A 56,381-nucleotide genomic window follows, 5' to 3' on the forward strand; every position below is an offset into this window, starting at 1 on the left:
TCGCGGACCGCGGTCCCAGCCTGATCGGTGTAGGCGAGGCAGCAGTGTACTTCCAGGTTTCGACCGGTCGTATGCCTGCAGCACGCAACGAGGCACAGGCTCAGCGCAAGGACCCCAAGTTCGACGCTGCACAGACCGATGCCCTGGGTGCTTTCATCCAGGCCAACGGCGGCGGCCCGACGCTCATTCGTGACGAGAACGGCGAAATCGCTCAGTCCTCGCTTCGCGGTGGCGACATCGGCCGAGGCAGCGAACTGTTCCGCCTCAACTGCGCGTCCTGCCATAACTTCACCGGCCGCGGTGGCGCACTGTCCTCGGGCAAGTACGCACCGGTCCTGGACCCGGCCAACGAGCAGCAGATTTATGCCGCTATGGTCACCGGCCCCCAGAACATGCCGAAGTTCTCCGATCGTCAGCTCTCGATCGAGGAAAAGAAAGACATCATCGCCTACGTGAAGTCGTCCGGAGAGGCCAAGAACCCCGGTGGTTACGGTCTCGGCGGCATCGGTCCGGCCTCTGAAGGTCTCTTCATGTGGGCCGCCGGAATCGTCGCTGTCGTTGGTGCAGCATTGTGGATCGGAGCAAGGTCATGAGCGACGCTGGCCAGCAGGGCGGCGATACGCCAAAGAAGTACACGGATGAGGAACTCGAAGCGATGACTCGCGACGAGTTGGTCACCCTGGGCACCAATCTCGACGGTGTCGACGTTGTCTACCGTCGCGACCGCTGGGCCGTCGAAGGCACCAAGGCAGAGAAGCGCGCCGAGCGGAATGTTGCGTTCTGGTTCGGCCTCGCCGGTGTCTCCGCGATCGCATTCATCGCGATCTACCTGTTCTGGCCCTGGCAGTACGCCGGCGCCGGTGACGAGAACTACGGCAAGTACAGCCTGTACACACCGTTGATCGGTCTGACCATGGGTCTCGCGATCCTCGGTGTCGGAATCGGTGCGGTGCAGTTCACCAAGAAGTTCATCCCCGAAGAGGTGTCCATCCAGGACCGCCACGACGGTGGATCCGCTGAGGTCGACCGACGCACGATCGTCGCCGAACTCAGTGACACGTTGGAGACGTCTACCTTCCCCCGCCGCAAGGCCATCAAGCGCAGCTTGATGTTCGGTGGTGGAGCACTCGGCGTCATGATGATCATGCCTCTCGGCGGCCTCATCAAGAACCCGTGGGCCAAGGGCGACGAATCTCCGCTCTGGGTGTCCGGCTGGACCCCGAACTACCCCGGCGAGACCATCTACCTTCGTCGTGACACCGGACGCCCCGAGGACATCGTTCTCGTCCGCCCGGAGGACCTCGACGCCGGTTCCATGGAAACGGTCTTCCCCTTCCGTGAATCCGATCGTGGCGACGAGCACGCGTTGCTCGCTTCGCTGCGCGGTATCCGCAACTCGGTCATGCTCATCCGTCTGCGTACGGAAGACACCGAGCGGGTCACCAAGCGCAAGGGCCAGGAGAGCTTCAACTACGGCGATTACTTCGCCTACTCGAAGATCTGCACGCACCTTGGTTGCCCCACCTCGCTCTACGAACAGCAGAGCAACCGTATTCTCTGCCCCTGCCACCAGTCGCAGTTCGATGCACTGCAGTACGGCAAGCCGATTTTCGGTCCCGCTGCTCGCGCACTTCCGCAGTTGCCTATTACAGTGAACGAAGAGGGCTTCCTAGTCGCCGACGGTGACTTCATCGAAGCACTCGGCCCGGCATTTTGGGAGCGTCGACCGTGACCACAACCACCACAAAACCGACAAAGATCGCCGCAGCTGCAGCAGGTCAAGCGGAGGCAATGGACTCGCGCTACCACCTCGCAGCGGGAATGCGTCGTCAGATCAACAAGGTCTTCCCGACGCACTGGTCCTTCATGCTCGGCGAGATCGCGCTGTACAGCTTCCTGATCCTGCTCATCTCGGGTGTGTTCCTGACGCTGTTCTTCGATCCGTCGATGGCGCACGTCACCTACCAGGGCGCGTACCAGCCGCTTCGTGGTGTGACGATGTCACGCGCATACGAGACCACCCTGAACATCTCGTTCGAGGTTCGCGGCGGTCTCTTCGTTCGCCAGATTCACCACTGGGCCGCATTGATGTTCGCAGCGTCGATCATTGTGCACCTCGCACGCATCTTCTTCACCGGCGCGTTCCGACGCCCGCGTGAGGCCAACTGGGTCATCGGCTGCTTGCTGCTGGTCCTGGCGATGTTCGAAGGCTTCTTCGGCTACACCATCCCTGACGACCTGCTCTCCGGCACGGGCCTCCGCGCCGCGTTCGGTGGTATCACGATGAGTGTCCCGATCGTGGGTACCTGGCTGCACTGGATGATCTTCGACGGTGACTTCCCCGGCGACCTCATCATCCCGCGTCTCTACGTCGCTCACGTGTTGCTCTTCCCGGGCATCATCCTCGCGCTGATCGCCGGCCACCTCGCACTGGTCTGGTACCAGAAGCACACGCAGTTCCCCGGCCCCGGCCGTACCGAAGAGAACGTCGTCGGCGTTCGCATCCTTCCGGTCTTCGCCATGAAGGGTGGCGCATTCTTCGCCATCACGTTCGGCGTGCTTGCACTGCTCGGCGGTCTGTTCCAGATCAACCCCGTGTGGAATATCGGTCCGTACAACCCATCTCAGGTCTCCGCTGGTTCTCAGCCTGACATTTACATGATGTGGACGGACGGACTCGCACGACTGTGGCCCGCCTGGGAGATCTACCTGTTCGACCGGTACACGATCCCCGCAGTGTTTGCCGTCGCCCTGATCATGGGCCTCGTCTTCGCCATGCTGTTCGCGTACCCGTGGATCGAGAAGCGCCTCACCGGAGACGACGCTCACCACAACATCCTGCAGCGTCCCCGCGACGTTCCGGTTCGTACCGCAATCGGTGCAATGGCTATCGCGTTCTACGCGGTCCTGACGATCTCGTGCATCAACGACATCATCGCGTACCACCTGCACATCTCGTTGAACGCAATGACGTGGATCGGCCGCATCGGCATGATCGTGCTTCCGCCGCTCGCGTACTTCGTGACGTACCGCTTCTGCATCGGTCTGCAGCGCAGTGACCGTGCAGTGCTCGAGCACGGCATCGAAACCGGCATCATCAAGCGGATGCCGAACGGCCAGTACATCGAAATCCACCAGCCGCTCGGACCCGTCGACGATCACGGTCACCCGATCCCCCTCGAGTACCAGGGTGCAGCTGTTCCGAAGAAGATGAACAAGCTCGGCCTCGCCGGCAAGCCCGGCACCGGCAGCCTTACCAAGGCTGACCCAGTGGAGGAGAGCGCAGCTCTCGAAGCCGCACAGCATGCCGGTGAGCATGAGCAGCTTCAGATTCTGCTCGACTACCAGAACCGCATCCACGGCAATGGCAGTGGCAACGGCAAGGCAGACGATTCCACTGGAGAACTCCACTAGATCGTCAGCAACACAACGAAAAAGACACGGTCGCCGCAACACTCTCGAAGGAGAGGTTACGGCGACCGTGTCTTTTTGTGCCCTACTGGCCGCGCGAGGCACTCCAGGCAGCGCCAAGGGAGAATTGGCTGGACACACCGTAATGACGCATGGCGTCGGCAACCCGGCGCCTGCCCGTCCTCGGTGTCAATCCCAGGGCAATTGATGCGGATTCCATCGTCAAACCTGAATTCATCAGCTTCAAAATCGGATCCCACGGGTTTTCCCACGAATGACCGTGGTCCGCAACCGGTACTGCTTCATCCCACACGCGGTGATAGATCCACGTCATGATGCCCGCGAGTGTCGGGGACTGAATGGACATCATGCTGCTGGGCCACGCCTCCCCCCAGTTGAAGGGGATTCCGACACTCGTGTGATCGAGAATCCAGAAGAAGCTAGGTGGATTCGGGTGCATCCGCACTTGGGAGCCGGCGTTGATTTCATGCGTGATCTGATTGCGGACCAACTCGGTGTTCGCGTCGACGGTGCTGACGATAAGACGGATGTCGTGATTGGGGCCGCCGTTTTCCTCCCAGTACGAGCCAGGCTTCTTCTCGGCTAGAACCGTGTACAGAGGAACGGTGTCAGGCATACAAGCGTATGACGCGACCGGCTTCGAGCGTGAGGCTTGTATTTTGTACATGTCCGGGGCGGCAAACGGCCCGTGCATCACGTCGATGGGCAGACCGTGAACGTCCGAGTCACCGTGCTCCCAAGCCTGCAGCAACTTGGGTAACGATTGGAGTATCCCCTGTGTCCTGGCGATACCCGATTCGAGGTCGCGCGCCACATCCGCGAGGATGTGCTGCGTGACATCGGCGACGGTGGCGTCAGGGCGTCGGTAGGTGATGACGCCGTCTGCGAGAGAAAGGAATCCGAACTCTTCGAGTCGCGCCACGGTCTTTTCGGTTGCGTCCATCGAACCGCCCGTCACCTCGGCAAGCTCGGCGACGCTCTCGATCCGACCACGCAACGCGATGTCGAGAAATTCTGCCAGTTCGGTAGTTCGGTTCATGCCTGAGCACCTTCCTCGAACACCGTCTCGTAATGCTCGACAACCGGGAACGGGTCGTAGAAGCGATGGAGAAGCTCGCGCCACCGCTGGTAACCATCAGACTGCCGGAAGCCCTCTGTGTGCGCTTCGAGGCTCTCCCACTCCACGAGCAGTAGGTACTGCTGCGGCGATTCCATGCAGTGTGACAGACGCAGACGGATGAAACCGGGCACCGCGGAGATGATGGACTTTGCTGTACCGAACGCCTTCTCGAATTCTTCGGACAGAGTCGGATCAACCTGGAGCAGTGCATGTTCGAGGATCATGTGTTGAGTGTCGCAGAGGTCGACGATGTCTACTGCGCTCCCCCGCTCGAACGCAAGAGGCGCCGAACCCCATGAGGGGGTTCGGCGCCTCTTTGTCGAGAGCGTTTGTGCTAGTGCTTCTCAGGTCCGACGTGGTACTCGAACACCAGACCGGCTGCGGTCGCGATGATGAGGACAACTCCAACCACGATCATCCAGGGCTGGAAGTAAGCCAGTGACACCGCGGCAATGGCAGCCGAAGCGGCCAGCAGCATGGGCCAGAAGCTACCGGGGCTGAAGAAGCCCAACTCGCCTGAACCATCCGAGATTTCAGCGTCGTCGTAATCCTCGGGACGAGTGTCCAGTCGACGGGCCACGAACCGGAAGTAGGTTCCGACGATGAGCGTCAGGCCCGCAGACAGAACGATGGCCGTGAGTCCGGCCCACTCGATTCCCGTACGGGACAGAGCAGTGAACACACCGTAGATGATCGCGACGAGGATGAAAAACAGCGTCAGGATCTCGAAGAGCTTGGCTTCGATCTTCATATCAGCACTTGTCCTTGTTCAGTGAGGAGGCTGGCCGGCTCAGTTGCCTGCGGTGGCGACTGTTGCCTGACGGTACTCGCGGTCGGTGTTGAACGGCGTGGTCGACGTAGCCACCGGCGACTGACCGATTGCCGACAATGCCTCAGCGGTGCTCAGACCGCCGTTGCCCTGCTCGTCACCCTTGCGCAGTTCGATGTACTTGGCGAAGTCCTCGGGCGAAACCGCACGGACCTCGAAGTTCATCATCGCGTGGAACGTGCCGCACATTTCAGCGCAGCGCCCGACAAATGCGCCTTCCTTCTCGATCTCACTGATCTGGAAGATGTTGTCGGAGTGGTTTTCCTTGGGGTTCGGCATGACGTCGCGCTTGAACAGGAACTCGGGAACCCAGAACGCGTGAATCACGTCGGAGGAGGCCAGTTCGAACTGGATGCGCTTGCCGGTGGGAAGAACCAGGATCGGGATCTCGGAACTGGTTCCGACGGTCTCGATCTTGTCGTAATGCAGGTAGCTCAGATCCTGGACGCTGTTGCCGTGGATCGGGCCGGGAACCTCTTCGCCGTGTGCGTCGACAGTCGTGCCCTCGGCCTTGGCTGCCTCTTCTGCTTCGAGATCGATGCCGTTGTACTTGGCGGTTCCGTCACCGAACTCGATGGAGCGGTAACCGAACTTCCAGTTCCACTGGAACGCAGTGACGTCGACGACGACGTCCGGGTTCTCCGTGCGCTCGAGAACATGGTTCTGGACGACAACGGTGAAGTAGAACAGAACCGCGATGATGACGAACGGAACTGCCGTGTAACCGAGCTCGAGCGGCACGTTGTATGCCGTCTGACGCGGGAACTCCGGTGAGTCCTTCTTCTTACGGTGGAAGATAACTGCCCAGAAGACAAGTCCCCACACCAGCACACCCATGAAGAGGGCGGCGACAACCGACCACGTCCACAGTTCTCGCATGCGCGTCGCTTCAGGAGTGATGCCCGAGGGCCACCCGAAACGAAGCACTTCATTGTCGATGGAGCAACCCGACAGCAGCAAGGCAGCAATGCCCAAAGATACTGCCAGCCCAGCTCGCCGAAGGATCCGACCTTGCGCCACGTTCACGCCTTCCTGATCGCCGCAAAATTCAACTAGGGCACCTCGAATGGAAGGCCCAATTACTACGCAGCGTAGACCAAAGGTGGGCGGTATCCATCCCCGGGTCCTTCACCGTGTCGCGTCGGACGTCACACAAATCTCTCAGGCGCAGCTCAGGAACAGGTCAGGCATCGTCAGCGACCTACATCACTGCGATTCGTTCGTCTGTGATCGGCGCGCAGACGGATCTGCGGCATACTTTCCAGGAAGAGTTCGTTGACCTCTCCCCGATGCTTACGTCCGGGAGCCTTCTGCAATAAAAAATTCTGAATCGAGGAACCGGACGCTGTGTGTGGACTGCTCGGGCTACTGACATCTGGCGGAACCAGCGACGACGCCGTCGCGCAGGTCGACCAGGCACTGCATTGCCTGCGTCACCGCGGACCCGACGAACAGGGGACGTGGCACGACGACCATCTTGTGTTCGGTTTCAATCGGTTGTCGATCATCGACATCGCGCACTCGCACCAGCCGCTGCGCTGGGGCCCGCCGGAAAATCCGGAGCGTTATGCCCTGACGTTCAACGGTGAGATCTACAACTACCTCGAGATCCGCGCGGAACTCGCGAAGGATCACGACGCGAAGTTCTTCACCGAAGGCGACTCCGAAGCCATCGTCGCTGCGTTCCACTACTGGGGCGAGGACGCGGTACGACGCCTCCGCGGAATGTTTGCGTTCGCTATCTGGGACACCGATACGCGCGAGCTGTTCATCGCTCGCGACCCCTTCGGCATCAAGCCACTGTTCATCGCGACGGGCACCGGCGGTACGGCATTCGGCAGTGAGAAGAAGAGCCTGCTCGAGCTGACTGATCTGATTGGTATCGGCACCGAATTGGATCCGCGTGCGATCGAGCACTACACGGTCCTGCAGTACGTTCCGGAGCCGGAAACACTGCACAAGGAGATTCGTCGACTCGAATCCGGCAGTTTCGCGCGGGTGCGGCCGGGTGAGCAGCCGCAGATCACGCGATACTTCACGCCCAAGTTCCCAGCCAAGCCGTTTGCGCCCGGTACGGAGAAGGCTCGCTACCAGGAAATCGCCGAAGCGCTCGAGGATTCCGTCGCCAAGCACATGCGGGCCGATGTGACCGTCGGTTCGTTCCTGTCCGGCGGTATCGACTCCACCGCGATCGCCGCGCTGGCCATGCGCCACAACCCGAACCTCATCACCTTCACCACCGGTTTCGAGCGCGAGGGCTACTCGGAGGTCGACGTGGCAGCCGAGTCGGCCGCCGCGATCGGCGCAAAGCACATCGTCAAGGTGGTCTCCCCCGCCGAGTTCGCTGCAGCGATCCCCGAAATCGTCTGGTACCTCGACGACCCGGTCGCTGACCCCGCGTTGATCCCCCTGTGGTTCATCGCGAAGGAAGCGCGCAAGCACGTCAAGGTCGTACTGTCCGGCGAGGGTGCGGACGAACTGTTCGGCGGCTACACGATCTACCGTGAACCGTTGTCGCTGAAGCCTTTCGAGTACCTCCCCAAGGGATTGCGCCGGGCGGCCGGCAAGTTGTCCGAGCGAATCCCGGACGGCACACGCGGCAAGAGCCTGCTCAACCGCGGTTCACTGACCCTCGAAGAGCGGTACTACGGCAACGCGCGCAGCTTCAACGACGCCCAGTTGCGGGCCGTTCTGCGCGATTTCCGCCCGGAGTGGACGCATCAGGACGTCACAGCGCCGATCTACGCGCAGTCTCGCGATTGGGACCCGGTTGCACGGATGCAGCACCTGGACCTGTTCACCTGGCTTCGCGGTGACATCCTCGTCAAGGCCGACAAGGTCACGATGGCGAACTCACTCGAACTGCGAGTGCCTTTCCTCGACAACGAGGTGTTCGACGTCGCGTCTCGGGTGCCGCTGGATCAGAAGATCACCAAGGACACCACGAAGTACGCATTGCGTCAGGCCCTCGAAGGCATTGTGCCGCACCATGTTCTACATCGCGCGAAGCTCGGATTCCCCGTACCGTTGCGCCACTGGCTGCGCGGAACCGAACTCTTCGACTGGGCACATCTGCAGATCGAAGAGTCGGGTACCGACCACATCTTCGACAAGCAGGCCGTCGTGAAGATGCTCAACGACCACCGTGACGGCGTTTCCGATCACAGCCGTCGCCTGTGGACCGTGCTGACCTTCATGGTGTGGCACGGAATCTTCGTGGAGAAGCGGATTGTTCCGCAGATCCAGGAACCGGTGTATCCGGTCAACATCTGAGGCCTTCGGCCCCCGTGCGCCTTTCCGGTAGTTCCCACAACCGGAAAGGCGCACAAGGGCGTAGCCCCTACTGCGGAAGAATCGTCGCAATCTCGTCTGCAGCGGCGCTGCCGTAGGCGTCGGTGAGACGCTTGAGCGCCTCGTCGCGATTGAAGACCCACTCCTGCGTTCCGACGGTCTCGAGGACCAGCACGGCCACGAGTGAGCCCAACTGAGCGGCGCGCTCGAAGCTCAGTCCCGCACCGTGGGCAAGCAGGAAGCCTGCGCGGAAGGCGTCGCCAACACCCGTCGGATCCACCTTGCCGGTTTCGGGCACCACATCGACGCGTACCCAATTGCCCTCGGCGTCAACAATTTCGACGCCCTTCGAGCCGAGCGTCGTGACGCGGATGCCAACCTGTGCGCGAATCTCTTCCTCGCTCAGGCCCGTCTTCTGCTGGAGGAGTCCCCACTCGTATTCGTTGGTGAAGAGATACTTGGCGCCGTGGATGAGCGCCTTGGCTTCCTCCCCTGACAGGCGTGCAAGCTGCTGCGACGGATCGGCGGCAAACGGAATTCCGAGCTCGCGGCATTCGTCGGTGTGGCGGACCATGGCTTCGGGATCATTGGCACCGATCAGAACAAGATCGAGTGCACCGGCCGTCTCGGCTACCGACGCGAGAGCGATTTCACGAGCTTCGCTCATCGCTCCGGGGTAGAACGACGCGATCTGCGCCATGTCCTCGTCCGTGGTGCACACAAAACGCGCAGTGTGCGCTTTGTCGGAGATCCGGACCGCGCTGCAATCGACGCCGTTGTCCTCGAGCCAGGTGCGGTATTCCGCGAAGTCAGCGCCCACCGCGCCGACCAGCAGCGGCGATCCACCGAGAACACCCATCGCGTACGCGATGTTTCCACCAACTCCGCCGCGACGAATCACGAGGTCGTCCACCAGGAAGCTGAGCGAGATGTGCGCAAGCTGGTCGGCGAGCAGCTGATCCGCGAAGCGGCCGGGGAAACGCATCAGATGGTCGGTGGCAATGGAACCGGTTACCGCAATAGTCACGGATCGAGGCCTTTCAGCGAAAGTGAGTGGACGTTGGATGAAGAATTCATACAACTGACGCGGAACCGATTTCCGGTTCCGCGTCAGTTGTTGTGTCTGAAATTGTGATCGACTCGACTCAGTTGAACGAGTCACCGCAGGCGCATGAGCCCGTGGCGTTGGGGTTGTCGATCGAGAAGCCCTGCTGCTCGATGGTGTCGAGGAAGTCGATGGATGCACCTTCGACATACGGTGCACTCATCCGGTCGACAACCAGGTTGACTCCGTTGAAGTTGACGGTGAGGTCGCCGTCGAGGGCCCGGTCGTCGAAGAACAGCTGGTACTTCAGTCCGGCACAGCCGCCCGGCTGCACTGCAATACGCAGTGCGAGGTCGTCGCGACCTTCCTGATCGAAGAGTGCCTTCGCCTTGGCGGACGCGGACTCGGTCATCGTGACGCCGTGGGTGGCGGTCTCGTTCTGCACAGTCATGGGCTCTCCCTAATGTTCATACCAACCCGTGAACGCTTCAACGGTACGCCTCTGCCGACTTATTCCCGCCAGTTCACTACCGTGTGCGATTCGTCTTCATCCTAACCTTTCCACGCCCGTCGGCAACGACGCCTCGGCAGCGTTCACTCGCGTCGCCAGATGCTCCACTCGCGCGCGGTCGCTTCGGCCAGTCCGCGCAGGTGGGTAGATGCGTCGCGCATGGCGTCCTCGATCGATCCGGCGAAGTCGGTGACGGATTCCGCGCCGACTATCCCGAATCTCTCGTAGTCGGATGCTGAGAGTTCGACCTGACCGGCCAGAACAAGCGTCGGAACGCCGTACGACGCGCTCGCGGCGGCAAGGGTTGTGACCAGTTTTCCGCGCAGTGACTGGCTGTCGAATTTCCCTTCACCGGTGATGACCAGGTCGGCGGACTCGAGAAGTTCCGCCTGACGAGTCCGCTCGGCCACCACTTCCGCACCGGAGCGGCGGTCACCGCCAAGGGCAAAGAGCGCGGCTCCGATTCCCCCCGCCGCACCCGCACCGGGCAACTCCGCGACGGATCGGCGGGCTCCACTCCCCAGAGTCGACGCCCACTCCCGGTTCCGTTGTTCCAGGATCTCGACAGCACTGCCGTCTGCTCCTTTTTGCGGGCCGAACACCGCGGCCGCGCCGATCTCGCCCAATAGTGGGTTCTCGACATCGGTAGCGGCAACCAGTTCGACGCCGCGCAGTGCGTCGCGGGCAGACTGCACCCCGCCCAATGCGTCGACAAGCCCGCGTCCACCGTCGGTGCAACAACTTCCACCGAGCCCGATCACGATCTTCGTCGCACCGGCGTCCAGAGCTGAGACGATCAAGTGTCCGACACCGCGACTGTGCGCCGCGAGTGCACTCTCCCTGGTTGGCGGGCCGCCGAGCAGCGCAAGTCCACAAGCCTGAGCGGACTCGATGTAGGCGGTCTCCGAGTCAAGGAGCCAGGTCGCGTCGACCCAGGTCGTCAGCGGGCCCGAGACATGCGCATTCCGGATCTCACCACCAGAAACTGCCAGCGCGTGGACAAATCCGGGGCCGCCGTCGGACTGTGGTGCGCAGATGATCTCGTCGCCGGATCGCGCCCGTCCCCAACCGCCGGAAATCGCCTGTGCGGCGGCGCCCGCAGTCAAGGTGTCACCGAAGGAGTCAGGAGCAACTATTACCCGCATGGGCGAAGTGTAAGGGCGGTCGATGTCGCCGATGTTTCACAATCAGCAGAAATACCGAGGTCGGTTTCCCAGAGGACGCACTTATCCAATAGCCTGGAGGGGTGAAATTGCTACGCCGCGGTGACTCAGACAACTCCGACAAAAATGACGTCGAGGTCACTGAGGCGTCCTCAGCCTCTGACGAGGTGTCCACCGAGCAGGTGGGCAAGGGTCGCCCCACACCCAAGCGTCGCGACGCCGAAGCCAAGAAGCGTGGACCGGTCGCGCCCGCTCCGTTGACGTCCAAGGAAGCTCGCGCACGCCGAAAAGCGACACGCGGCTCCAAGGAAGAGCGCAAGGTCGAAGCTGCCGAGCGCCGTGCATCGTCGGCAGACCGTCGCGCGCGCATGCTCGCCGGCGAAGACAAGTACCTCCTCCCCCGCGACAAGGGACCCGTCCGCGCGTATGTTCGCGACTTCATCGACGCCCGTCGCAACCTCGTCGGCCTGTTCATGCCACTGGCCCTCGTCCTGATCATGACGATGTTCGTGACCCCGCAGCTGCAGGCGATCGTCACCCTTGCCATGCTCGTGATGATGCTGTTCATGGTCGGTGAAGGCATCTGGCTCGGACGCATGATCAACAACCGCGTCGCGGAGCGCTTCCCCGACAGCACCGATGGCGGATTCAAGCTCGGTTGGTACGCGTTTGTCCGCGCGTCGCAGATCCGCAAGCTTCGCGCGCCGAAGCCCCGCGTGGGACCCGGCGACGCAATCTGAGCGTGTCGAACCCTGTCAGAACTCTGGTCCTCGGCGGCGCGCGGTCTGGTAAGTCCGCGCACGCCGAGGCTTTGTTTTCTCCCGGATCGCCGGTTCGCTACGTCGCCACAGCTCGGCGTGACCACACCGACACCGACTGGGAAAACCGCATCGACCAGCACCGCATCCGGCGGCCGGCGCACTGGTCGACTGTCGAGACCGCGGCTGACGGTGATCTGGACCGCACGCTCCGCTACGACAATTCGGCGGACACCCTGGTCGACGACCTTGGTACGTGGTTGACCGGCGAATTCGATCGACGCGATGCCTGGGATGCGCCACGCGGCACCATCACACCCGCGGTGGATGCACTGATCGAGAGTGTGCGCGACTACCGCGGATCACTGGTCCTGGTCAGCCCGGAAGTTGGTTTGGCCGTCATCCCGGAAACCCGATCGGGCCGGTTGTTCCGCGACGAAATCGGCTCGCTCAATGCCCGCGTCGCAGCGGTGTGCGATCGTGTTGTGCTGGTTGTCGCAGGACTACCACTCGTCTTGAAAGAGCCCTCAGCGTGAAAATTACTGTTGCACAACCGGAAGGCACGAAGTGAGCACCGAAGCGAACTCCACCAGTAGCGCGGCTGTCAGTAGCGCGGAGTTCGAGCCGGTTACCCCGCCGGATCGCGACGTTCGGGCGCTCGCCGATGCTCGCCAGCTCGACCTCACCAAGCCTGCCGGATCGCTGGGCCGGTTGGAGGCACTGGCCGGCTGGGCTGCAGCCTGCCAAGGCGTTTGTCCCCCACATGCTTTCGTCCGTCCCCGCGTGGTCGTCTTCGCCGGTGACCACGGCATCGCCCGCAACGGCGTCTCTGCCTACCCGCCTGAAGTGACAGCGCAGATGGTTGCCAACTTCCTCGGCGGCGGCGCAGCGGTAAACGTACTCGCCGAGGTTGCCGGCGCCAGTGTGCGCGTTGTCGACATCGCCGTGGAAGTGGATACCGATCCCGCGGTCTCGAACTACAAGGTTCGACGCTCCTCCGGTTCGATCGATCGCGAAGACGCCCTCACCCATGACGAAACTCTGCAGGCCATCGCAGCCGGCCGAGCTATTGCGGACGAGGAAATCGACGGCGGCGCAGATCTTCTCATTGCCGGCGACATGGGAATCGGCAACACGACACCCGCCACGGTACTGATCGCGGCCCTGACGGACACAGAGCCTGTCGCAGCAGTCGGCCGCGGCACCGGCATCGACGACGCAGGCTGGATCCGCAAGACGGCGGCGATCCGTGACGCACTGCGCCGCGCCCGGCCTCACGTCCGCGATACCGTCGCACTGCTGCGAACGGTGTCCGGCGCAGATCTTGCCGCAATGGCCGGCTTCCTCGCCCAGGCAGCGTCGCGTCGCACTCCCGTCATCCTTGACGGCGTTGTGGTGACCGCTGCGGCCATGGCTGCCGACGAGTTGGCATTCGGCGCCCGGGACTGGTGGGTGGCCGGACACCGCTCCACCGAACCCGCACACACCATTGCCTTGACGCGCATGGGACTGACGCCGATCGTCGAATTTGACATGCGACTCGGCGAAGGCTCCGGCGCAGTGACAGCGCTGCCGATCCTGCAGGGCGCGGTGGCGATCCTCGCGAAGATGGCTACGTTCAGCGAAGCCGGCGTCAGCACCGAGGGCAGCAAACCCGCCGATGAACCCGATTCGATCGATCTCACCAAGACAGACACGGCGGACTGACCATGGCCGGCGCGCTTTCCGGTGTGCCACTGGCATTTTCCTGGCTGACGGTACTGCCGGTACGCGGTCCGTCGAACATCGACCGCTCGGCCGGCCGGCGCGCTATCGCAGCGGCGCCCCTCACCGGGATCGCACTCGGAGCCTTTGCCGTCGCACTCTTGTGGGGCGCGACCAGCATCGGCCTCAACCCCTATCTTGCTGGCCTACTGACCGTAGGGGCGCTCGCACTGGGAACCCGTGGCATGCACGTCGACGGCCTCACCGACACTGTCGACGGTTTGGGGTGCTACGGCCCACCTGAGCGAGCCCGAGAGGTCATGCACAGTGGCGGCGCGGGGCCGTTCGGGGTGGCCGCGCTGTTCATATTCCTTGGGCTGCAAGCAGTATCGTTCGGGGTGCTGGCAGCGGCAGACTCCCCGCCGCACTGGGCCGGCGTGGTCGTCGCCGTCGCTGCCGGCCGAGTTGCCGTCGTCTTTGCTTGCCGCCGAGGGATTCCCGCGTCGGCCGCCACCGGATTCGGTGCACTGGTTGCCGATTCGCAGCCGTGGTGGGCCGCTGCCGTATGGACCGCTCCCCTGATTGCCGCATCGATTCTGGTGACAGATCGATGGTGGCTCGGACCACTTGTCGCCGTCGTTGCGCTACTGATCAGCGTTGCCTGCGTGCGTCATTGCGTCCGCCGGTTCGGCGGCCTCAACGGCGATGTCCTCGGATTTACGCTGGAATTAACCGTCACGATCACTGCCGTCGGGCTAACTCTCGGAATCTGAACCATCGCAGCGCGCGACGAGATTACGGCGTTTCTTCTGCCGCCGTCTCGCCGCGCGAGCCAATGACTAGTAAAGCTTGGTCATCCAGCCGTGGGTGTCGGCAAACGTGCCACGCTGAATGCCGGTGAGGGTGTCACGCAGCGCCATGGTGACCTCGCCAGGCTCGCCGTCGGCGATGGTGAATTCACCCTCGGCGGATTTGACGCGACCGACCGGTGTGATGACTGCCGCTGTGCCGCAAGCGAATACCTCGGTGATCTCGCCGCTCTTGCACTTGGTGCGCCACTCGTCGGTGCTGATCTTGCGCTCTTCGACGGCAAAGCCCGAGTCGGCTGCCAGTGTCAGCAGTGAATTACGGGTGATACCGGGCAACAACGAACCCGAGAGCGACGGAGTGACGAGGCGTGCATCGGGGCCGGAACCGAAGACGAAGAACAGGTTCATACCGCCCATTTCCTCGACGTAGGTGCGCTCGATGGCGTCGAGCCACACCACCTGGTCGCAGCCTTCGTCAGCAGCCTGTGCCTGGGCAAGGAGTGAAGCCGCGTAGTTGCCCGCGAACTTGGCTGCGCCCGTTCCGCCGGGTGCAGCGCGCACGTATTCGGTGGACAGCCACACACTGACCGGCTTGACGCCACGCGGGAAGTACGCGCCAGCGGGTGATGCGATCAGCAGGTAGCGGTATTCCATGGCGGGACGCACACCGAGGCCGGCTTCGGTCGAGAACATGAACGGACGCAGGTACAGGGCGTCTTCGCCGCCGGCTGCCGGAACCCACTCGATGTCGACGTCGACCAACTCGGTGATGGAGTCCACGAACATCTCGGTCGGCAACTCGGGCATCGCGAGGCGACGGGCCGAAGCCCCGAACCGCTCGGCGTTGGCCTCGACGCGGAAGGAGCTGATGTCGCCGCTCGGCTGGCGGTAGGCCTTGAGCCCTTCGAAGATGGCCTGACCGTAGTGCAGGACCATTGCCGCTGGGTCGAGCTCGATGTTTCCATACGGCAACACCTGAGCGTTGTGCCAGCCTTTGCCCTCGACGTAATCGATGGAGACCATGTGATCGGTGAAGTACTTCCCGAAACCGGGCGCCGCCAAGATGTCGCGGCGCTCGGCGTCGGACTTCGGGGTCGAACTCTGGACACGAACGAAATTGGCGGCACCAGTCATGGCCGCAATCCTATCGAACGCGCACAATCCCCTTACTTGGTGCTGGTCTCCACAAACGGCGGCGACACGACAACACACCGAAGCGCACGTCCGCGGACGTCGACCTCGATCTCGTCACCGGCCGCGATTCCCACACCGGAATCGAGGAGCGCCAACGCAATTCCGACCTTGAGCGTCGGCGAGAACGTTCCGGACGTGGTCTCCCCGACGGGTTCGCCGTCTCGCAGAACACTCAGTCCCGCACGGAGCACACCGCGGTCGAGTGCCTTGATACCCCACAACTTGCGCGCCGGACCGGCAGCCTTCTCGTCGACCAGGGTTTCCTTGCCCCAGAACGTGGGCTTCTTCCAGCCGACAGCCCATCCGCAGCGAGCTTCGAGGGGCGAGATTTCGAGCGAAAGCTCATGCCCGTGCAGCGGATAGCCCATCTCGGTTCGCAGTGTGTCGCGCGCGCCGAGCCCGGCGGCCTGCCCACCCTGAGCCTCGACAACCTCGAGAAGCGCGCGGAACAGCGGTTCGCTGTCGGCCCAGCGCGGCAGAAGTTCGTAGCCGACCTCACCTGTGTAGCCACTGCGGCACACGCGAACCGGAACACCATTCCACTGCGCATCCTCGAACGCCATGTACTCGATGTCGGTAGGCAAGCCAAGCGCAGTCAGAACGTCAACGGACTTCGGACCCTGCACGGCGAGCACGCCGTACTCACGATGCTGATCTTCGACGGTGATTCCGTCCGGCGCGAGCGCCACCATCGCTGCGACAACATCTGCAGTGTTTGCCGCATTCGGCACGAGGAAGATCTCCTCGTCACTGACGTAGTAGACGATCAAATCGTCGATGACGCCACCGGACTCGTTGCAGCACAACGTGTATTGCGCCTTGCCCGGACCGATCTTGCCCAAATCGTTGGTCAGCGCCGAGTTCACGAACGCCGCAGCACCGGTGCCGCGCACCACGGCCTTGCCCAGGTGACTGACGTCGAACAGGCCGACATTCTCACGGACAGAAGTGTGTTCGGCTACGACGCCGGAGTACGACACCGGCATCTGCCAGCCACCGAACGGGGCAAACGTCGCACCCAGTTCGACGTGCACAGCGTGGATCGGACCCTGCAAGAGTTGTTCGTCGGTCATGGCCCACAACCTATCGGACTTCCGTCGCCGAAACATGTTCGCCGCAGACACGCACCGACGCACTCTGGGCCTACCATCAACTCAGGCGTCCGCCCGAACCGGACGCATCGCACACTCACCACGCAGGAGACATCTTGAGCACTCGCACAGCCCGATCATTGGGACCCGACCTGGTTCTCGCCGGCAAGCTCGGCAAGCGCGCCGACGTATTGGTGGTCGGTCTCACATCGGGTCCCGACGGCCCCGAACTCGCACTCAGCGAAGGCATCGTCGACGAGGATGTTCTGGCCGAAGTACTCGACAGCCTCATCGCCGTCGGCGCCACGGGCAAGCCGGAGCAGCTCACTCGAATCCCCGCGCCGAGTGATCTCCCCGTGGTCAGTGTTCTCGCGGTCGGCCTCGGTTCGGCCGAGAAGCTGGGTAGCGAGCAGATCCGTAAGTCGGCTGGTGCCGCTGCACGCGCATTGTCGGGAATCGACACCGCAGCGACGACGCTGTCCGTCCTCGATCTCGCCGCCGCAGCCGAAGGATTTGCGCTCGGCGCGTACACCTTCACCGAGTTCAAGTCGTCGAAGTCCGCGCCCGGACCCGACGCGCAACCCCTCGCCCGCGTCGAACTCCTCGTCACGTCGCCGCGCGCCAAGGAAACCAAAGCAACTCTGACGCGTTCGGCCGCTATCGCCGAAGCAGTCGCAACCGCACGCGAATTCGTCAACACTCCCCCCAGCCATCTCTACCCGGCAGAGTTCGCGGACCGCGCCAAGGCACTCGGCGTCGACGCCGGTCTGACGGTTCAGATTCTGGACGAGAAGGCACTCGCCAAGGGCGGCTACGGCGGAATCCTCGGCGTCGGCAAGGGATCGTCACGCCAGCCGCGTCTCGTCCGGATGGAGTACGCGTCGAAGAAGCGCGGCGCGTCCAAGGTTGCGCTCGTCGGCAAGGGCATCACGTTCGACACCGGTGGAATCTCCATCAAGCCGGCCGCAGGCATGGAGAACATGACCTCGGACATGGGCGGCGCAGCGGCCGTCATCGCGACCGTGGTTCTCGCCGCGAAGCTCGGCCTGCCCGTCAATGTCGTCGCTTACATCCCGATGGCGGAGAACATGCCGTCGGCCACCGCGCAGCGTCCCGGTGACGTGCTGACCCAGTACGGCGGAATCACCGTCGAGGTCATCAACACCGACGCAGAGGGTCGCTTGGTTCTCGCCGACGCCATGGTTCGCGCCGGCGAAGACAACCCCGATTACATGATCGACACCGCCACTCTGACCGGTGCGCAGATGGTCGCCCTCGGCAACCGCACTCCCGGTGTCATGGGGACCGACGAATTCCGTGACCGTGTTGCATCCATCTCGCAGAGCATCGGCGAGAACGCCTGGGCGATGCCGCTGCCGGAGGAACTGCGCGGCGACCTCGATTCCAAGGTTGCCGACATGGCGAACGTCACTCCCCACCGGTGGGGCGGCATGCTGGCGGCGGCTCACTACCTGAAGGAATTCGTTCCCGAGGGCGTGCAGTGGGCGCACATCGACGTTGCCGGCCCGGCCTACAACACCGCCGGTCCGTGGGGTTACACGGGCAAGGGCGGCACGGGTGTTCCGGTTCGCACGATGATCTCGGTCCTCGAGGACATTTCGGTCAACGGCTGATCCCTTTGCTGTGCGCCTTTGTCATCCGCCCGCGGTGGACAAAGGCGCACAGCAAGTCAGCTCCCGTCCCGCAATTCCTGCGTGCGAGCGCGTTTACGTTCGATGCGCAGACGCTCGTCGTGATCGCGCATGCGCTGCGGATATCCCGTTTTACGGACGTCGTACACGGGAATTTTCAGGTCCAGACCAAGTTTGCGGGCACCACGCTCACCGCCTACCCGGCGACGCGTCCATTCCCCGGACTTGTCGACCAGGACAACGGTGACCTCGGTGACTGTTGTTTCCGGCTCCACGAAGGCTTCGACGCCTTCGTGCGCATGAGCCCAGTTGGCCAGGTGCTCTGCGTCGCTCTGGGCTGCCAGTTGCCCTGCACTGGGTCGGCGTTTGAATCGATCGAACAACCCCACGCGTGGATCCCTCCTCGGTGCCGAGACCGCGGAAGAACCCCGGCCGTATGTCAAGTTTGCCAGCATTCAACTGCTGTCACCGGCACAAGACATACCGTTTGGTCCCATACGCGCGTTACATGCTGGACCTACTGACGAGTAGCGACACACCGAAACCCGGTGGCATCCCCCTCAGCGGACGCGCCCGGCGTATCAATGGAAAGATGAACGACGGTGACGCCGCGCCCGCGCGTCGACATCGGCACAAAATAGCTACAAGTAGCCGCACGTCGCGCGCAACTCGAGCACAATGCACTAACGACCACAAGTCGACAAATAAAACAACCCGAACACAACTGTCGAGGAGTCAAAAGACATGGCCTTCTCCGTCCAGATGCCAGCCCTAGGTGAGAGCGTCACCGAAGGAACTGTCACACGGTGGCTCAAGCAGGAAGGAGACACGGTCGAAGTCGACGAACCCTTGCTCGAAGTCTCCACGGACAAGGTCGACACCGAGATTCCATCTCCGGTCGCCGGCGTCCTGACCAAGATTGTCGCGCAAGAAGACGACACCGTGGATATCGGTGGCGAGCTCGCTGTCATCGGCGAAGCTGGTGAAGCACCCGCAGCAGAAGCACCGGCACCCGCCGCTGAAGAGCCGGCCGCAGAGGCGCCCGCAGAAGAAGCAGCCCCCGCGCCCGCAGCAGAAGCACCGGCAGCCGCCCCCAGCAACGGAGCCGAAGGCACCCCCGTGACGATGCCCGCCCTCGGCGAGTCTGTCACCGAAGGAACCGTCACCCGTTGGCTCAAGGCCGTGGGCGACGAAGTTGCCGTCGACGAACCGCTTCTCGAAGTTTCCACCGACAAGGTCGACACGGAGATCCCGTCGCCTGTTGCCGGAATTCTTCTCGAGATCAGCGCCAACGAGGACGACACCGTAGACATCGGTGGCCAGCTGGCTGTTATCGGATCCGGCGCTCCCGCAGCCGCAGCACCGGCAGCACCGGCAGCTCCCTCAGCACCAGCACCGGCACCTGCAGCCCCCGCCGCTCCCGCACCCAAGGTCGAAGCACCGGCAGCAGCGCCCGCACCCAAGGCTGAAGCACCAGCTCCGGCAGCCCCGGCAGCTACGGCTCCCGCAGCCGCTCCGGCTGCCCCCGCAGCATCGGGTGACAGCAGCCCGTACGTCACCCCGCTGGTCCGCAAGCTTGCCAACGACAACGGCGTCGACCTCGCCACTGTCACCGGCACCGGCGTCGGTGGACGCATCCGTAAGCAGGATGTCCTTGCCGCCGCAGAAGCCAAGAAGGCTCCGGCCGCCGCTGCCCCGGCAGCACCCGCCGCTGCTGCAGCCGCTCCGGCAGCCAAGGCCACTGCAGGCGTCCGCCCCGAGCTGGCTCATCTGCGCGGAACAACGCAGAAGGCCAACCGGATCCGCCAGATCACGGCCACCAAGACGCGTGAATCGCTGCAGACCACCGCGCAGCTCACGCAGACCTTCGAGGTGGATGTCACCAAGATCGTCGCGTTGCGTGCCCGTGCAAAGGCCGGCTTCATCGAGCGTGAAGGCGTCAACCTGACGTTCCTCCCGTTCTTCGCCAAGGCTGTTGTCGAGGCGTTGAAGTCGCACCCCAACATCAATGCCAGCTACGACGAGACGGCAAAGCAGATCACGTACTACGACTCCGAGCACCTCGGAATCGCAGTCGACACCGATCAGGGCCTGCTGTCCCCCGTCATCCACAATGCCGGTGACCTCGGCTTGGCCGGCTTGGCTCGCGCCATCGCGGACATCGCGAAGCGCGCACGCTCGGGCGGTCTGAAGCCGGACGAGCTGTCGGGTGGAACGTTCACGATCACCAACATCGGCAGCCAGGGCGCGCTGTTCGACACCCCGATCCTGGTCCCGCCGCAGGCAGCCATGCTCGGAACCGGCGCGATTGTGAAGCGTCCGATGGTGGTCACCGACGAAAACGGCAACGAGTCCATCGGCGTTCGTTCGATGATCTACTTGCCGCTGACCTACGATCACCGTCTGGTGGACGGCGCCGACGCCGGCCGATTCCTCACCACTGTCAAGCAGCGGTTGGAAGAAGCCTCGTTCGAAGCTGACCTGGGTCTGTAAGCAACTGTTGTTCCGGCCGGGGCGTCATCTCCATCAGGAGGTGGCGCCCCGGCTTTTTCAGTACGGTCGGAGTGAGAACCCCGCTGGATCGAAGGAGGCATTTTCCGAATGCGAGTAGTCGTCGCCGGTTCGTCCGGTCTGATCGGAACGGCCTTGGTGTCCTCGTTACGCTCCGACAACCACGATGTGGTGCGTCTGGTGCGTCGCCCGACCACCGGTCCCGACGAGTCCCGATGGGACCCCAATCGTGACCGCCTCGACACGTCGGTGCTGCAAGGCGCCGATGCCGTCGTCAACCTCTGTGGCGTCGGAATCGGCGACAAACGGTGGTCCGGTTCCTACAAGCAGGAAATTCGTGACAGTCGCATCAGTGCGACAGACGTGTTGGCCGACGCCGTCGCGACGGCAAAGATTCCAGTTCTCGCCAATGCCAGCGCTGTTGGCTACTACGGCGATACCGGGGACCGCATCGTCGACGAAGATTCCCCCGCCGGCACCGACTTTCTCGCGACGACGTGTCGTGACTGGGAACTCGCCACCGAACCGGCCCGCAAAGGCGGCGCTCGGGTGGTGAACCTGCGGTCGGGTGTCGTCCTGTCGCCGCATGGCGGAATGCTCGGGCGTCTGCGTCGGATCTACTCACTCGGCCTCGGTGGACGGTTGGGCAACGGCCGACAGTACTTTCCGTGGATATCACTCGAAGACGAGTGCAACGCAATCAAATTCGCCCTCACCAATCCCGCACTCTCCGGTCCCGTCAATCTGACCGGACCGGCACCGGTCACCAATGCACAGTTCAACGACGCGATGTCGCGGATCATGCATCGCCCGGCGCCGTGGATCGTGCCGGGGTTCGCCCTCGAAGCTCTGATCGGCGAGTTCGCGAAAAGTGGCGTCCTGGGTGGCCAACGCGCTATACCGTCGGCGCTCGAAAATGCAGGATTCACGTTCCGCCACAACACAATCGGCGAAGCGCTGGTGGCCGCACTGAACTGACTTCGCAATCGGGCGTAATCTCTAGTGCCATGAGTAGCGCTGCCGGATCCGCACGATTGTCGCAACTGCCGATCGCCGTCGACAATCTCGGATTGATCGACTACACAGCGGCATGGGATCGCCAGCGTGAATTGGCTGCGGATCGTGCGGACAACATCGGACAGGACAGGCTGCTCTTGCTCGAGCATCCTGCGGTGTACACGGCGGGGCGACGCACGGAACCCGCAGATCGTCCTGTCGACGGCACTCCTGTCATCGATGTCGATCGCGGCGGAAAGATCACGTGGCACGGACCAGGTCAGCTGGTCGGGTACCCGATCGTGAAGCTCGCCGAACCCGTCGACGTCGTGCGGTATGTCCGACTCATCGAGGAAGCGCTGACCACTGTCTGCACCGACATGGGCGTGACCTGTGGCCGAATCGACGGCCGTTCAGGTGTGTGGCTGCCCGCTGAACTGTCCGGCGGCCAGTGGAAGCCCGAACGCAAGGTTGCCGCCATCGGCGTGCGCGTCCAACGCGGCGTCGCGCTGCACGGTTTTGCGCTGAACTGCAACTCGGTCCTGACCGGATTCGACAACATCATTCCGTGCGGCATCCGAGACGCGGGAGTGACGACGCTGTCGCAGGAACTCGACCGAGACGTCACCGTCGCCGAGGTCACTCCCGCGGTCACCGAAGCGATCATCGCTGCCCTGGACGGCAACCTGCCCGTCACGGTGCGCGACATCGAGCGAGTCACCTTCGAGAAAGCTTCGCCTACCCCGACTTTTACTACCGTTCAGTACAGCTGACAGGCTCGCCCGAACCCCGTTGCAGTAATCACCGAGCGTAGGATCGTCCCGTGACTATCGCCCCAGAAGGACGTAAGCTGCTCCGCCTCGAGATCCGAAACGCGGAGACGCCCATCGAACGCAAACCCAACTGGATCAAGACCCGCGCAAAGATGGGCCCGGAGTACTCGGAGCTCAAGGGCCTGGTCAAGCGCGAAGGTTTGCACACCGTCTGCGAAGAAGCAGGCTGCCCCAACATCTACGAATGCTGGGAAGACCGCGAAGCTACCTTCCTCATCGGCGGTGAGCAGTGCACCCGCCGCTGCGACTTCTGCCAGATCGACACCGGCAAGCCCGAGGCCCTCGACCGCGACGAGCCACGCCGCGTCGCCGAAAGCGTTCAGGCCATGGGACTTCGATACTCCACGATCACCGGCGTCGCCCGCGACGACCTCCCCGACGGCGGCGCCTGGCTCTACGCCGAAACAGTCCGCAAGATCCACGAACTCAACCCGGGCACCGGCGTCGAGAACCTGGTGCCGGACTTCAACGGCAAGCCTGAACTTCTCGACGAGGTCTTCGCATCGCGTCCCGAGGTACTCGCACACAACCTCGAGACCGTCCCCCGCATCTTCAAGCGCATCCGCCCGGCCTTCCGCTACCAGCGCAGCCTCGACGTCATCACCGCCGCCCGCGAGTACGGACTGGTCACCAAGTCCAACCTCATCCTCGGCATGGGCGAAACCCCCGAAGAGGTCACCGAAGCGATGGCCGATCTGCACGCTGCCGGTTGCGACATCCTCACCATCACCCAGTACCTGCGCCCCTCACCGCGGCACCACCCCGTCGAGCGGTGGGTCAAGCCCGAAGAGTTCGTCGAACACTCCAAAGCCGCAGAAGAAATGGGCTTCGCCGGCGTCATGGCCGGGCCGCTGGTTCGCTCGTCGTACCGCGCCGGCCGCCTGTACGCGCAGGCCATGGCCCATCACGGCCGCGAACTTCCCGAGGCGCAGCGCCATCTGACCGAGGGCGGAGACGCTTCCCAGGAAGCCAGCTCGCTCATGGCGCGCCTGAATCGCTGATCCACTTTTTGCTGTGCGCCTTTATTAACCGCGGGCGGTTAGTAAAGGCGCACAGCAATGGACGTATCCTGGGTACATGGCGAACGGCAGCAAATCCGGTAAGGGCAAACCCACCAAAGAGGCAAAGGCTGCAGCGAAGGCTGCCCGCAAGCAGGCTTCCAAGGAACGCAGAACTCAGCTCTGGCAGGCATTCCAGATGCAGCGCAAGGACGACAAGCTCCTTCTGCCGCTGATGATCGGCACCCTGGTGGGCGCTGCTCTGGTCTTCTTCCTGGTCGGTCTCATCTGGGGCATCGAGTGGTTCCTGCTGCCCATCGGCCTCGTTCTCGGCATTCTCGGTGCCTTCATCATCTTCGGTCGCCGCGTGCAGAAATCGGTGTACAAGAAGGCTGAAGGCCAGGCCGGCGCGGCTGCCTGGGCGCTGGACAACATGCAGGGCGCGTGGCGCGTCACCAACGCCGTCGCCGGCACCACCCAGCTCGACGCCGTTCACCGTGTCGTCGGACGGCCGGGCGTCATCCTCGTCGCCGAGGGTTCTCCGCAGCGCGTCAAGGGCCTCCTCGCTCAGGAGAAGAAGAAGACAGCCCGCCTCATCGGCGACACCCCGATCTACGACATCATCATCGGCAACGACGAGGGCCAGGTTCCGCTCTCGCAGCTGCAGCGTTACCTGAACAAGCTGCCGCGCAACATCGACACCAAGCGCATGGACAACATCGAGGGCCGCCTCGCTGCATTGAGCGCACGCGGCGGCGGAGCAGCCTTGCCGAAGGGCCCGATGCCCGGCGGCGCAAAGATGAAGGGCATGCAGCGCACGATTCGTCGCCGCTGATTCCGCCCGTACAAAAATGACCCGAGTCCGTCATGGACTCGGGTCATTTTTTGTTCGATCGAATTGTCAGCGCGAGCGAACCAGGAGCGTGCCCGTCGCTCGGTCCTGCATTCCGCGTCCGTCGATGTCGGTGATTGTTGCCGGGATGACAAACACAAGTAGAGCCTGGCGAGCGAGAGCTCGAACAAAGCCGACCCGGATGGGTCCTTCGATTCGCGCCACCTGCAGGCCCATGACAAATTGCCCGGGAGTGAAGTTGAAGAGGGTCACCGTGAGGACGCCCACGATGAACCACACGATCAAGGTGATGGTCGACGTCTGGCCGTCGAAAAAATCTCCGGTGATCAGTGAGGCAACGCCGACCGCCATGGCCCAGTCGATCATGAGCGCACCCAGGCGTCGGCCAGAGCCGACAAGCGATCCCGGTCCGTCCTGGGGGAAGCCAAGATTCTCGCCGCGGTACGCCTGCTCACGTCCGTCGGCGTTCTTCGGCAAAGCTGCTTGCGGCCCCGAGAGCCAAGTTCCGGTGATACGTGCCATGCTGTCCAGGATAGGCGTCGTAGCACCGTAGTCCAGATTGCCGTGTTTTAACTGTGCAGCTGATCACACAGATTTCGGAAATCCCCAGGACAATTCGACGTGTAACACTGCCGAAACAAAGGGTTGACGAGCGGGCAACACCAGATACCTACCGTCTGGCTCGACGGATTCAACCTTTCATACAGTTGGCTGAAGCGACTTAAGGAGCACAAGCGTGGCATTCACCACGGCCGAAGAGGTCATAAAGTACATCGCGGACGAGAACATCGAGTACGTCGACATTCGCTTCAGCGACTTGCCTGGCGTACAGCAGCACTTCTCGATTCCTGCGTCTGCTTTCAACCAGGACGTGTTCGAAGACGGCCTTGCGTTCGACGGTTCGTCCGTCCGCGGGTTCCAGTCGATTCACGAATCCGACATGATGTTGCTCCCGGACGTCACCACGGCCCAGATCGACCCTTTCCGCAAGGCGAAGACCCTCAACATCAACTTCTTCGTCCACGATCCGTTCACCCGTGAGTCCTACAGCCGCGACCCGCGCAACGTTGCCCGTAAGGCCGAGGAGTACTTGGTCAGCACCGGCATCGCGGACACCGCATTCTTCGGCGCCGAGGCCGAGTTCTACATCTTCGACTCGGTTCGTTACGACTCCGGCATGAACTCCGCTTTCTACGAGCTGGATTCGGTTTCCGGTTCCTGGAACACCGGCGCTGAGACCAACGCCGACGGCTCCCCCAACCTCGGCTACAAGGTTCGCGCCAAGGGTGGCTACTTCCCCGTCGCTCCGTACGACCACTATGTGGACCTGCGCGACGAAATCTCCACCAACCTGACCAACGCGGGCTTCGAGCTCGAGCGCGGCCACCACGAGGTCGGCACCGGCGGACAGCAGGAGATCAACTACAAGTTCAACACGCTGCTTGCAGCTGCTGACGACCTGCAGCTCTTCAAGTACATCGTCAAGAACACCTGCTGGCAGCACGGCAAGTCCGCCACCTTCATGCCGAAGCCGCTCTTCGGTGACAACGGTTCGGGCATGCACGTCCACCAGTCCCTGTGGAAGGACGGCAAGCCCCTCTTCCACGACGAGTCCGGCTACGCAGGCCTCTCGGACATGGCTCGCCACTACATCGGCGGCATCCTGCACCACGCTCCGTCGCTGTTGGCCTTCACCAACCCGACCATCAACTCGTACCACCGTCTGGTGCCGGGCTACGAAGCTCCCATCAACCTCGTGTACAGCCAGCGCAACCGCTCGGCAGCTGTCCGTATCCCGATCACGGGCAACAACCCGAAGGCAAAGCGTCTCGAGTTCCGCGCACCCGACTCCTCGGGTAACCCGTACCTCAACTTCGCCGCGCAGATGATGGCCGGCCTGGACGGCATCAAGAACAAGATCGAGCCGATGGCTCCGGTCGACAAGGACCTCTACGAGCTTCCCCCGGAGGAGGCTCGCAACATCCCGCAGGCTCCGACCAGCCTCGAGACGGTTATCAACCGCCTCGAAGCCGATCACGAGTACCTGACCGAGGGTGGCGTCTTCACCACCGACCTGATCGAGACCTGGATCTCGCTCAAGCGTGAGCAGGAAATCGCTCCCGTCAACCTGCGTCCGCACCCGTACGAGTTCGAGCTCTACTACGACGTGTGATCCCGGTGGAGTGGCTGACCTGCACAGCAGTTCGCAGGTCTAGCCCTCCGTCCGCAGTACCTTCAGCCGAGTCCACCCGCTCCGCGATCGCACCATCGATCGCAGAGCGGGTGGACTTGTCTGCGTCCGTCGCCAGGTTCAGCGACAGGTGCCGCGCGCAGTCGGTCGATGATCCACACGCTCAGGGCAGCGGCAGCGTACGCACCACCCAGCACGCTCGCAGCACCCCAACCAGCAGCATGGAAAACCGCAGTCGTCGAGATCGCTCCGATTGCGCTGCCCAACGAATAGAACACCATGTAACTGCCGATGATCCGGCCAGCTGATTCCGGTGCATCCGCGACGATCAGGTTCTGGCTCGTGACATGCACGGCCTGGACGGCAAAATCCAGCACGATCACGCCGATTACGAGCAGAACAAGAGAGTGCGTCGCCTGCGCGCTCAATACCCACGAGAGCACGAGAACAACCAGGGACGCGCCCGTGACGCTCTGCGCTTTCCCCTGATCGGCCCACCGACCGGCGCCGACCGCGCCCAGTGCCCCGACTAGTCCGGCGATACCGAACAGCCCGATCTGTGTTGTCGACAACCGCCACGGCTCCTCGCTCAACGGCAGGGCCATGCCGCTCCACAGTGCATCGAAGGACGCGAACAGGAACAAGGTGATCACTGCCCGGGTACGAAATATCCGGTTCGTAGTCGTCAGTGTCACGACTGACCCGACTGCGCGCGCATACGTGCCCTGTTTGGGCCGCGAACGTACGTCTTTTGGCAACATCGTCACGGCGACGGCGGCGATCAGGATGGAAATGACGGCAGACCCCAAGTAGACCGTGCGCCAGCCGGCCAGATCAGAAACCATCCCGGCTATAGTGCGGGCGAGGATGATGCCCGCCACCACGCCGCTGGTGATGACACCGATGTTTGTTCCCCGTTCATCGGGGGCGCTGATCGCCGCAGCGTAAGCGACGATGACTTGAACGACTACCGAGAACACGCCTGCGACGGTGATGCCGATCAGCAGTTGCGTGTTCGTGGCGGCGAAGGCGACAAGAAGCGTTCCTGTTGCCGCAGCGGCGATCTGGGATGCAATCAGTTTCCTGCGATCCACCAGATCACCCAGTGGTACCAGCAGGATCAACCCCACCAGGTAGCCGAGTTGGGCGAGTGCAACGACCAGTCCGAGGGCTGCCGTGGGAAGAGAGAGGTCCGATCCGATCTGTTCGAGAAGCGGCTGGGCGTAATAGATGTTCGCCACCGAGACCCCGCAGAGCACGGCTAGCAGGATGCGAAGTCCCCGGAACATTCTCGGCTTGGCCGGCATGACTTCGCGTACGACACGATCGACCATCTTCCACCTCATTTGGTTGCGTTTTGATACCATTTTTAAGCTACGGCAAAACGGTTTTAAAACGCAACCACCTGAAGAGGCTTGATGACTACTCACACTCAGTGGACGGACTCGCACTGCCCCGTCGCAAGGACGACCGACATCGTCGGCGACCGGTGGTCACTGCTGATCGTGCGAGACGCCTTCGACGGCACACGGAGATTCAGTCAGTTTCAGCGAAACCTCGGTATCGCGAAGAACATTCTGACGGACAGGCTGAAAGGGCTTGTCGAGCAAGGAATTCTGGAGGCTCGATCAAACGAGAAGGGGACCCGGAACGAATATGTGCTGACGGAGCGTGGCATGGATCTGTTCACGGTGATCGTAAGTTTGCGGCAGTGGGGTGAACGGCACGCCTTCATCGACGGTGAACCACACTCGACGTTGATCGATGACACCACGGGTGATCCGGTGCCCACGCTTCGACTGGTCAATGCACGGAAGATCGGACTCGATGCGACCAACACTCACGTACGGAAGGTCGAACAAGATTAAAACCTCGCCGCAGCCAGTCGTGCTCACCGCCAAGGTTGATCACCGCCAGGCGCGGAGCGCTCCTTCCGCATCAGCATGATTGATCGCGCGGCCTAACCAAACAGCAAGAAAGGCCGCGGTTGCCGTCCAGCCCGTCAAAATTTCAACAATCAGCATGTCGCGATTGTGACACATGACCAAAATATGTAACTACAGATCGAATAACTATGTAACCCGGCTCACCGAGACGCACAAACTGATTCCTGATTTTGCGAGCGCAGGATCAGAAAAAAGTAGGTACCTATGTAGGTAATTCTGCCCGCGCATATCACGCCTTCCACTGACAGTGTCAAAACGTACCTACAACGTGATCGAAGGTGGCGGCAACGGATGAACCTCAGGGATCAACTGGACACGTGTCAGTTTCTACTGAACCGTGCCCAACTCGCAGGTGACGTCGACGCCATTCGGCGACTCTCAGAGCGTCGACTCGTGCTGGTTAAACAGCTAGCCAGCATGAGAGCTCACCTTCGTTTGGTGTAGGTACCAGCCGGGTCGGCGTAATTGGCGGCCCGGCTACCCCGCGATGTTTTTCCTCCGCCGAGTTGTCCGGGCCCGCCGCAAGTCCGGACGTATTACCTATCGCGCCGAGACGCAGCCAAGCTAAGACCACAGTTCAAATTTCACCATGTAGCCGTGGGCCCGAAAAACTCACGCATCCAGTGCTCTCGGTAAGCCCCCGTCCAGAAGGTCGAGAACGTTGGTCGCACCGCGAAGTGTGTCGACAACACACGCCGCAGTCGACGCGAATACCTGCGGGTAGTCGATCTCCCCCAGCGCCGGATCGACCGGCCAGGCAAGCCTTTCCGAGCCAAGTGAGAATTCCGCGTCCACCCCGACCTTGTTTCCGCGCGGATCTTGGCGATGCCAGGATCCTTCGAGATAGATCGCGACCAATCCGTGGAGCACGAAACTGTCGCGATCCACGAGTCGCTGGTAGCAGAGCCCAGTCGGAATTCCCTCGGATCGCAACAGTGCGGCCAGCAAGTGGGACTTGGCGTAGCAGAGTCCCACCCGCGCTTCGAGAACTTCCGTCGCGGTCAACGTCACTCTCGGATCCTGAACATCGTTGGAGTGCCCGACATTGTCTCGCACCCATTCGAATGCGGCCGTGGCGAACGCAGTCTCGTTGTCCGACTCCTGACGCAACTGTTGCGCCAAGGATCGGATAGCCGGGTCGGCAACTTGGATGATCTCGTCGTGCCCCAGGTAGTTCTGCGGAGCTCCCGCCTCGAGCAAGAGTTTTTCAGTCGCCATATCCAGAACCCTAGTTACAGCCGCTCATATTCATCAGCTCGGCCGGCAGATCGTTCTGCATGGCAACCTCGTTCCCGCCCCAGACGAAAGTAGCGGTCGCCAAGCCGCTCGGATTTGCGTTCGAGTCCATACCGCGCGGCCACCTGTACTGGACCGTTGCACTCGCGCTTGTGGAATCGACCACTGTGGTGAATCCGAACGCACATGACGTCGCAGTTCCGAGGTACTCACCGCGATGGAAAAACATCACGTGCTCCGGCGAACTGCCCGTGCCTCCCTTGGTTTCGACGACGGCATAGCTCAGGTCGGCACACGGATCGAAGTTCGTGTCCCCCATGAAGATCCATTCGATACCGGGGATCCTGGAATCGGCAGGAACCTGCGCGACGGCATTCGCGATCGCAGTGTTCTGGGAAGCGGTACCGCACTGGAGCGTTGACACCGTCGCGGGTTCGACGGCATTGTCGCCACACAGCCAGGGCCAGCCAGTCAGCTGCCGAAGATTCTGCGGCTCCGCACTGAAAGTCTCCTCTTCGCCGAACATCGATCCGTCCCCGGTCACGCCTCCGTTGGCAGCGTCATAGCTGTAGGAGGTGACCTTCATCGACGGCCGGCCGGTAGATCCGCCGTACGGCGAGGTGAAGGTCCACACCTCGATCGGTCGATCGATGTCGCCGGTGCAGCGGACAGCAGTGTCGTAACCCTCGCCGCGGTGCAGCTTCCACTCAACCGGGTTGCCTTCGTGCAGCGAGACCGGCGGCGACATCACCGCGAGTATCGAGTCCTCCCACGACCAGACCTTGTACGCGGCACTGCCCCCGAGATCGGATGTGGCGATGACTACTTCAGCCCCGGGACTCCCGTCGATGTCCCACGCTCCGACAAATCCACCGGTTCGTTGAACCGCCGGATCCGAGAGCATGGTGGACTCGGTCGCCGCCACCTGGGCTTCGGCGCCGACCATCGTGAGAACCACTATCTGATCGTCGACTCGGCCGATCGAATCGTCTTGGCCGTCCCCATCGACGTCCGCGAGCGCCACATCTATGCAGCGCAACCGTCCCGCACAGACGTCGGGTACGGATGGCTCCGTTGTCGTCGACGTCGAGATTTCCGCGCTCTCCCCCGACTGCGCCGCCCCGCCGACCGATTCCGATCCACACGCAGTGAGAACCACTACCGCTGACGCACACACAAAAACAGCCACCTTGGTTCTCACATTGCCCCCTGATCCGATCACCGTGGATACCCGAGAATCATAAGAGTCCCGCTGCGGTAATCAGGGTTAGGCTGGCGAACGAATCTCGAGACGGCACCATCGACATAACCGAGGATGGACCTATGAACACCTTCCAGAAGTCTGCGGCGGCCATCAACAAGGTTGTTCTCGCCGCGATGCGCGTGCCGCTTGTCGAAAAGCTCATCGGCGGTTCGACGGCCCAGATCACCTACACCGGACGCAAATCCGGCAAGACATTCACTTTGCCTGTGTCATACCGCCAGAAGAACGATGAACTTTTCATCGGAGTTGCACTTCCCCAGAAAAAGAATTGGTGGCGCAATTTCCTGAACGAGGGCGATCGGATGCTCGTCAAAATTCGGGGAATCGACCGCACAGGGCATGCAGTGAGCACCCGAGACGACAAGGGCAACGTGTCGGTAAAAGTGACCCTGGACCCGGTCAGCTAACTCACTACGACCCGGTAACTAGGACTGCACGGCGACAACGACGCCCACGTCGCCATAGGGAAACGAGCCCTTTCCGATATGGCCGAGCTTGTTGAAAAATTTCGAAATCGGCACCATCACACCATATTTCGCTTTTACTTTGCTCTGAATCTCATCGAAGTCGGGACCGGATCTCACCAAGGTAGCGGTCCCGGCGACAGGCACAGCACCGGGCGCCGGCTTCCCACGGTTGTTGCACGGCACCACAGTCACCCGCGAATTGTTCCGCAGCCGTTTTGCTTTGCCGGATCTCGAGGACGTCCAGAATCCGATGCGGCCGCCGGACAGCGGCACAACCCAGGTAGGTGTCACCACGCCGTCGCCGCTCTTCCGAAACGTGGTTACCGCGATAGTTTTCTCTTCGCCGAGGGACATCGATCGAGCGTATTCCTGTTCGGTCTGAGTGACCACAGAAACAATTCAGCTCGAGCAATCGAAGCATGGCTTCCGATTCCGTTTCACCGACCGTCTGTGCGGGAATATCAGTACACGTGAATGCGGACCTGATCGTTCTCCTGGTTGTTGTTGTCACCGCGCTCGGGTTCGACTTCACGAACGGTTTTCATGACACCGGAAACGCGATGGCCACCTCGATCGCTACGGGCGCGTTACGCCCCAAGGTCGCTGTTGCCCTGTCTGCATTGCTCAACCTGGTCGGAGCTTTCCTCTCCGTCGAGGTTGCCGCAACTGTAGCCAAGGGTGTGGTGAACCTCGGAAATGTCGGTGGACAAGCGCTGCTGACGATCGTCTTCGCAGGCCTTGTGGGCGGCATCATCTGGAACCTCGCCACTTGGCTACTGGGTATACCGTCGAGTTCCTCTCATGCACTGTTCGGCGGCTTGATCGGCGCGGCAGTTGCGTCGTTGGGCATGAACGGCGTCGCATGGAGCGGCGTCGTGAGCAAAGTGGTTATCCCGGCAGCGTTGGCACCCCTCATTGCCGGCTTGGTGGCAACAGCAGGTACATGGCTTGTCTACCGAATCACGTCGAATGTCCACGAAAACACCAAGGAGCGAGGCTTCCGCTTGGGGCAAATCGGTTCAGCCTCACTGGTTTCCCTCGCTCACGGGACCAACGACGCCCAGAAGACAATGGGCGTCATCTTCCTGGCTCTCATCGCACACGGCACCATCTCCGCCGACGCTCCGATGCCGTTCTGGGTCAAGTTGACCTGTGCACTCGCGATCGCGGCGGGCACGTATCTGGGCGGCTGGCGGGTTATCCGCACACTCGGCAAGGGCCTTGTCGAGATTGCCGCACCGCAGGGAATGGCTGCCGAAGCGTCCTCCGCTGCAATCATTCTCACCTCCAGCCACCTCGGTCTCCCACTGTCCACAACCCATGTGGCAACGGGTTCAATCCTTGGAACCGGTCTCGGTCGGAAAGGCGCCGAAGTCCGCTGGAGCGTCGCACGACGGATGGGTATCGCGTGGTTGATCACGCTCCCCTCCGCTGCAATCGTCGGGGCCGCGTGCTGGGGCCTGGTAAGCATCGTCGGTGGACTACCTGGCGTGCTTGTGGTTTTTGCAATCCTCATCGCGATGGCCACCTGGATGTACGTGCGCTCCCGTAGAGAACCCGTCGATTCCAGCAACGTCAACGCTGATTGGGACGGCGCTCTGGTTCCCGCCGACGTTCCGGGACCCGACGCCGTCGCCACAACCGAAACGATCGTCTCCACCGAAACCCTTGTCCCCACCGAAACCATCGTCCCCACCGAAACCATCGTCCCCACCGAAATCGAAGCCCAGCACCTACCGAACTGAAAGTAGTCACATTGCCTGCACCGATCCCATCCTTGGCACAGTCGATCCTTGCTTGGCTACGCGTCGGTTATCCCGAAGGGATCCCACCGAAGGACCGAATCCCGCTCATGGCATTGCTTCGCCGCCGGCTCACCGACGCGGAGGTTCGCGAAATCGCGATCGGTACTGCACTGGCCGAACTGATCGACGACAGCAGTGACCAGGTAATCCGAGGTGACGAGATCAGCGCCCAAATCACCGATGTGACAAGCCAAAGCGCTTCCGACGAGGACATCGCACGCGTCGCAGCAGTCCTGGCGGCGGCGGGCTGGCCGCTCGCCGATGTCGACGCCGACCGAGAGCTTCATCGCGATTGACCCCAAAGTGCCATTAGCGGCAAACGAACCGCTTCCGTATCAATGCAGTAACGGATCCGCAATTAACCGACTCCGCCCCGGACCGTTCGCGAGAATGCAGGTACTCGGGAGCTCTGCCGGATTTCTCGGGCACACCACTAAAGGGGCGGGAGTGGCGCGAATGCGATTTTTCCAACGAGGGTTGACGAAACAGATCCGACAAGGCAGGTCCAGTACACGGCGATGGTCCGGAACCGCGGCACTCGCCCTGATTCTCCCTTTGGCGATTGGACTGATCGGATCCTCGGTTGCCGCTGCAGCACCGGTGCGAACCGCACCATCCGGCGGCTACGAAGAAGTTTTTGTCGACTCCTCGATGGGGCCCGTCAAGGTTCAGATCCAGTGGGCGTCTCGCGGCGGCAACGCTGCCCTGTACCTGCTCGACGGGCTCCGTGCTCGCAATGACCGCAATGCCTGGAGCTTCGAGACAAACGCATTCGACCAGTTCCGCGAAAACAACATCACGTTGGTGATGCCGGTCGGCGGCCAGTCGAGTTTCTACTCCGACTGGTATTCCACGAGCAACCTCAACCGCCAACCGGTCACCTACAAGTGGGAAACATTTCTCACCCAGGAACTCCCCGCGTACCTCGATACCCGCGGCGTCTCGCGGACCAACAACGGCGTCCTCGGCCTCTCGATGGGCGGCAGCGCAGCACTGACCCTGGCCGCTTACCACCGCGACCAGTTCAAGTTCGCAGGATCATTCTCCGGGTACCTCAACATCTCCGCACCCGGCATGCGTGAAGCGATCCGGGTTGCGATGATCAGCGCCGGATCATTCAATGTCGACGCCATGTGGGGCCCACCGTGGAACTCGGCCTGGTTGCGTAACGATCCCCTAGTTTTTGCACCGGAACTCAGGGGCCTGTCGATGTATATTTCGGCGGCGAGTGGATTGCCGGGAGAATTCGACAAACCCCGACGACCGGTGGACTTCGTCAACACCGGCAGCGCCATCGGACTCGAAGCACTTGCCTTGCTCAACACGCGAGCGTTCCAGGTGCGGCTCAACACACTCGGTATTCCTGCCACATACAGCTTCCCGTCCAACGGGACACATTCTTGGCCGTACTGGGGCTCTGAGCTCTGGCATGCACGCGGCCAGATCCTCGACACGCTCAACGCCTGGTGAGTATCCGCGCGTGACACAGACCCCGCCTCACGGCACTCGATAGGTGTCTCCACGCGCAGGGTCCACCAGACGGCGCATGATGTCGTAGGCCCGATCCGGATCGACATACGGCGGAATCATCATCAAGACGAGTTGCCGACCGAAGATGTCGTCGAGATACATCAAATCTACGGGTTGACCTGGATACGGACCTCGAATTTCGAGTCCGTCGACCTCGTCGATACGGCGCTGCGCAGTGCTCACCGTGTTCCAGTCGAACGTAACCCGTGTAATCGGCCCAAGACGCAATGAGAGTGCTGATATCAGATCGTGTAGCTCCGCTGTGACGTTGGTGGTCCATGGGAACCAAGCACCGTCGACATGCGACTTCACCGCGCCCTGACCCCGCAGGAGAAACCGTGGTGTTCGAGTAGGCCAAGGAAATGGTTGACCGGGGTGTCGCGGTTGCGTATCCATCCCGAAGTCGAGGGTGTTTGTGCGCGCCATGACGGACGCCCCTTAGATAAAACGTTCATGGGACCGTCAGGCATACGCCGGATCGTGAGACCCATGTCATCCACAGTACGCCGTCCGAGCTGTCCGCAATCTCCTGCACGCCGTCAACCCGATCTCCGACTGCAAACCCGGAGCGGTGGTCAGCCGCCCAATTCGGCGATCATCTGACTCAATGACGCAGCAGCCAAGGTCAATTCGCTTTCGACCGGCGATTTCCCGCCGGACGGCAGTCGCTCGCTGAGTTGCTCGCGCGTCACGATGGAGATTCCGTCCGATTGGAATCCTTCCTCGTGCGGCTCGTAGACTGCGATACCGCCGTCGACGGCCACCAGTTCCGCGTGCGGGTTGCTCCTGAGAAGAGCGCGCAGGTGCTCGACAGTCACAGTCAGATCGTTCATGCGCATCTCTTTCGCGTCGGCAACACCACAACTGGGCATCCAGGAGGTACCCACTGACAGCGACTCGAAATCAGAGCCGAGAATTCCGGTTTCGCAACGCCCGCGACCGGGCACAGCGATCGAGTACAGCGCGAAGACGAATGGACGTGACGGCTATGGGCACGGAAAAGCAGTTATTCCTCGCGACACGTTTGGACGAGTTGATCAGAGACTTGGAAGCGGATGCACCATCAGCGCCTGCGCAAGGTGCCCCCGGCCATCCCGACGGGCTACTCGTCACCGCACAACGACATCGGGCGGAGGTTGACACAGCTGACGCCAAGCACATCGACGAGATCATGAACGCTCACTCGGAGATTGCCGCTGCGTGGTCGAGCAGATCAATGTAGCCCCACGAACGCACACTGCCGACGGAAGTGATCATGAGGGTATTGCGCGCAATCCTGACGAGCGTCGTGGTTGTGTGCGTCGTGGCCGTAGGTGTCTATCTCGTAATCCACAGGTCACCACAGGGCGATCCTTCGCGACCACTGGCGGATACGTCAGCGATCATCGACGGGCAACGGACGACGTGCGCCGAGTTGTTCGGCGAGACGTGCAGCTTCGACCTGCAATCCGAGTACAACCAGTGGGGTGAATCGATCGAGAGCTTCGTCAACTCCGGCGTGCTTGGACCCTACGCCCGCAGCATCGGATTTGTCCCCGCCGCGAAGCTGAGTCTGCAGGCCTGCGGAGTCAGCAACACCGCGGGCCGAACCGTTCTCGATTTCAATGTCCTGGTTCGGGCGGACCACCCCGAAGCCAGCACGACCGACCTCTTCCCATTCTGGAATGCATCCCGCCAATCTCTGTGTCCTGCAGCGCCTTAGCAACTGACGTTGAAGAAAACTGCGTTAGAGCGCGGCAAACAAATCGACGGTGTTTCCGTCCGGATCAAGGAGCACCGCATAGCGTTGCCCCCACACGGCGTCGAAGGGTTCCTTGTGCCCGGGAAAGTCTGCGGTGATGCGCGTGTACGCTTCGTCGACGGCCGCGGGGGTGCCGAAATCGAACGCCAATGCCACGGGGTGCCGACCGACTGCTGGGGCATATTCAGGGTCGAAACTCTTGATCGTCGACTCTGCATCCCACGCCAGTCGCAATCCGTTGTCGAAGGTGAACTCGACATGCGGGGCATCGGACGGCGTCTCGGGGATGTCGAGGCCCAGACTGCGGTAGAACGCCAGGGAACGATCGAGGTCGGTGGTGACAATTCCGACGAGGTCGAGACGAGGTGAAACCGACACTGTGTTCTCCTGTTTTTCGGTTCGAAAAGTAGTCGACGAGTGTGTGACGATCTAGAGATGACTGCCACGGACGCTCGCACCACACACGGTAGTCGCAGCGCGGGGTCCGGTCTTGAACAAAACGGCCACACATACGCCGAACAACGCCTCACGGGCACGGACCTCTTCAGTTGCCTGTGGACAAGCACGTCGTCCGCAGCAGAATCGATGCCGACCACGGCATCCGAGGAAACCGTCGCCGTTCACCGGATCATTCCGGATCTCTGCGCAGACTTCATCGTCGACAGCGCAGGCAAAGCCTGGCTGGTCGGCCCCGCGACCATCGCCGATCTGGTCACGACTGCTCCTGGCGTAACCCGGTGGGGAGTTCGTATCAATCCCCCGGCCTTGCGTTCGATACTCGGGACCGACGCGGAGATTGTGCAGGACTCCAAAATCGATTTCGGCGACGTGCTCTCGTCACGCCAGGCCCGGATACTGGCCGACGCGCTGCAAAGCACGCGCGTCGACGCAACACTCCTCGAAAACCTCTGGCCGAGCACCTATCCCGACGATACGGCCCGGATCGGCTATTCGGCGTTGACCGCGTCGCCCGATGCTCGGGTGCGCGACGTAGCAGCGGAATTCGGAGTTTCCGAGAGACATTTCCGCCGCACAATCGCTGCGTCGACGGGGCTGTCTCCGAAGACGATCCAGCGAGTCCAGCGTATGCAGAACGTGCTGACGCTGGCCCGCTGCACAAACACATCCGCGCGCACATCATTGGCAAGCCTTGCGGTGCACGCCGGATACGCCGATCAGGCCCATCTCTCTCGAGATGTTCAGGCACTGACCGGCGTCACTCCGAGTCAACTACTTCGCGAGCACGGCCGCTGACGCGAGTCCCGCAGAGATCAGTCCAGTTCGTCGAACCGTGGAATCAGGTACTCCGACACCCATTTTGCTTCTTCGATCAGGGGCCACCCGGCGAGAATGAGGGCGGTCAGGCCGGTGCGCTGCCGAAGGGTGCGCACCGAATCGGTGATCGAATCGGGGTCGCCGACGTAGTAGACCGCCGACGAACCCGTTCCGAAGATATCGAGCGGCGACCACGCGGTGATGCCGGCATAGAGCCCGTCACCGACATACAAGTCTTCAGGTTCGGGGAGCCGACCGGCCGCGATTGCATCGACCCACCCTTGGCGCTGCGAGTCGCGGGCGGTGAAGGTCTTGAGATCCTGCGCGCCGTGAGTGCGTCGACGCACCGCGTTGTCGAGAACCTCTGCAATCTGCTCGATGCCTGTCTTCTCGAACAGCGACCGGAATCGTTCGAGGGCTTCGCCTTTCGTAGGCCGGACGATCACGCCGGTCAACGCGCCGAAGTCTGTGAATTCGCGCCCAGCGGCAGTTGCCGCGTCCCGCGCAGCCGAGAACTTCTCCTCGATGAAGGAGGTTTCGCGGAGCATCGCCAGGTAGGTGTCGAGGACCTTCCCTGAATTTGCCAGGCCTGCAGGCGAATCCCCGGTCCCCCACAGCGGAACCTGGTGTCCCGCCGGTGCGTCGATGCGCAACGGAGTGTTCGGGAAGTTCGACTCGGTGCCCTCGGCGTAGATACGTCGGAAATCAGCCCAGTACTGCTCACCCAGTTCGTACCGTTGATCGTGGTCGACGTTCATGTCGTACTTGGTCAGGATGTTCTCGCGACCGTTGACCGAGTTGATCATCAACCTGCCACCGCTGAAAGCGTCGAATGTCAGCGCCTTTTCGGCCAGCAAACGTGCCGGTGTCATGTTCGCGTAAACCGCAACCAGGAACTTCATACGACTGGTATGGGCTGCGGCCCACGTCGCGGAAATGAACGGATCGTTCGGCCAGGTCGCTACCAGAGCGCCTTCGAATCCGCCGTCGTCGATCGTCTTCGCAAGTTCGATCTGCCGCGCGCCGTCCACCGGGTACAACCCGCCGGGGCTCCACGGGTAGTCGCCGTCGGCCTGGGTGAGGTACCAGAAAGTCTTGACGCTCATCAGTTCTGCGCTCCAGCCGGCAGTTCGAAGGATTCGACGCGGGCCCGCGCCCGAATGGTGTCGGCATCGACGGCGTGGAGCGCGTCCAGATAGGCAACCGCAAACGATCCGGGGCCGGTGGAGTTCGCCTCGGCAATCTCGGACGCAACAGCAACGTGGGTGTGGGCTGCAACAAGTCCTTCCAGCGGCGTCTGTGCCACCGCAAGATACGCAGCAACAAGGCCACCCAAGGAGCATCCCGTGCTGGTGACACGGGGAAGAAGTGCACTGCCGCCCGAAATCTTGACGCCGACAACAACGCCGTCACGATCACGTCCGACGACGTAATCAACTGGACCCGAGGCAGATACCGCGTCCGTGTGCTTCAGCAGGGCAAGCGCCGCCGGAACAGCGTCGACCGAATCGGATGCACTGTCGACGCCGCGGGTATCGCCACCGAGACCGGCAAGCGCGATGATCTCCGACGCGTTTCCGCGGATTGCGGTCGGGTGGAACCGAAGGAGGTCAACGGCAATCTCACTGCGCCAGGGCAATCCGCCGACACCGACCGGGTCGAGCACCCACGGTGTACCGGCGCTCTGTGCTGCTTCGGCTGCAACTCGGAAAGCTGCTGCGGTTGCGTCATCCGGTGTTCCGAGATTAACCAGAACCCCTCCGGCGATCGCTGCAAATCCGGCCGCCTCATGGACATTGTCGATATGCGCATTGCTCGCGCCTGCCGCCAAGAGAACGTTGGTCAGAAAGTTGGCGGAGACGATATTGGTCAGTGATTGAACGAGCGGCACCTGCGCACGAAGCGCCTCGAGCGCCGAGGCAACAGTGTCAGCGGAGATGTCAGACATGGAATTTCCTTCGAGAATGTGAGGTCGGTACTGGGCCGGGCGATCAGGACTCGCGACATCGATCGTCTTCGACGGGCCCGGTTCCCGTGACCATCGGCAAGGTGGGATCGGCGGTCCATTCCTCGAGAGAACCGTCGTAGACCTTGATGGCGTCGTACCCGCTCATCACCAGGCCGAGCGCGCTCAGACACGCGGAAACGCCTCCGCCGCAATAGATGATGATCGGTACGGCACTCGCCGACAGTTCCTGCGCACGGACGGAGACATCCGCGGCCGGGCGCATCAATCCGTTGTCGTCCAGCAAGCTTTTTGCCGACAGATTCCGGCTTCCCGGGATGTGCCCACGACGCGAGTATCTGGTCTTCTCGGTTCCGGCAAATTGTTCAGGTGACAACGCACAGACAAGGGTGCCTGCCAAGTCGCCCGCCGAGACCGCGGCGACATCGTCTCGATCAGCCCACAGGTCCAGATCGACAACGTCCCACGGCGCACCAGACTGCGCAGGTGCTCGCTCCTCACCCGATTCGACCGCGAACCCGTGCCACGTCCAGGCAGCCAATCCGCCGTCGAGGATCCGCGCGTCGATTCCCGCGTTGCGCAGCACCCACCACAGCCGCGACGCCCAGGTCATCGAGCCTTGGTCGTAAAGGACGATCGTCGCGCCCTCGCCGATCCCGGCAGCAGCCAGATCGAAAGCCAATTGCTCGGCCGTGGGCTTGGTGAAGTGCAATGAAGCATTGCGGTCGGAGAACGTCGTCATGAGGTCGACGTGTCGAGATCCGGGAATATGCGCGTCCAACCAGCCTTCATAGCCCGATTCGGGGCGGTAATCACCGTCGAATCGTGCGGGCGGGAAATGCACCGTGACGTCGAGAACTACGACGTCGCTGCCAGTCAGCAGCTGCGCCAGCGCCTCACTGCCGATCAACGGCGTGACCGATGTCTGTGTCACCGAAGCACCTCTCCCTAGTTGAACCAACCGAGCAGAAACCAACGCTCACGAACTTAAGTGAGTACTAGCGTATACGCAAGTACTCATGCGTTGTCAGTGGCATAATCAAACACGCTTCACTCACGGAGAAGGAACGGGGAAACATGGGCGTCGAGGAAACCACGACCAGCGCAGAACTACTGGTGCCCGAGGCAGCACTGGGACGTTCCGACCAGACGTCCCGCCAGTACCTTCGGTTGCGCGCCGACATCCTCGATGGCAAGTTTGCCCAGGGCGCCCCACTACACGAAACCCAATTGTGCGAAACCTACGGCGCCTCCCGCACACCTATCCGGGAAGCCCTCAATTGGCTTGCGCACGACGGACTTCTCGAGCGCGCCGCCCGTGGCTTCCGAGTGCGATCCGGAACTCCCGAAGACGTCATCGAAATCTACGCTGCGCGAGTGGCTTTGGAGTCCGAGGCTGCCGGGGCGGCGGCGCTGCGACATACCGAGTTGGACCTTGCGCGCCTCGAAGGCCTTCACGAACAGTGCTGCACGGCAACTGACGGCGCCGCGATTCGGGCCGGTAATTTCAAGTTCCACGAAGCCCTCTGGCAGTCCGCACACAACGCGACGATCACGTCACTCCTGATCCGGTTGACCACGCAATTGCGGATCTACGACAGCGGTCCGCCCTCCAACTACGGTGAACCTGATCTACTGAACTCCGAGCATCAAGACATCCTGAACGCGATACGAAGTCGCGACGAGAAGTCCGCTCGAGTACATATGCGGGCTCACCTCGAACGCAGCCGTGAGCAGCGCATCAAGATGTTTGCAGGTCGCTGACCCACTACACAGCATTAGGCATCAACCCATGCCGGTTCGACGCGATTTCTCTACGCGCTACTGCGGTTGGTCGATCACACTCGACGGCACTACGTCGTAGACCTCTTCAGCCGGTCGCGCCATCACTCGATCAGCCATCTCCTGCTTGAGTACCACCAACCGAGCCTCCTCCTCGGTGCTTCGCCGGGGAGTGCGTGACAGCTCGATGAATTCGTCCACGACGAAGCCCTCACGCAGGATCAGCGTGACACTCTCATCGCGATAGTCGATCTGGAATACATACATTTCCAGCGTAATTCCCCGCTCGGGGCGGGCAAGGGAACCGTCGACGGTGTATCGATCTTCGGTGACTGCGCGAGTGACCAGTTCGACAGTGTCCCGCACTCCAGGGCCACCGTGCGATGTTGTGACGACAAGCTCGCGCCGCTCGACGGGCTCATCCTGCCCCAGGACTCCGAGGGCCCGTTCGAGCACTTTGTAGGCGTGGGCAACACCGCCGGGCGCCAAAGGTCCGTGGTAGCGCAGGGCGTCGGCGAAGGTGAAGTCCAAGGTGGTTCCCTGATCGATCACCGTGAGGCTGTTGGCCATGCCAGAATCCTTGCAGAAAATCGGGCTCTCCGGCACCACTGCCGGAGAGCCCTAATCAAGGACAGTCAAGGACAGGCAGGGTCAGTAGTCGTCCTCGGTGTAAATGATCATGCCGCGCAAGTTCTTACCCGCGAGCATGTCGGCGTAGCCCTCGTTGATCTCCTCGAGTTTGTAGGTTTTGGTCACCAGCTCGTCGAGTTTGAGTGCGCCGCTGCGGTAATGATCGAGCAGCTTGGGAATCTGGGAACGCGGCCCGACGCCTCCGAAGATGGCCCCCTGCAAGCGCTTCTGCAGCAGTGTCAGCTCGAACAGGCTGAGCGTCACCTGCGAATCGGCGTAATGGCCCATGCCGACCACAACAACCTGACCGCCCTTACCGGTGGCACTGAGGGCAGGTTGAATGATGTCGCCGTGAATCTCTCCGACGGTGATCACGGTGACGTCGGCCATCTTGCCCCACGTGAGTTCACCGATCGCGGGGATAGCTTCTTCGAGCGATGCGAAGGTATGTGTTGCGCCGAATTCCTTGGCCTTCTGCCGCTTGAATTCAACCGGGTCGATCGCAACGACAAAACGCGCGCCCGCCGACGCTGCACCCTGCACGGAGTTGATACCGACACCGCCGACACCGATCACCACGACCGTGTCACCGACCTTGGCGCCGCCGATAGCCGTCGCCGATCCCCAACCGGTCGCGACGCCACAGCCGAGCAGCGCTGCCTTGTCGAGTGGGATGTCCTTCTCGATCTTGATCACCGAGGACTCGTTGACCGTCACATACGGAGAGAACGTGCCGAGCAGGCACATCTGAATGACGGGCTCCCCATCGAGCGTGACTCGATACGAATTGTCCGAGATGGACTGTCCGGTAAGCAGACCCGCCCCCTGGTCGCAGATATTCTGCAATCCCTTTGCACACGACGGACAGCGTCCACAGGCCGGAATGAACGCCAGCACAACGTGATCGCCTTCGGTGACGCTCGTAACGCCCGGCCCCACCTTGGTCACCACTCCGGCACCTTCGTGCCCACCCAAGGCAGGATAGAAGGGAAGCGGGCTTGCACCCGTCCGCAAGTGCTCGTCCGAATGGCACAGCCCCGATGCGGCGAGCCGAACCTGCACTTCTCCGGAAATCGGATCCCCCAAGTCGATCTCTTCGATCTCCCACGGCTGACCTGGCGCCTTGACTACTGCTGCCTTGACCTTCACCAGCACTCCTCGAAACTATTCGTGATGCACGGACGACGACGGACCGAATCAGGACTTGTGTCCCCGATCACACTCCACCTACGAGTGTGCCCGATGAGGACCAAAAATATCGCCGCTCAGACGATCACGTTCAGACGCGACAATCCCGTCAACAGAGAAAACAATGCCGCCACCGAGAGACACGGTGACGGCATTGTCGAAAGCACGAGATCTTCGCTCAGACAGCGGTACCGATCGGTCCACGCGCTGCTTCGTACGCCGCACCGACGCGGTACAGACGCTCGTCCGCCATGGCCGGAGCCATGATCTGCAGACCGACGGGCAGATTATCGTCCGCCGAGAGACCCGACGGCACCGACATGGCGCAATGGCCGGCCAGGTTGGTGGGCAGGGTGCAGAGGTCGGAGAGGTACATCGCGAGTGGATCGCCCACCTTCTCCCCCAGCTTCCACGGCGTGAACGGGCTGGTCGGCGAGACCAGAACGTCGACCTGCTCGTACGCCTTGTCGAAATCGCGAGCGATCAGAGTGCGAACCTTCAGGGCCGAGCCGTAGTAGGCCTCGTAGTAGCCCGAGGACAGTGCGTAGGTGCCGATCATGATGCGGCGCTTGACCTCCGGACCGAAGCCGGCAGCGCGGGTGGCTGCCATGACCTGGTCGGCGCTCATGTTGCCGTCGTCGACACGCATGCCGTAACGCATGGCGTCGAAGCGTGCCAGGTTGGACGAGACCTCACTGGGCAGCACCAGGTAGTACGACGCGAGCGCGTACTCGAAGCTCGGGCACGAGACCTCCACAACCTCGGCACCGAGAGCCTTCAGTTGCTCGACTGCAGCGTCGAAGGACGCGATGACGCCGGGCTGGTAGCTGTCGGAGTGCAGCTCCTTCACGACACCGACCTTGACGCCGCGCAGGTCGCCGTTGGCACCTTCACGAGCCGCGGCAACCACCGGACGCACGGGAGCGTCGATGGACGTGGAGTCACGCGGATCATGTCCGGCGATGACCTCGTGCAGGAGCGCGGTGTCGAGCACGGTGCGACCACACGGGCCACCCTGATCGAGGGACGACGCACACGCGACAAGACCGAAACGCGAGACTGTTCCGTACGTGGGCTTGGTGCCGACGGTTGCTGTGACTGCGGCCGGCTGTCGAATGGATCCACCGGTGTCGGTGCCGATGGCCAAGGGCGCCTGACGGGACGCGAGCGCTGCTGCGCTACCGCCGCCCGAGCCGCCAGGGATACGCGTGGTGTCCCACGGGTTACGCGTCGGGCCGTACGCCGAGTTCTCGGTGGAGGAACCCATCGCGAATTCGTCGAGGTTGGTCTTGCCGAGAATCGGAATGCCTGCGGCGCGAAGCTTGCTCGTCAGGGTCGCGTCGTACGGCGCTACCCATCCTTCGAGCATTTTCGACGCACAGGTCGTCGGCATGTCCGTGGTGGTGAAGATGTCCTTGAGCGCAATCGGCACACCGGCGAGGGGTGACACGGGCTCGTTTCCGGCTGCCAGGGAGCTGTCGACTGCAGCGGCGGCTTCGAGCGCCTGCTCACCAGCGACGTGCAGGAAGGCGTGGTACTCGGAGTCGACTGCAGCGATGCGATCGAGGTGCGCCTGGGTGACCTCTACGGAGGACACCTCACGCGAATGGATCTTGTCTGCCAGAACCGAGGCGTCCAGCGTTGTCAGGTCGGCGGTCATTCGCCCTCTCCAAGGATCTGCGGAACGGCAAAGCGATCCTGTTCGACTGCGGGTGCACCGGACAACGCCTGATCCGGGGTCAACCCCGGCACGATGACGTCCGGTCGGGTGACGTTGGTGACGGCATTGGGGTTCGCCATGGGCGGAACGTCGTCGGCCGCAACCTCGGTGACCACCTTGACGTGGTTGAGAATCGAATCCAACTGACCGGCGAACTCGTCGAGTTCTGCCTCGGACAGTGCGAGTCTGGACAGCCGCGCGAGGTGCGCGACCTCGTCACGGGAGATGGCAGGCACCGCGGGGCCCCTTTCGGAAGAGGACGTAATCATTGCCGGTCCAGCCTAGTTGCTCGGCTCAGCAGACTTGTAGTCGCGCCTCGCGTGTCCACCGCCACGTCCGGTTCGACCGAAGTGTTTCGGTCATGTCACAACCTCGTACAGCCGGTGTGACGGGGCCGCGGCGCCGACCATCGACACGGCGACAAGTGCAAAGATGACTTACAGCGCGGGTCACCACGACCCGGGCGAAAACCGAAAGCGAAAGGACGAACGTGTCATACCTGCTCCGCGTCAGTCTGCCCGACCGTCCCGGTAGCCTCGGCGCACTCGCCGTCGCACTGGGTTCCGTCGGAGCCGACATTCTCTCCCTCGACGTCGTGGAGCGAGGCGACGGTTTTGCCATCGACGATCTTGTAGTCGACGTCGAACCGGGAGCGCTACCGGACACTCTCATCACGGCAGCCGAGCATCTCCCCGGCGTATCGGTGGATTCCATCCGTCCGTACGCGGGAATCCTCGACACCCACCGTGAACTCGAACTCATCGACTCCGTCGCCACCGCACAAGACGATCGACTCCAGGTACTCGTGGACGGCGCCCCGCGAGTACTGCGGGTGGGTTGGTCCGTCATCGTCGATATCGGCCCGCAAGGGGCATATCGGGTGGTCGGCAGCTCGGGTGCACCCGAAACTCACGCCACCGAGGTCCCGTGGATGCCCCTCGAGAAGCCGGCCGTCCTCGACGGTGAGGCCGAGTGGGTGCCCGAAGTGTGGCGCGACATGGATACCAGCCTCGCCGCTGCACCCCTGGGCTCGGGTGGTCGCGTCCTGATGCTCGGACGCCCCGGTGGGCCGGAATTCCGGCCGTCGGAGATTGCCCGGCTGGGTTATCTCGCCGGGATCATCGCGACAGTTCTGAGCTGACCACGACAGTTCTGGGTTACTACTCAGGCCAGATCGCGCACCAAGACGGTCAACTCCATGCCCCGGATCGGTTCCCACGCCCGGTCCGGGTCAGGGACAAATCCGTTGCGATCGTAGATACGACGCGCGTCGACCATCTCGGGTTGAGTCGACATGACCACCGAGTGATCGCCACGGTCGTACGCCTCGGCGATCACGGCGCGTACCAAAGCCGTACCCGCTCCCGATCCGCGAGCATCGGGTGAGACTGCAAGCATGCGGAATTCGAGTTCGCCGGACTGCGCGACGTCCGCGAACGGTGTTCCCGGTTCTGCCACGGTGAGCGATCCCACAACGCGGTCACCGAGAACCGCGACCAGCACTCGGCCGTCCTGCGCCCGAGTTGCCGTGTCGCGCAGACGCTCCGCGTACGGGGTTCCTTCGGCAACAAATCCGCCACCCACGTAGGCCTGCACAGTCAGCTCCCCTACCGTGTCGAACTCGTTGGGGAGGATTTCGCGAATCTCGATCATGGCGTCACTATTGCACCCTGCGTGCCGAACTCGGAAATCGCAGAGCGAGGTAGTTATTCGTCCAATTCGGTAGGTGCGACCGCGTCCGGGCCACCTTCGAGCAATCGACGGAAGCCGTCCTCGTCGAGCACGGGCACGCCCAATTCGACAGCCTTGTCGTGCTTGGAACCCGGCGCTTCACCGACAACGACAAACGCCGTTTTCTTCGAGACGGAACCGGCCGCCTTACCGCCGCGCACGAGGATCGCTTCCTTTGCCTGATCGCGGGAGAACGTCTCGAGGGAACCGGTGACCACGATGGAGAGGCCCTCGAGATTGCGCGGAATGGAATCGTCTCGCTCGTCCTCCATCCGCACTCCAGCGGCCGCCCACTTGTCCACGATCTGCTGATGCCAGTCCACCGAGAACCACTCGACCACCGCAGCAGCGATCGTGGAACCGACGCCGTCGACAGCTGCCAGCTGCTCCATCGACGCTTCCCGAATGCGTTGCAGCGAACCGAATTCGCCCGCCAACGCTCGCGCGGCCGTTGGACCGACATGCCGAATCGACAGTGCCACAAGCACTCTCCACAACGGCTTGTCCTTGGCCGAATCCAGGTTGGCCAGCAAGCGTTTTCCGTTGGCCGAGAGCGCTCCGGCGTTGGTCCGGAAGATCGGTACACCGATCAGAGTGTCGGCGTCGAGTGAGAAGAGATCTCCTTCGTCGTCGATGGCCTTCGCTTCGAGAAGACCGGTCGCTGCCTCGTATCCGAGCACCTCGATGTCGAAGGCACCGCGGCCGGCAACGTGGAAAACCCGCTCCCGCAGCTGCGCCGGGCAGTGCTGCTGATTGGGGCAGCGCACGTCCACGTCGCCCTCTTTTGCGGGCGCCAGCAATGTGCCGCATTCCGGGCAGTGCGTCGGCATGACAAACTCGCGCTCGGTTCCGTCGCGGACGTCGGCGACCGGTCCGAGAACCTCGGGGATGACATCGCCGGCCTTACGCAGCACCACGGTGTCACCGATCAACACACCCTTGCGCTTGACCTCGCTGCCGTTGTGCAGCGTGGCCAACGACACAGTGGAACCGGCTACCGTCACCGGTTCCATGTACGCAAACGGCGTCACACGTCCGGTTCGTCCGACGCTGACCCGAATGTCGAGAAGCTTGGTTGTGACCTCCTCGGGCGGGTACTTGTACGCGATCGCCCAACGCGGCGCTCGTGACGTGGTGCCGAGACGGCGATGCAACGACATTTCGTCGACCTTGACCACCAGGCCGTCGATCTCGTGCTCGACGTCGTGGCGATGTTCGCCCCAGTACTTCATCTTTTCCACCACGGCGTCCGCTCCGACAACCCGTGACGTGTGCGTCGACACCGGCAGACCCCACGCGGCGAGCGCAACATAGGCGTCGTACTGCGACGCGGGCTCGAAACCCTCCATGCGGCCGAAACCATGACAGATCATGCCGAGTCGTCGACGCGCCGTCACCGCGGGATTCTTCTGGCGCAACGATCCGGCGGCCGAGTTACGCGGGTTTGCGAAGGGCGCCTTGCCTTCTGCGACCAACGACGCGTTGAGTGCGGCAAAGTCCTCGAGCCGAAAGAACACCTCACCGCGCACTTCGAGCACGCTGGGGATCGGATACTCGTCAGTCGCGGTGAGGTACTCCGGGATGTCGTTGATCGTCAGCGCGTTGAGGGTGACCAATTCGCCCGTGCGGCCGTCGCCACGGGTGGCAGCCCGCACGAGCTTGCCGTTCTCGTACACGAGGTTGAGCGCAACGCCGTCGATCTTGACCTCACAGAGGTAATGCAGATCCGGACCGGTTTCCTGCTCTACCTTGGCAATCCAGCCGCGCAGTTCGGACTCGTCGAAAACGTTGTCGAGGCTGAGCATGCGCTCGAGGTGATCGACCGAGGTGAAATCCGTAGCGAACCCACCGCCCACCAACTGTGTCGGTGAGTCAGGAGTCCGCAAGTCCGGATACTGCTCTTCGAGGGCATTGAGCTGGCCGAGCAGCGTGTCGAATGCGCCGTCCGAGATGGTCGGTGCATCACGAACATAGTAGCGGAACTGATGCTGACGGACCTCCTCGGCCAGCTCCATCCACTGCTCACGCGCCTCGTTGGGCGCAGGCTGCACGGTTCCCTCGGTGGTTTCACTCACAAGACAAGAGAATATCGGTTCTCACCGACAGAACAGCACCGCGAGTCAGAACGCCGAAGGATCGTCCACCAAAGCGTTGCTGACGTCGGTGCACACCTTCAGCGCCGTGCGGGCGTAGTCGAGGCCGGCGCCGGCCAGACCGCATCGCGGGGTCACCGCCACCTGCGTCTGCAGCAGCTCCCGCGAGAACCCGAGACGATCGATCAGCGTCACTGCAGGCATCGCGCATTCTTTCCACGTGAGCGGCTTCTCGGGCGCCGTGGACGGAACCAGACCCAACGCCAACTGCTTGCCGGCATCGAACAACTGGCCGATACCGTCCAGGTCGCGCGAGGAAATCAGCGACAGGTCGAAGCTCACGGCACTGGCCTTGCTGCGTCGCAGCAGCTCCCACGGGAGATCCGCGCTGCAACTGTGCACGATGGTCGGCAATCCGCAGCCCTCGATGGCCGAGTCCAGAATCGCCAGAGCTTCCGGTTCGGGGAGCGCCGGAACACTCTCCATTCTCGTACGTCCTGGCAGAGATCCCGCGAGCACAGCAGTCATCTGCGGTTCGTCGAGTTGAATGATCACGCGGGCACCCGTGCGGCGGGTCACCTCGGCGGCGTGACGGGCCAACCCCTCACCCAGCGATTCGGCGATGTCCCGCAGTGCTCCGCGATCCACGAGCACACGTGAACCGTTTGCGACCTCGATCTCGGCGCCGAGCGTCAGCGGGCCGGCAGCCTGCAGTTTGATCACGTGATCTCCGCCGACCAGCCGCGCTGCTTCCCAGGCTTCCTCGAGGGCGTCGAGATCCTGGTTCAGGAAGTCCTCGGCGCGCTTCGCGATGTTGCCGCGCCGGGGCACAACCCGGTACGAGCGCGTCGACGCGTCGAGGTTGATGTCGACGAGGATGGCACCGGTTCGGCCCACTGTGTCTGAGCCGAGACCGCGTGCCGGCAGTTCCACCAGGTGCGGAAATCCGCCGAGCTCACCGAGGATGGTGGCGGCACTTTCCCGGGCATCCGTGCCCGGCCAGGATCCGATTCCGGTGACCAGGCCACCGATGGAAACCTGCTGTGTCACAGTGCGTTCGGCTCGGATTCGGTTCCGGCGATAGTGCCGCTGCCGAGTACCTGATCGCCCAGTTCACTGTCGGGACGGTACAAAACCACTGCCTGCCCCTTCGCGACGCCGGTCAGCGGTTCACGCAAGGAAATCGTGATGCCGCCTTCTGAAGTGCCGTCATCGACTGCCTCTGCCACTGCTTGCGCCAGTCCGCCATGAGCCCGAACCTGCACCATGCACTCGACCGGGCCTTCGGGAGCCTGACCGGAAGTCCAGATCGCACGCTGCGCTGCGATAGCCCACACATCGAGATTCTTGGCCGATCCGACTCGGACAGTGCCGGTTTCGGGTTCGATCGACGTGACGTACCGCGGGCGGCCGTCGACTGCCGGACCTTCGACGCCCAGTCCCTTACGCTGACCGATCGTGAAGCCGTGCACGCCGTCGTGCGCGGCCAGGACCTCACCCGAATCGGCGTCGACGACGCTTCCCGGGCGAACACCGATGCGGGCGCCGAGGAAAGCCCGGGTGTCGCCGGTCGGAATGAAGCAGATGTCGTGGCTGTCGGGCTTGTTCGCGACGGCAAGCCCGCGCTCGGCGGCCTCTTCGCGGATCTGCTCCTTCGGTGTGTCACCGATCGGGAACATCGCGCGCGAAAGCTGCGCTGCTGTCAGAACTCCCAGGACGTACGACTGATCCTTGTCGGAGTCGACTGCGCGGCGCAGAACGCCGTCTTCGAGCCGGGCGTAATGGCCTGTGGCAACGGCGTCGAATCCGAGCGCAACCGCACGATCCGCGAGAGCGGTGAACTTGATCTTCTCGTTGCAGCGCAGGCACGGGTTCGGCGTCTCACCCGCGGCGTACGACGCCACAAAATCGTCGATCACGTCCTCTTTGAAGCGATCCGCAAAGTCCCAGACGTAGAAGGGAATTCTTAGAACGTCGGCGGCGCGCCTGGCATCGCCCGCGTCTTCCTTGGAACAACATCCACGCGAACCCGTGCGCAATGCGCCAGGTGCCGTCGACAACGCCAGATGAACTCCCACGACGTCGTGGCCGGCGGCAACTGCGCGGGCGGCGGCAACTGCGGAGTCGACGCCTCCGCTCATGGCTGCGAGTACTCGCATCAGCGATCCCCTCCACGCGATACGGCACCGGCAAGACCGGCGGCCCGAGCGCGCTCTACTACTTGTGGCAGCGCTGCGATGAGCGCATCCACATCGGTGACACTCGACGTATGTCCGAGTGAGAATCTCAAGGAGCCGCGCGCGGTCGACGGTTCGACGCCCATCGCGATCAGCACGTGACTGGCCCGGGCAACACCTGCGGTGCATGCCGAACCGGTAGAGCATTCGATACCCGCAGCGTCGAGGAGCATCAGTAGCGAGTCTCCTTCGCAGCCGGGGAAAGTGAAGTGCACGTTGCCTGGCAGACGATCCGAACCGGTCGGGCCGTTGAGCACGGAGTCGGGAAGAATCCGGAAAATGCCCTCGATCAAACGGTCGCGTAGCTCTGCCAATTCCCGTGCGCTGGAGTCGATGTGCGCGGTGTTCTCGCGCAGCGCAGCGGCCATGCCCACCACACCGGCGGTATCCGGGGTTCCCGAACGAAGATCGCGCTCGTGTCCACCGCCGTGCAGGAGCGGCACACACGGAACCTGACGCCCCAGCAGCAGTGCGCCGACGCCGTGCGGCCCGCCGAACTTGTGTGCCGCAATACTCAGAGCAGAGAGCTTGCTTGCGGCAAAATCGACCGGCAACTGGGCAACGGCCTGGACCGCGTCACTGTGCATCGGGATTTCGAATTCCGCTGATACCTCGGCTAATTCGAGGATCGGCATGATGGTGCCGACCTCGTTGTTCGCCCACATGATCGTGACGAGTGCAACCTCGTCTGCGTGCACCGACAGCTCGTCTCGCAAAGCCTGCGGGTCGACTACGCCGTTGGCGTCCACCGGCAACCAGGTGACCTGGGCACCCTCGTGCTTTTCGAGCCACTCCACGGTGTCGAGAACCGCGTGGTGCTCCACCGAGCTCGCCAGGATCCGGGTGCGCCTCGGGTCGGCGTCGCGGCGCGCCCAGAAGATGCCCTTGACTGCCAGGTTGTCGCTCTCGGTGCCACCGGACGTGAAGATGACCTCCGACGGCCGAGCACCCAGGCAGGCCGCGATCGACTCGCGCGATTCCTCGACACGGCGGCGCGCAGCCCGGCCGGAGCCGTGCAACGAGGACGCATTGCCCACGGTTGTGAAGATATCGGTCATCGCCTCGATAGCAGCTGCCGTCATCGGTGTGGTGGCGGCATGATCGAGGTACACCGGAAATGCGGTGTCAACACGGTGTGCAGGCAGAGTCATGGCCTGACCAGGATAGCCCAGCACGACGGGTCGCTTCGCGCCGCTTACCCGGCTAGGCGAACATCTTCTGGCCTTGCGGTGATCCGCAACTCCAGATCGGGCACCAGAGCGGTTGTGCCTCGTACTGCCCGCTCACACCGCTTCGCAAGCTCTCGCCGGCACTCCCCGGCCTCTTCCAGTGGCGCCAATCGGACCTCGACCTCCACATTTTTCTGACGCAGAATTCGCCCGATGGATTGCCCGATTGTCTCGCTGCCGACAAAACACGGTCCGGTACACAGGGAACCGTCGGTGTTGGCGTATCGAATCGCCATGGGCTGGACCGGGCACTGCGAATCGACCGCAGCCTGGAACATCGCCGGACGGAATCCGCCGTACGCCCGCCCGCACCAGGTCGTTCCCTCCGGAAAGGCCATGACGCGCACGCCGCGTTCCAGACGCTCGCGCACAGTTTCCACGACATCGGGCAGCTCACGGAGCCGAGCGCGATCGATCGGCACAACTCTCATCCGACGTGACAACGATCCCAGGACGGCCCACTCGAGCAGATCCGACCGGGCGACGAAGTTCGCGGGCGCAACAGCGCTCGCAACCAGCACGTCCGTCCAGGACACGTGGCCGGCGACCACCAGCACGCCATCCGGTTCCGGCCTGCCCAATCGTTGATCGTCGACGCTCAGTTTCATGCCGAGGCAGCGGAGCAGCATGCGCGAGTACGCGCGCTGCAGCCCTGCCCGCCAGGATCGCGGCAGTAACCAGCCCGCCGAGAGAACCGGCGCAGTCAACAACGCGCAGCCGACCAACACCGCTCGAATCGCCGCCGTGATATTCGACACACGCGCCGGATCGGGCGGCAGACACCCGTCACCGCAGGGGCTCGACGGCACCCAGTACGGGGTCATCCCACGAGCCCTTGCTGGGTTGACGCCGCCGATCGAAGCCGATCGAGGTACCGCGTGTTCGCCGAGTGCAGACCTTGCAGCGCAACAAAATCCGCGACGCCGAACGCGGGATCGTAGGCGGGTTCACCGCAGATCACCGCGCCCATGCGCAGATATCCCCGCAGCAGGGGCGGCATGGTCACACGCGGTGGTGGTGCGATCTGATCCAGTGTGCGGCCGCCGAGCACGACGGGATTGCGCGGAGTAGCCCGCCGCTCCAGTGGACTGGCGTGCTTGTTCATCACAAAATCGCGTACCCCGCGAACTTCCGCGCCGGGAACGGCACCGGGGTGCGGGGCGATCGGCACGGAAACGCACCCCATCACCCATTCGTGTCCGGTCAGTTCGAGGTACTGCAGAATCCCGGACCACATGAGTCCGAGCACCGATCCGTTGCGATGCGCCGGATCGACACACGCGCGGCCCATTTCGACTACGCGACGCCCCACCGGATCGAGAGCAGAGATGTCGAATTCCGTTGCGGTGTAATACCCGCCCGCTCTGGCTGCGGCATCCGGGGTGAGCATGCGGTAACACCCGACGTAATCGCCGGTGAGGTCGTCGCGGACCAGAATGTGGTCACAGAAATCGTCGAACGCATCTGCGTCGAGCTCGAAAGGTGAAGCGGGAATCGCGAATCCGGGCTCGGAGACGAATACCCGGTATCGAAGGCGCTGTGCGGCCACTCGATGTTCACGGTCGGAGGAGACGATCAGGGAATATCTCGGCGCGGTGACCTCACGGCCGAGATTGTCACTCGCGGGGCGAAGGACTGACGTAATTGTCATGCGCCAGGTTTATCGACCGGACGCGACGGCGTGGCATCAGCAAGGTGACGGGCCGATGCAGGCCGGGTGAATAAAGCACTGTGCGCCTTCATCAACCGCGGGGGGTTGACAAAGGCGCACAGTAGATGATGCTTTTTAGCCCTTGTGAGTCTTCACAGCCTCGGTGAGCTGCGGTGCGACGTTGAACAGGTCGCCCACGATGCCGAAGTCGGCGATCTCGAAGATGGGTGCCTCTTCGTCCTTGTTGACCGCGACGATGGTCTTGGACGTCTGCATGCCGGCGCGGTGCTGGATGGCACCGGAAATGCCGAGTGCGATGTACAGCTGCGGGGAGACCGTCTTACCGGTCTGACCGACCTGGAACTGTCCGGGGTAGTAACCCGAGTCCACAGCGGCACGCGAGGCGCCGACTGCAGCGCCGAGGGAATCGGCAAGCTCTTCGACGACGGAGAACTTGTCCGCGCTGCCGACGCCACGTCCACCGGAAACCACAACGCTGGCTTCGGTGAGCTCGGGGCGGTCGCCACCGACGATGGGCTCACGCGAGGTGACCTTGACGGCACTCTCGTCCTGAGCCGGAACCTCGACAGCGATCTGCTCGCCTGCGCCGGCCTGCGGAGCTGCTTCGACGGCGCCCGGACGAACCGAGTAGACGGGGACGTCGCCGTTTGCCTTGGCCTCGACGGTGAACGCGCCACCGAAGATGGAGTGGACGCCGGTTCCGTCGGCCTTGATCTCGATGACGTCGGTCAGCAGACCGGAGCCCAGACGTGCGGCCAGACGACCGGCAACCTCTTTGCCCTCGGTGCCGGCTGCGGTGATGACCGCTGCCGGGCTGGTGGACTCGACGAGTGCGGCAAGAACGTCGACCTTGGGGGTGACGAGGTAGCCCTCGATGTCGTCGGACTCGGCGACGTAGATCTTCTCTGCGCCGGCTGCTGCCAGTGCGTCGGCGAGCTTGGCTGCGGTGCCCGCGGGGCCGGCGACAACTGCCGACGGCTCACCGAGTGCGCGTGCAGCGGTGATGAGTTCGGTGCTGACCTTCTTCAGTGCACCTTCTGCGTGCTCTACGAGCACAAGTACTTCTGCCATGACTTAACTCTCCCTGAGTTTTTCTGCTGGTTGCCTAGAAGGGCGCGATCAGATGACCTTGTTGCTGACGAGGTACGCGGCAATCTTGGTGCCGCCGTCTCCCTCGTCGGCGATGCGCTCACCAGCGGTGCGGGGGGGCTTCGGAGTGGAGGAGGTCACGGTCGTGCCGGCGTTGGCGACACCCACGGTCTCCGGGTCGACACCGAGGTCGGCCAGCGTGTAGACGAGAACTTCCTTCTTCTTCGCGGCCATGATGCCCTTGAAGGAGGGGAAGCGGGGCTCGTTGATCTTCTCGGTGACCGAGACGATTGCGGGCAGCGAAGCCTCGAGGCCGAAAACGCCCTCATCGGTCTCGCGCTCACCGGTGACGGTGCCGTCGGCGACGACGAGCTTGCGCAGCTGCGTGAGCTGCGGAATGCCCAGGTACTCGGCAATGATGGCCGGAACAGCGCCGACGCGGCCGTCTGTGGCCTCGTTACCGGCGATGATCAGGTCAGCAGGCTCTTCGTTCTCGAACGTGATCTGTCCGAGTGCGGCTGCGAGGGTCCACGCGGTCTGGATGGCGTCGGAGCCGTGCAGTGCGGGGTCGTTGATGTGGACAGCCTTGTCGGCGCCCATCGACAGTGCCTTGCGGATAGCGTCGGTGGCGCGGTCGGGGCCTGCGGACAGCACCGTCACCTCACCGCCCTGAGCTTCCTTGATGAGGAGTGCTTCTTCGACGGAGCGCTCGTTGATCTCGTCGAGCACTGCGTCGGCGGCTTCACGGTCAAGCGTGTAGTCGCCGTCGGTCAGCTTGCGCTCGGACCATGTGTCGGGG

59 protein-coding genes (2 of these 59 running past the window's edge) are annotated in these 56,381 nt (G+C 62.6%); 25 read left to right on the top strand and 34 right to left on the bottom strand.

Going from position 1 to position 56,381, the window contains the following annotated elements; genetic code table 11:
- The 3 genes in view from qcrC to qcrB are tightly spaced (at most 59 nt apart) and all read left to right on the top strand, a layout consistent with a single transcriptional unit that may run on beyond the window.
- A protein-coding gene (gene qcrC, locus V2B23_RS18275) for a cytochrome bc1 complex diheme cytochrome c subunit (protein WP_080711563.1) crosses the window boundary here: on the top strand, positions 1-593 show its 3' portion. The gene continues 259 nt to the left of window position 1, outside the view; only the last 593 of its 852 coding nucleotides appear in the window; the start codon falls outside the window, past its left edge; its stop codon occupies positions 591-593.
- Positions 590-1,732 (top strand): cytochrome bc1 complex Rieske iron-sulfur subunit, encoded by a 1,143-nt coding sequence (gene qcrA / locus V2B23_RS18280; RefSeq protein WP_430951653.1) that lies wholly within the window; start codon positions 590-592, stop codon positions 1,730-1,732. Before qcrC ends, qcrA begins: the two co-directional genes overlap by 4 nt.
- A gap of 59 nt (positions 1,733-1,791) precedes the next feature.
- On the top strand, positions 1,792-3,414 hold the full coding sequence (gene qcrB, locus V2B23_RS18285; RefSeq protein ID WP_317541710.1) for a cytochrome bc1 complex cytochrome b subunit: 1,623 nt from the start codon (positions 1,792-1,794) through the stop codon (positions 3,412-3,414).
- Positions 3,415-3,496: 82 nt separating this feature from the next.
- On the opposite strand, the gene V2B23_RS18290 is transcribed toward qcrB, so the two are convergent.
- From V2B23_RS18290 to ctaC, 4 genes are all read right to left on the bottom strand, one after another.
- Positions 3,497-4,471 (bottom strand): helix-turn-helix transcriptional regulator, encoded by a 975-nt coding sequence (locus V2B23_RS18290; protein ID WP_430951654.1) that lies wholly within the window; start codon positions 4,469-4,471, stop codon positions 3,497-3,499.
- Positions 4,468-4,776 (bottom strand): antibiotic biosynthesis monooxygenase family protein, encoded by a 309-nt coding sequence (locus V2B23_RS18295; RefSeq protein WP_430951655.1) that lies wholly within the window; start codon positions 4,774-4,776, stop codon positions 4,468-4,470. The genes V2B23_RS18290 and V2B23_RS18295 overlap by 4 nt, the downstream gene beginning before the upstream one ends.
- 110 nt (positions 4,777-4,886) lie before the next feature.
- A complete protein-coding gene (locus V2B23_RS18300) occupies positions 4,887-5,303 on the bottom strand; it encodes a cytochrome c oxidase subunit 4 (RefSeq protein WP_033231032.1) in 417 nt (138 codons plus the stop codon).
- 39 nt (positions 5,304-5,342) lie between these two features.
- Positions 5,343-6,407 carry an aa3-type cytochrome oxidase subunit II gene (gene ctaC / locus V2B23_RS18305; protein WP_430951656.1) on the bottom strand — a complete coding sequence of 355 codons (1,065 nt, stop codon included), beginning with the start codon at positions 6,405-6,407 and terminating at the stop codon, positions 5,343-5,345.
- A gap of 321 nt (positions 6,408-6,728) precedes the next feature.
- Between ctaC and asnB the strand changes: the two genes are divergently transcribed.
- On the top strand, positions 6,729-8,654 hold the full coding sequence (asnB, locus tag V2B23_RS18310; protein WP_430951657.1) for an asparagine synthase (glutamine-hydrolyzing): 1,926 nt from the start codon (positions 6,729-6,731) through the stop codon (positions 8,652-8,654).
- A gap of 67 nt (positions 8,655-8,721) precedes the next feature.
- On the opposite strand, the gene V2B23_RS18315 is transcribed toward asnB, so the two are convergent.
- The 3 genes from V2B23_RS18315 to V2B23_RS18325 all read right to left on the bottom strand — a co-directional run bounded on the left by V2B23_RS18315 (position 8,722) and on the right by V2B23_RS18325 (position 11,373).
- Positions 8,722-9,699: a carbohydrate kinase family protein gene (locus tag V2B23_RS18315; RefSeq protein ID WP_430951658.1), complete on the bottom strand. Its 978-nt coding sequence runs from the start codon at positions 9,697-9,699 to the stop codon at positions 8,722-8,724.
- Positions 9,700-9,817: 118 nt separating this feature from the next.
- Entirely contained in the window at positions 9,818-10,168 is a 351-nt protein-coding gene (locus tag V2B23_RS18320) for a HesB/IscA family protein (RefSeq protein WP_138869136.1), read from the bottom strand.
- 143 nt (positions 10,169-10,311) lie between these two features.
- On the bottom strand, positions 10,312-11,373 hold the full coding sequence (locus tag V2B23_RS18325; RefSeq protein ID WP_430951659.1) for a glycerate kinase family protein: 1,062 nt from the start codon (positions 11,371-11,373) through the stop codon (positions 10,312-10,314).
- Between the two features lie 101 nt (positions 11,374-11,474).
- Between V2B23_RS18325 and V2B23_RS18330 the strand changes: the two genes are divergently transcribed.
- The 4 genes from V2B23_RS18330 to V2B23_RS18345 are packed head-to-tail and all read left to right on the top strand — an operon-like array spanning position 11,475 to position 14,626.
- On the top strand, positions 11,475-12,131 hold the full coding sequence (locus tag V2B23_RS18330) for a DUF3043 domain-containing protein (protein WP_430951660.1): 657 nt from the start codon (positions 11,475-11,477) through the stop codon (positions 12,129-12,131).
- Between the two features lie 2 nt (positions 12,132-12,133).
- Positions 12,134-12,685, top strand: coding sequence for a bifunctional adenosylcobinamide kinase/adenosylcobinamide-phosphate guanylyltransferase (cobU, locus tag V2B23_RS18335; RefSeq protein ID WP_430951661.1), 552 nt, complete (start codon positions 12,134-12,136; stop codon positions 12,683-12,685).
- A 31-nt stretch (positions 12,686-12,716) separates the two neighbouring features.
- On the top strand, positions 12,717-13,856 hold the full coding sequence (cobT, locus tag V2B23_RS18340) for a nicotinate-nucleotide--dimethylbenzimidazole phosphoribosyltransferase (RefSeq protein ID WP_430951662.1): 1,140 nt from the start codon (positions 12,717-12,719) through the stop codon (positions 13,854-13,856).
- 2 nt (positions 13,857-13,858) lie between these two features.
- The gene (locus tag V2B23_RS18345) at positions 13,859-14,626 is read left to right on the top strand and encodes an adenosylcobinamide-GDP ribazoletransferase (protein ID WP_430951663.1); all 768 of its coding nucleotides are present in this window, start codon (positions 13,859-13,861) and stop codon (positions 14,624-14,626) included.
- 66 nt (positions 14,627-14,692) lie between these two features.
- On the opposite strand, the gene V2B23_RS18350 is transcribed toward V2B23_RS18345, so the two are convergent.
- Complete coding sequence (locus V2B23_RS18350) at positions 14,693-15,796, bottom strand: branched-chain amino acid aminotransferase (RefSeq protein ID WP_430951664.1); 1,104 nt, start codon at positions 15,794-15,796, stop codon at positions 14,693-14,695.
- A 32-nt stretch (positions 15,797-15,828) separates the two neighbouring features.
- Positions 15,829-16,929, bottom strand: coding sequence for a glycine cleavage system aminomethyltransferase GcvT (gene gcvT / locus V2B23_RS18355; RefSeq protein ID WP_430951665.1), 1,101 nt, complete (start codon positions 16,927-16,929; stop codon positions 15,829-15,831).
- A 134-nt stretch (positions 16,930-17,063) separates the two neighbouring features.
- Between gcvT and V2B23_RS18360 the strand changes: the two genes are divergently transcribed.
- A complete protein-coding gene (locus tag V2B23_RS18360) occupies positions 17,064-18,581 on the top strand; it encodes a leucyl aminopeptidase (RefSeq protein WP_430951666.1) in 1,518 nt (505 codons plus the stop codon).
- 56 nt (positions 18,582-18,637) lie between these two features.
- Here V2B23_RS18360 and V2B23_RS18365 read toward each other — a convergent pair whose 3' ends face one another.
- Complete coding sequence (locus V2B23_RS18365; protein ID WP_430951667.1) at positions 18,638-18,988, bottom strand: oxidoreductase; 351 nt, start codon at positions 18,986-18,988, stop codon at positions 18,638-18,640.
- Positions 18,989-19,343: 355 nt separating this feature from the next.
- Here V2B23_RS18365 and sucB point away from each other — a divergent pair, with 355 nt between their 5' ends.
- The 5 genes from sucB (at position 19,344) to V2B23_RS18390 (ending at position 24,772) form a co-directional block, all read left to right on the top strand.
- On the top strand, positions 19,344-21,092 hold the full coding sequence (gene sucB / locus V2B23_RS18370) for a 2-oxoglutarate dehydrogenase, E2 component, dihydrolipoamide succinyltransferase (protein ID WP_430951668.1): 1,749 nt from the start codon (positions 19,344-19,346) through the stop codon (positions 21,090-21,092).
- A gap of 108 nt (positions 21,093-21,200) precedes the next feature.
- Complete coding sequence (locus V2B23_RS18375) at positions 21,201-22,088, top strand: TIGR01777 family oxidoreductase (RefSeq protein ID WP_430951669.1); 888 nt, start codon at positions 21,201-21,203, stop codon at positions 22,086-22,088.
- 29 nt (positions 22,089-22,117) lie between these two features.
- Positions 22,118-22,879 carry a lipoyl(octanoyl) transferase LipB gene (lipB, locus tag V2B23_RS18380; protein ID WP_430951670.1) on the top strand — a complete coding sequence of 254 codons (762 nt, stop codon included), beginning with the start codon at positions 22,118-22,120 and terminating at the stop codon, positions 22,877-22,879.
- Between the two features lie 50 nt (positions 22,880-22,929).
- Positions 22,930-23,940: a lipoyl synthase gene (gene lipA, locus V2B23_RS18385; RefSeq protein WP_378661632.1), complete on the top strand. Its 1,011-nt coding sequence runs from the start codon at positions 22,930-22,932 to the stop codon at positions 23,938-23,940.
- Positions 23,941-24,016: 76 nt separating this feature from the next.
- Entirely contained in the window at positions 24,017-24,772 is a 756-nt protein-coding gene (locus V2B23_RS18390; protein ID WP_138869149.1) for a DUF4191 domain-containing protein, read from the top strand.
- A gap of 66 nt (positions 24,773-24,838) precedes the next feature.
- Here V2B23_RS18390 and V2B23_RS18395 read toward each other — a convergent pair whose 3' ends face one another.
- The gene (locus V2B23_RS18395; RefSeq protein WP_430951671.1) at positions 24,839-25,312 is read right to left on the bottom strand and encodes an RDD family protein; all 474 of its coding nucleotides are present in this window, start codon (positions 25,310-25,312) and stop codon (positions 24,839-24,841) included.
- A gap of 214 nt (positions 25,313-25,526) precedes the next feature.
- On the opposite strand from V2B23_RS18395, the gene glnA reads away from it, so the two are divergent.
- On the top strand, positions 25,527-26,963 hold the full coding sequence (glnA, locus tag V2B23_RS18400; protein WP_021344608.1) for a type I glutamate--ammonia ligase: 1,437 nt from the start codon (positions 25,527-25,529) through the stop codon (positions 26,961-26,963).
- Between the two features lie 62 nt (positions 26,964-27,025).
- Here glnA and V2B23_RS18405 read toward each other — a convergent pair whose 3' ends face one another.
- Complete coding sequence (locus tag V2B23_RS18405; RefSeq protein WP_430951672.1) at positions 27,026-28,315, bottom strand: MFS transporter; 1,290 nt, start codon at positions 28,313-28,315, stop codon at positions 27,026-27,028.
- Between the two features lie 84 nt (positions 28,316-28,399).
- On the opposite strand from V2B23_RS18405, the gene V2B23_RS18410 reads away from it, so the two are divergent.
- Complete coding sequence (locus V2B23_RS18410; protein ID WP_430951673.1) at positions 28,400-28,849, top strand: winged helix-turn-helix transcriptional regulator; 450 nt, start codon at positions 28,400-28,402, stop codon at positions 28,847-28,849.
- Positions 28,850-29,539: 690 nt separating this feature from the next.
- Here V2B23_RS18410 and V2B23_RS18415 read toward each other — a convergent pair.
- Together V2B23_RS18415 and V2B23_RS18420 are read right to left on the bottom strand one after the other, a co-directional pair.
- Complete coding sequence (locus V2B23_RS18415) at positions 29,540-30,145, bottom strand: transglutaminase-like domain-containing protein (RefSeq protein WP_430951674.1); 606 nt, start codon at positions 30,143-30,145, stop codon at positions 29,540-29,542.
- Positions 30,146-30,155: 10 nt separating this feature from the next.
- On the bottom strand, positions 30,156-31,364 hold the full coding sequence (locus V2B23_RS18420) for an LppP/LprE family lipoprotein (RefSeq protein WP_430951675.1): 1,209 nt from the start codon (positions 31,362-31,364) through the stop codon (positions 30,156-30,158).
- A gap of 122 nt (positions 31,365-31,486) precedes the next feature.
- Between V2B23_RS18420 and V2B23_RS18425 the strand changes: the two genes are divergently transcribed.
- Positions 31,487-31,834, top strand: coding sequence for a hypothetical protein (locus V2B23_RS18425; protein ID WP_430951676.1), 348 nt, complete (start codon positions 31,487-31,489; stop codon positions 31,832-31,834).
- An 18-nt stretch (positions 31,835-31,852) separates the two neighbouring features.
- Here the strand turns inward: V2B23_RS18425 and V2B23_RS18430 are convergent, their stop codons facing one another.
- The gene (locus V2B23_RS18430; RefSeq protein ID WP_430951677.1) at positions 31,853-32,248 is read right to left on the bottom strand and encodes a PPOX class F420-dependent oxidoreductase; all 396 of its coding nucleotides are present in this window, start codon (positions 32,246-32,248) and stop codon (positions 31,853-31,855) included.
- Positions 32,249-32,364: 116 nt separating this feature from the next.
- On the opposite strand from V2B23_RS18430, the gene V2B23_RS18435 reads away from it, so the two are divergent.
- From V2B23_RS18435 to V2B23_RS18445, 3 genes are all read left to right on the top strand, one after another.
- Complete coding sequence (locus V2B23_RS18435; RefSeq protein WP_430951678.1) at positions 32,365-33,639, top strand: inorganic phosphate transporter; 1,275 nt, start codon at positions 32,365-32,367, stop codon at positions 33,637-33,639.
- 11 nt (positions 33,640-33,650) lie between these two features.
- Positions 33,651-33,995 (top strand): DUF3349 domain-containing protein, encoded by a 345-nt coding sequence (locus tag V2B23_RS18440; protein WP_430951679.1) that lies wholly within the window; start codon positions 33,651-33,653, stop codon positions 33,993-33,995.
- 160 nt (positions 33,996-34,155) lie between these two features.
- Positions 34,156-35,169 carry an alpha/beta hydrolase gene (locus V2B23_RS18445; RefSeq protein ID WP_430951680.1) on the top strand — a complete coding sequence of 338 codons (1,014 nt, stop codon included), beginning with the start codon at positions 34,156-34,158 and terminating at the stop codon, positions 35,167-35,169.
- 27 nt (positions 35,170-35,196) lie between these two features.
- Here V2B23_RS18445 and V2B23_RS18450 read toward each other — a convergent pair whose 3' ends face one another.
- Both V2B23_RS18450 and V2B23_RS18455 read right to left on the bottom strand, forming a co-directional pair.
- On the bottom strand, positions 35,197-35,655 hold the full coding sequence (locus V2B23_RS18450) for a DUF5994 family protein (protein ID WP_430951681.1): 459 nt from the start codon (positions 35,653-35,655) through the stop codon (positions 35,197-35,199).
- A 149-nt stretch (positions 35,656-35,804) separates the two neighbouring features.
- A complete protein-coding gene (locus V2B23_RS18455; RefSeq protein ID WP_430951682.1) occupies positions 35,805-36,062 on the bottom strand; it encodes a hypothetical protein in 258 nt (85 codons plus the stop codon).
- 155 nt (positions 36,063-36,217) lie between these two features.
- Here V2B23_RS18455 and V2B23_RS18460 point away from each other — a divergent pair, with 155 nt between their 5' ends.
- Positions 36,218-36,451 (top strand): hypothetical protein, encoded by a 234-nt coding sequence (locus tag V2B23_RS18460; RefSeq protein ID WP_430951683.1) that lies wholly within the window; start codon positions 36,218-36,220, stop codon positions 36,449-36,451.
- Between the two features lie 33 nt (positions 36,452-36,484).
- Positions 36,485-36,931 (top strand): hypothetical protein, encoded by a 447-nt coding sequence (locus V2B23_RS18465; RefSeq protein ID WP_430951684.1) that lies wholly within the window; start codon positions 36,485-36,487, stop codon positions 36,929-36,931.
- 24 nt (positions 36,932-36,955) lie between these two features.
- Here the strand turns inward: V2B23_RS18465 and V2B23_RS18470 are convergent, their stop codons facing one another.
- Positions 36,956-37,348 (bottom strand): VOC family protein, encoded by a 393-nt coding sequence (locus V2B23_RS18470; RefSeq protein WP_430951685.1) that lies wholly within the window; start codon positions 37,346-37,348, stop codon positions 36,956-36,958.
- A 57-nt stretch (positions 37,349-37,405) separates the two neighbouring features.
- Between V2B23_RS18470 and V2B23_RS18475 the strand changes: the two genes are divergently transcribed.
- Positions 37,406-38,224 carry a helix-turn-helix domain-containing protein gene (locus V2B23_RS18475; RefSeq protein WP_430951686.1) on the top strand — a complete coding sequence of 273 codons (819 nt, stop codon included), beginning with the start codon at positions 37,406-37,408 and terminating at the stop codon, positions 38,222-38,224.
- A 17-nt stretch (positions 38,225-38,241) separates the two neighbouring features.
- Here the strand turns inward: V2B23_RS18475 and V2B23_RS18480 are convergent, their stop codons facing one another.
- Genes V2B23_RS18480 through V2B23_RS18490 form a run of 3 tightly spaced genes read right to left on the bottom strand, consistent with a single transcriptional unit; the run spans position 38,242 to position 41,145 of the window.
- A complete protein-coding gene (locus V2B23_RS18480; RefSeq protein WP_430951687.1) occupies positions 38,242-39,351 on the bottom strand; it encodes an LLM class flavin-dependent oxidoreductase in 1,110 nt (369 codons plus the stop codon).
- Entirely contained in the window at positions 39,351-40,193 is an 843-nt protein-coding gene (gene thiM, locus V2B23_RS18485; RefSeq protein WP_430951688.1) for a hydroxyethylthiazole kinase, read from the bottom strand. The genes V2B23_RS18480 and thiM overlap by 1 nt, the downstream gene beginning before the upstream one ends.
- A gap of 43 nt (positions 40,194-40,236) precedes the next feature.
- The gene (locus tag V2B23_RS18490; RefSeq protein ID WP_430951689.1) at positions 40,237-41,145 is read right to left on the bottom strand and encodes a sulfurtransferase; all 909 of its coding nucleotides are present in this window, start codon (positions 41,143-41,145) and stop codon (positions 40,237-40,239) included.
- Positions 41,146-41,288: 143 nt separating this feature from the next.
- On the opposite strand from V2B23_RS18490, the gene V2B23_RS18495 reads away from it, so the two are divergent.
- Entirely contained in the window at positions 41,289-41,975 is a 687-nt protein-coding gene (locus V2B23_RS18495) for a GntR family transcriptional regulator (protein ID WP_430951690.1), read from the top strand.
- Positions 41,976-42,032: 57 nt separating this feature from the next.
- Here V2B23_RS18495 and V2B23_RS18500 read toward each other — a convergent pair whose 3' ends face one another.
- From V2B23_RS18500 to gatC, 4 genes are all read right to left on the bottom strand, one after another.
- Entirely contained in the window at positions 42,033-42,563 is a 531-nt protein-coding gene (locus tag V2B23_RS18500; protein WP_430951691.1) for a hypothetical protein, read from the bottom strand.
- Positions 42,564-42,644: 81 nt separating this feature from the next.
- Positions 42,645-43,772, bottom strand: a complete 1,128-nt coding sequence (locus V2B23_RS18505; RefSeq protein ID WP_430951692.1) for an NDMA-dependent alcohol dehydrogenase — start codon at positions 43,770-43,772, stop codon at positions 42,645-42,647.
- 217 nt (positions 43,773-43,989) lie between these two features.
- Positions 43,990-45,471 (bottom strand): Asp-tRNA(Asn)/Glu-tRNA(Gln) amidotransferase subunit GatA, encoded by a 1,482-nt coding sequence (gene gatA / locus V2B23_RS18510; protein ID WP_430951693.1) that lies wholly within the window; start codon positions 45,469-45,471, stop codon positions 43,990-43,992.
- Entirely contained in the window at positions 45,468-45,767 is a 300-nt protein-coding gene (gene gatC / locus V2B23_RS18515) for an Asp-tRNA(Asn)/Glu-tRNA(Gln) amidotransferase subunit GatC (RefSeq protein WP_430951694.1), read from the bottom strand. Before gatC ends, gatA begins: the two co-directional genes overlap by 4 nt.
- Positions 45,768-46,021: 254 nt before the next feature.
- On the opposite strand from gatC, the gene V2B23_RS18520 reads away from it, so the two are divergent.
- Positions 46,022-46,672 carry an ACT domain-containing protein gene (locus V2B23_RS18520; RefSeq protein ID WP_430951695.1) on the top strand — a complete coding sequence of 217 codons (651 nt, stop codon included), beginning with the start codon at positions 46,022-46,024 and terminating at the stop codon, positions 46,670-46,672.
- Between the two features lie 23 nt (positions 46,673-46,695).
- Here V2B23_RS18520 and V2B23_RS18525 read toward each other — a convergent pair whose 3' ends face one another.
- The 9 genes from V2B23_RS18525 to V2B23_RS18565 all read right to left on the bottom strand — a co-directional run.
- The gene (locus V2B23_RS18525; RefSeq protein ID WP_430951696.1) at positions 46,696-47,184 is read right to left on the bottom strand and encodes a GNAT family N-acetyltransferase; all 489 of its coding nucleotides are present in this window, start codon (positions 47,182-47,184) and stop codon (positions 46,696-46,698) included.
- A 53-nt stretch (positions 47,185-47,237) separates the two neighbouring features.
- Positions 47,238-49,277 (bottom strand): NAD-dependent DNA ligase LigA, encoded by a 2,040-nt coding sequence (gene ligA, locus V2B23_RS18530; RefSeq protein ID WP_430951956.1) that lies wholly within the window; start codon positions 49,275-49,277, stop codon positions 47,238-47,240.
- 105 nt (positions 49,278-49,382) lie between these two features.
- Complete coding sequence (locus V2B23_RS18535; RefSeq protein ID WP_430951697.1) at positions 49,383-50,405, bottom strand: methionine synthase; 1,023 nt, start codon at positions 50,403-50,405, stop codon at positions 49,383-49,385.
- Entirely contained in the window at positions 50,402-51,514 is a 1,113-nt protein-coding gene (mnmA, locus tag V2B23_RS18540) for a tRNA 2-thiouridine(34) synthase MnmA (protein WP_430951698.1), read from the bottom strand. The genes V2B23_RS18535 and mnmA overlap by 4 nt, the downstream gene beginning before the upstream one ends.
- Complete coding sequence (locus tag V2B23_RS18545; protein ID WP_430951699.1) at positions 51,514-52,743, bottom strand: cysteine desulfurase family protein; 1,230 nt, start codon at positions 52,741-52,743, stop codon at positions 51,514-51,516. Before V2B23_RS18545 ends, mnmA begins: the two co-directional genes overlap by 1 nt.
- 44 nt (positions 52,744-52,787) lie before the next feature.
- Complete coding sequence (locus V2B23_RS18550) at positions 52,788-53,645, bottom strand: lysophospholipid acyltransferase family protein (protein WP_430951700.1); 858 nt, start codon at positions 53,643-53,645, stop codon at positions 52,788-52,790.
- Positions 53,642-54,472 carry a GNAT family N-acetyltransferase gene (locus tag V2B23_RS18555; RefSeq protein ID WP_430951701.1) on the bottom strand — a complete coding sequence of 277 codons (831 nt, stop codon included), beginning with the start codon at positions 54,470-54,472 and terminating at the stop codon, positions 53,642-53,644. The genes V2B23_RS18550 and V2B23_RS18555 overlap by 4 nt, the downstream gene beginning before the upstream one ends.
- Positions 54,473-54,607: 135 nt before the next feature.
- Positions 54,608-55,564 carry an electron transfer flavoprotein subunit alpha/FixB family protein gene (locus tag V2B23_RS18560; RefSeq protein WP_430951702.1) on the bottom strand — a complete coding sequence of 319 codons (957 nt, stop codon included), beginning with the start codon at positions 55,562-55,564 and terminating at the stop codon, positions 54,608-54,610.
- Positions 55,565-55,612: 48 nt separating this feature from the next.
- Positions 55,613-56,381 carry the 3' portion of an electron transfer flavoprotein subunit beta/FixA family protein gene (locus tag V2B23_RS18565; protein ID WP_033231080.1) on the bottom strand. The gene runs 32 nt beyond the window's last position, so only the last 769 of its 801 coding nucleotides appear in the window; the start codon falls outside the window, past its right edge — the gene reads right to left on this strand; the stop codon is at positions 55,613-55,615.

The organism is Rhodococcus sp. 24CO, assembly GCF_050586165.1.
Taxonomy (GTDB): Bacteria; Actinomycetota; Actinomycetes; order Mycobacteriales; family Mycobacteriaceae; genus Rhodococcus_F.

Coding starts and splice junctions, on each gene's coding strand:
- V2B23_RS18545 (WP_430951699.1), bottom strand. CDS start 52,743: ATGACTCTGCCTGCACACCGTGTTGACACCGCATTTCCGGTGTACCTC.
- V2B23_RS18550 (WP_430951700.1), bottom strand. CDS start 53,645: ATGACCCCGTACTGGGTGCCGTCGAGCCCCTGCGGTGACGGGTGTCTG.
- V2B23_RS18325 (WP_430951659.1), bottom strand. CDS start 11,373: ATGCGGGTAATAGTTGCTCCTGACTCCTTCGGTGACACCTTGACTGCG.
- V2B23_RS18495 (WP_430951690.1), top strand. CDS start 41,289: ATGGGCGTCGAGGAAACCACGACCAGCGCAGAACTACTGGTGCCCGAG.
- V2B23_RS18460 (WP_430951683.1), top strand. CDS start 36,218: ATGGGCACGGAAAAGCAGTTATTCCTCGCGACACGTTTGGACGAGTTG.
- thiM (WP_430951688.1), bottom strand. CDS start 40,193: ATGTCTGACATCTCCGCTGACACTGTTGCCTCGGCGCTCGAGGCGCTT.
- V2B23_RS18410 (WP_430951673.1), top strand. CDS start 28,400: ATGACTACTCACACTCAGTGGACGGACTCGCACTGCCCCGTCGCAAGG.
- V2B23_RS18295 (WP_430951655.1), bottom strand. CDS start 4,776: ATGATCCTCGAACATGCACTGCTCCAGGTTGATCCGACTCTGTCCGAA.
- V2B23_RS18375 (WP_430951669.1), top strand. CDS start 21,201: ATGCGAGTAGTCGTCGCCGGTTCGTCCGGTCTGATCGGAACGGCCTTG.
- qcrB (WP_317541710.1), top strand. CDS start 1,792: ATGGACTCGCGCTACCACCTCGCAGCGGGAATGCGTCGTCAGATCAAC.
- sucB (WP_430951668.1), top strand. CDS start 19,344: ATGGCCTTCTCCGTCCAGATGCCAGCCCTAGGTGAGAGCGTCACCGAA.
- V2B23_RS18320 (WP_138869136.1), bottom strand. CDS start 10,168: ATGACTGTGCAGAACGAGACCGCCACCCACGGCGTCACGATGACCGAG.
- V2B23_RS18500 (WP_430951691.1), bottom strand. CDS start 42,563: ATGGCCAACAGCCTCACGGTGATCGATCAGGGAACCACCTTGGACTTC.
- V2B23_RS18290 (WP_430951654.1), bottom strand. CDS start 4,471: ATGAACCGAACTACCGAACTGGCAGAATTTCTCGACATCGCGTTGCGT.
- V2B23_RS18450 (WP_430951681.1), bottom strand. CDS start 35,655: ATGGCGCGCACAAACACCCTCGACTTCGGGATGGATACGCAACCGCGA.
- V2B23_RS18555 (WP_430951701.1), bottom strand. CDS start 54,472: ATGACAATTACGTCAGTCCTTCGCCCCGCGAGTGACAATCTCGGCCGT.
- V2B23_RS18560 (WP_430951702.1), bottom strand. CDS start 55,564: ATGGCAGAAGTACTTGTGCTCGTAGAGCACGCAGAAGGTGCACTGAAG.
- lipB (WP_430951670.1), top strand. CDS start 22,118: ATGAGTAGCGCTGCCGGATCCGCACGATTGTCGCAACTGCCGATCGCC.
- V2B23_RS18390 (WP_138869149.1), top strand. CDS start 24,017: ATGGCGAACGGCAGCAAATCCGGTAAGGGCAAACCCACCAAAGAGGCA.
- ligA (WP_430951956.1), bottom strand. CDS start 49,277: ATGGAGCTGGCCGAGGAGGTCCGTCAGCATCAGTTCCGCTACTATGTT.
- V2B23_RS18405 (WP_430951672.1), bottom strand. CDS start 28,315: ATGGTCGATCGTGTCGTACGCGAAGTCATGCCGGCCAAGCCGAGAATG.
- qcrA (WP_430951653.1), top strand. CDS start 590: ATGAGCGACGCTGGCCAGCAGGGCGGCGATACGCCAAAGAAGTACACG.
- V2B23_RS18415 (WP_430951674.1), bottom strand. CDS start 30,145: ATGGCGACTGAAAAACTCTTGCTCGAGGCGGGAGCTCCGCAGAACTAC.
- V2B23_RS18525 (WP_430951696.1), bottom strand. CDS start 47,184: ATGATCGAGATTCGCGAAATCCTCCCCAACGAGTTCGACACGGTAGGG.
- mnmA (WP_430951698.1), bottom strand. CDS start 51,514: ATGCGAGTACTCGCAGCCATGAGCGGAGGCGTCGACTCCGCAGTTGCC.
- gcvT (WP_430951665.1), bottom strand. CDS start 16,929: ATGACCGACGAACAACTCTTGCAGGGTCCGATCCACGCTGTGCACGTC.
- gatA (WP_430951693.1), bottom strand. CDS start 45,471: ATGACCGCCGACCTGACAACGCTGGACGCCTCGGTTCTGGCAGACAAG.
- V2B23_RS18475 (WP_430951686.1), top strand. CDS start 37,406: ATGACTGCCACGGACGCTCGCACCACACACGGTAGTCGCAGCGCGGGG.
- V2B23_RS18300 (WP_033231032.1), bottom strand. CDS start 5,303: ATGAAGATCGAAGCCAAGCTCTTCGAGATCCTGACGCTGTTTTTCATC.
- V2B23_RS18465 (WP_430951684.1), top strand. CDS start 36,485: ATGAGGGTATTGCGCGCAATCCTGACGAGCGTCGTGGTTGTGTGCGTC.
- V2B23_RS18480 (WP_430951687.1), bottom strand. CDS start 39,351: ATGAGCGTCAAGACTTTCTGGTACCTCACCCAGGCCGACGGCGACTAC.
- V2B23_RS18350 (WP_430951664.1), bottom strand. CDS start 15,796: ATGACTGGTGCCGCCAATTTCGTTCGTGTCCAGAGTTCGACCCCGAAG.
- V2B23_RS18455 (WP_430951682.1), bottom strand. CDS start 36,062: ATGAACGATCTGACTGTGACTGTCGAGCACCTGCGCGCTCTTCTCAGG.
- V2B23_RS18430 (WP_430951677.1), bottom strand. CDS start 32,248: ATGTCCCTCGGCGAAGAGAAAACTATCGCGGTAACCACGTTTCGGAAG.
- V2B23_RS18445 (WP_430951680.1), top strand. CDS start 34,156: ATGCGATTTTTCCAACGAGGGTTGACGAAACAGATCCGACAAGGCAGG.
- V2B23_RS18425 (WP_430951676.1), top strand. CDS start 31,487: ATGAACACCTTCCAGAAGTCTGCGGCGGCCATCAACAAGGTTGTTCTC.
- V2B23_RS18345 (WP_430951663.1), top strand. CDS start 13,859: ATGGCCGGCGCGCTTTCCGGTGTGCCACTGGCATTTTCCTGGCTGACG.
- V2B23_RS18395 (WP_430951671.1), bottom strand. CDS start 25,312: ATGGCACGTATCACCGGAACTTGGCTCTCGGGGCCGCAAGCAGCTTTG.